Raw genomic sequence first — 56,103 nt, forward strand, 5'->3', positions numbered from 1 at the left:
AAAGCCTTATTCGGTGAGTGAGTTAATTGAGGCGCTCCAAATGGAGCAGTCCGCCGTCTCGCATCAATTGAAAAAACTGCGAGAAGAGCAGGTCGTTGCCGTTCAAAAAGTTGGCCGAACGGTCTATTACCGCTTAACGGATTCTCATATGATTGACCTTTTAGCCAACGCTGAAAAACACGTTGACCACGTGATGAATGACGAGAGTCATGAGGACTGGCTAAAACGAAATAAGCAGTAAAAAAGAGCAGAAATCGCTCTTTTTTTATTGACAGAAGGGTCGGGCCTTGATAAACTAATAAAGTTGTAAAAGACAATGCCCTTGTGGCGGAATTGGCAGACGCGCTGGACTCAAAATCCAGTGGTGGCAACACCGTGTGGGTTCGACTCCCACCGAGGGCATCCGTTAAGAAGCGATTGATTTCGCTTCTTTTTTTTGTGCAAGTAAAAAAGTCGGACAGCGATTCGTTTTTCTGTCCGACTTTTTCATTTTTTAGTTAATCGATGCCGCACCCGTTTGATAGTTAATCGAAACACCGGGTTGCACGTTGAAAATCCAGTAATTGAGGTTCAGGCTGGCACCGTTATCCTCAACGGATTTGGCCATGTAATGAACACCGCGCGGTACAAGCTCGTTGCCCGCATACACCGGGGTTACTTGGCCTCGGATAGTGATGCCGGGATGTTCTTTGATTGCGTAGCGAATGTCGTCTTCTGGAACGAGCTGACCAGGATAGGCGTTTTCAACACGGGTTCCAGTGGTCATGTTTTCGGTCACCATCGTGGCCATCCCAAAGAACTGGTAGCCGACAATGTGGGACTTGTTCCAGAGTGATTGCTTACTTCCACCAAGCGTGACTTTGGGGTTGTTATGAGAACCGCCAACCCAAGCATGGCCATTAAAGCTGTCACCCTGATTCCATCCGGAGGGGCGAACGCTCTTTGGGATTTGACTGGGGCGTTTGGTGACTTGGTTCATCGACTGTTTTGAGGCAAGGAAGTTGGCTTGACCGGAACGACCCAGGCTGTCCAGTGGTGAAAGGGCGAGGCCGTTAACGGGATTTAACTTGCTGCCGTCCGCCGGGAATGTTTGCTTTAATTCCTCATCTGAAAAAGTCGCTTGGTTCTGATTCAAATGAACCAGGTCGCCATCCAATGTGCCATCCCATTTGATGGCTAAGAGTGCTTGATCGGATGCCGATGTTGCCGTTACGTTCGAGGAGCGGTTGGCTTTTTTGGCCGATTGCAAGACGGTGCTTTGCTTTTGCCCCTCAGGCTTTTGATTTGATTGATTTTGCTTTTGGAAAGTTTGAAAGGCAAAAACCGCCACTAAGGCAATAACCATGGTGACGGTTTGTGTCAAACGCTTTTGATTTGCTTTTTTCTTGGCCATTAGAAAGACATTGCTCCCAAGAACTTTTTAATTCGTGTTTCCGTCGAGTGGAAGAAGCCGTCGGTTGGTCCTTGGTAGCCAACTGAACCATTGTCAATAAAGACGATTTGATCGGCGACCTGTTCGGCAAAGGACATGTTGTGCGTGACAATAATCATCGACGTGTTCTTTTGGGCCAAGTCCTTTAGGACGCGGAGTACCTGGGCCTCTAATTCTGGATCGAGGGCAGAGGTTGGTTCATCCAAGAGTAAGTACTTGGGTTCCATGGCCAAAGCCCGTAGAATGGCGACGCGTTGCTGCTGACCACCCGAAAGTTGGTAAGGATAGCGATTCTTTAGCTCCGTCATACCAAACTGCTCTAAAAGTTCTTGGGCTTTTTTTTCAGCGGCTGCTTTTGACTTCTTTTGAACCTTAATGGGCCCTTCCGTCAGGTTTTTCAAAACCGTTAGATGGGTGAAGAGCGCCTTTTCTTGGAAGACCATGGCGGTCTTTTGACGGATTTGTAAAATCTGATTATTCGTCAATGGGTTGGCCAAATCCAAATGAAGGTCATCGATGGTCAACAGACCGCTATTGGGGCGTTCCAAGAGGTTCAGCGCCTGGAGTAAGGTTGACTTACCAGATCCAGAGGGGCCGACAATGGCCGTTGTCTCTTCGGCAGGAAAGTCTAATGAGATGTCGTCCAAGGCGATTTTGTCAGGGTAGTGCTTACTGAGATTTTTAACTTGAATCATTGGGCAAACCTCGATGTGTACTTCTCTAAGTAGTGCTGACCGATTGATAGAATGGACGTGAAGAAGGCGTAGACCATGGCGACCAAAATGTACATCGACAAGACCTTATAATTGGCGGCAGCGATTTGCTGGGACAAGTAGAAGATTTCGACAATGGTGATGACGGAGGCCAGTGACGTATCCTTCAACAAACCGATTAATGAATTGGACAGGGGTGGAATTGAAATCCGGGCCGCCTGTGGTAAGACAACGTTCAAGTAAACTTGGCCCCGTGTCATGCCAAGTGATTCGGCTGCCTGCTTTTGCACTTCGGGAACGGATGAAATCGATGCACGAATCGTTTCGGAAGCGTAAGCGCCGGTGTTCAATGAAAAGACTGTAATCGCTGATACCCAAGCCGACTGGAAGAGGGCGATGTGGGCGTTTGGTAGACCGTAAAAGACGATGAAAAGCTGTACAATCAACGGTGTTGAACGGAAGAACCAGACGTAGGCGTTGGCAATCCATTTAATAATCTGTAAGAAGGCGGCCGCCCATTCGTTTTGCGGTAATTTTGCCACTCGAATTAAAGCCGTCAGTGAGGCAAAAATCAATCCGAAAAAGAAGGAAATGGCCGTCAGGGGCAAGGTGTATTTGAGTGCTGCGCTGAATAGTTCGGGCAGGTATTTGACTGCCAGGTTGAAAAAGTCTGTCATACTTTCTTCCTATATAATCGATTTGCTACTGCTTATTCCTTTGTCAGGTCTTGGTTGAAGTACTTCTTAGACAACTTCGTTAATGTGCCGTCTTCGCGAAGTTCCTTCATGGCCTTGTTGACCATTTCTTGTAGCTTCTTGTTATCCTTGTTCATCAAGACACCATCTGGTGTTGAACCCATTGCCTTTGACACATCAACGGCTTCCACGTCGGCATCGGGGTTGGATTGCTTCCAGTTTTCAAAGGCGCCTAGATCGTTTAAGGAACCATCGGCACGGTTGGTTGTCACGAGGTTCATCGCCTCGATAATACCAGCAACCGCCTTGATGTTGGCTCCTTCGGCCTTGGCTCGCTTACCGTAGTTTGACGTAACGGATTGGGCCATTGTCTTGCCCTTGATGTCGGACAATTGGTTCATTGAGCTATCACCGGTCTTCTTAATCAAAGCCGCCCTTGGGTAAAGGTAGGCGGAAGACATCCGGTAGTTGGCCTTTCGTTCATCGGTAATACCAATGTTGTTAATGACGGCATCGTAACGCTTGGAGTTCAAGCCGGCAATCAAGGAATCCCACTTTGATTGGACGAAGTTGACTTTCATGTCCATTTTCTTGGCCAATGCTCGGGCGATTTCAACTTCAAATCCAGTTAACTGACCCTTGTCATCGTGATAGGAGAAGGGAGCGTAGGTTCCCTCTAATCCAACCGTGAAAGTTCCGGACTTAATCGTTGTGCTTTCTTTGTTTGATGATGTGAGCTGGCTAATGCCAAAAACGGCTGCGATGACCACCAACAAGCCGGCGATAATAATGGTAATTTTCTTATTCATTTGTTCTCTCCTGAATTTACTCAAAAAGAAAAGACCACCCCCAAACAAGACGGAATTGTCTTGTTTGCATTGGGTGGTCTTTTAGCCTATAAACGCCACCCTAAAAAAGCGGTGCGCAACAGCAAACCGTTTGAGTCTTCATGTTCTGTCGGTTGTAAGGTGCAGGTACGTTCATAGTTACTCTCCTTTTTTAATCTGCTTTTAGTTTACCGGTACGTAATTTTTTTGTCAATAAAGTTTCATAAAATCATTCAAAATTCCATTCAATTGGTCTGCTCGAAGAAATCGTTCTTTTGATTAGAAAGCCGGCCTTCGTGAAAAAAAGAATAAAAATGGTTTATTAGGACTTTGTCCCTTTCAGGGGCTGGCTCGTCTGGTTTGACACGGTGCTTTTTGCTATAATAGTGGACAGGATTGGCGTCATTAGCCAGAAAGGGACTCATATGTCAGAAAAAAATACCTTCTATATTACAACCCCCATTTATTACCCATCGGGGAAGCTTCAATTAGGAAATACCTATACCACGGTTTTGGCCGATGCGGCCGCCCGTTACCACCGCTTACTTGGTGACGATGTCTTCTTCTTGACCGGAACGGATGAACACGGCGAAAAAATCCAAAAGAAGGCTGCGGCAGCAGGTACTTCTGAAAAGGCCTACCTGGACAAGATGGCCAAGGACATCAAGGAGTTGTGGTCCTTGATGAACATTTCTTATGATAAGTTCATTCGAACGACCGATGTCGACCATGAACAAGCCGTGCAAAAGATTTTCCAAAGGTTGCTTGATCAGGGTGATATTTATAAGGGTCAGTACGAAGGTTGGTATTCCGTTTCTGACGAAGAGTACTTTACCGAATCACAATTGGCCGAAGTTTACCGTGATGATGACGGAAACATGATTGGTGGAAAGGCACCGTCTGGCCACGAAGTCGAAAAGATTCAAGAAGAGACGTACTTCTTCAAGATGTCCAAGTATGCCGATTGGCTGGTGGACTACTACAAGAGCCACCCCGACTTTGTTCAACCATCGTCTCGGATGAACGAGATGCTGCAAAACTTTATTTTGCCTGGGTTGGAAGATTTGGCGGTTACCCGTACTTCCTTTGATTGGGGGGTTCCGGTTCCCGGTGATGAGAAGCATGTCATTTATGTATGGATTGATGCCTTGGCGAACTATATCACGGCCCTCGGCTATGGTTCAGACCAGGATGACTTGTTCAAGAAGTACTGGCCGGCCAATGTTCAATTGGTTGGAAAGGAAATCGTGCGTTTCCACATTATCTATTGGCCAATTATGCTCCATGCCCTTGGCCTTGAGTTACCAAAGGAAATCATTGGCCACGGTTGGTTGGTCATGAAAGACGGCAAGATGTCCAAGTCAAAGGGAAACGTGATTTATCCTGAAGACTTAACGAGCCGTTATAGCTTGGATGCCGTTCGCTACTACTTGTTACGTGCCATGCCATTTGGCAATGATGGGGTTTTCTCCCCTGAAGACTTTGTTGATCGCGTCAACTTTGATTTGGCCAACGATCTTGGCAACTTGTTGAACCGAACGGTGGCCATGATTAACAAGTACGAGGCTGGCGTTATTCCTGCCTTTGTTTCCGACCAAACGGCATTTGATGCGGACTTTGAGGCCCTTGTTGCTGAAAAGTTAGCGGCTTACCAAGAGCAGATGGCCAGTGTTCACACGGCCGATGCCTTGGAATCCGTTTGGGCCATTGTTCGTCGTGCCAATAAGTACATTGACGAAACCGAACCATGGGTCTTGGCAAAAAAGGCGGGCGACGACGCGGAAGCAAAAGAAGCATTGGCGGCCGTCATGGCTCACTTGGCAGCCGGCCTGCGGGTGATTGCCGCGATGTTGCAGCCAGTGATGGTCGATGTGCCAAAGGCCATCTTTGAGCAACTCGGCATGACTTTGCCAGAAGATGGTTTGTCCTTAAAGGCATTAGCAATGGCCGATCTTCCTTCGGGTGCCACGGTGGTTAAGAAGGGGCAACCCATTTTCCCACGCTTGGACGTTGAAGAAGAAGTGGCCTTTATTGCCGGCTTGGTCTCCAAGGACACCAAGGGGAAGGGCCGCGCCGTGAAAGAAGCAGCAAAGAAAGAAGAACAGGCGAAAATGACAGAAGAAGCAACGGGCAAAGCCGCGATTGAATACGACGACTTTGATAAGGTTGAGATTTTAGCGGCCAAGATTACGGCGGCCGAACTGTTGCCAAAGTCGAAGAAGCTCATCAAGTTTACCTTGGATGACGGATCGACAAAGCCGCGTCAGATTCTTTCTGGTATCCGCCAGTGGTATCCAGAACCCGAAGTCTTGATTGGCAAGACGGTGGCTATCGTGGCCAACATGAAGCCACGGAAGATGGCCGGCGAGCTGTCAGAAGGAATGGTTCTGTCCGCTGAAAAGAACGGCATTGTGACGGTGACGATTTTGCCAGACAGCATCGAAGCTGGTTCAGGTATCGAATAAGAGTCCGACAAGGGTGTTGATGATCTGAAATTGCTTCGTCAATGAACAGATGACGGACATGAGACACACGGATTAAACAAAATGACATTAAAAAAGATGATCGCTCAACGAGCGGTCATCTTTTTTGTTGATAACTTTTTGCTTTAGCCAAGGTTATCCAAGGCGGAGTATCCGATTGATGGGAAAATCGTGACTAAGCGCTTGAGTTGCTTTTGCGTGTAGCCAAATTCGATGGCTGGCAGCATGGCGTTGACGACATCTTCGGCTTTGTCTGAAAGCTCGATGACACCGACCAGTTGCTTGTTCTTGTTATAAATCAAGGTCCGCTGACCAGCTTTTTCAAAGTCGACGAGTCGGTACCAGTCAGCCATTACATCTTGCTCAACCAGATCGTATTGATCGGGATGGGCCTTTGCTTCGTCAATGGAAACGCCCGCCTGTGCGAGACGTGGCGTCGTGAAGACGGTTTGGGCAATGGCTGGATAGTGAATGGCTTCTTTTTCTTCACCGAGAATGTGGCTGACCACGTACTGCGATTCGAAGGTAGCCGTTGGCGTGAGCTTTGGTTGTTCCTTCTTCAACACGTCACCGGTGGCATAGACGTTTTCTTGACTGGTTTGTAGGTAGTCGTTGACGATAATACCCTTTTGATCAAAGTCGATGCCGGCCTGTTCAAGGTTTAAGTTCGCGGTGTTTGGCACGCGACCCGTGGCATCGAGAATGTAGTTTGCAGGGAAAGAGCCCGTCGTCGTGGAAACGCTGTAAGATGAACCGTTTTCCTCAACTCGTTCCACTTGAGTGTTTTTGATGAACAAGACACCCTTTTGTGCTAATGCCTTGACCAACTGATCGGAATACGAACGGTCGAAGGCTGGGAGGGCCTGTTGGTCACGAAGAATAACGGTTACCTGTGAACCGGCAGCCTGCATAATGGCGGCTGCCTCCAAACCGATGAAACCAGCACCGATGATGACCATCTTAGCGGGCACTTCGGGGATGCTTAGGAAGTCCTTTGAATCATGGAGAAATTCCTTACCGGGAATGTCCAAGCGGTGGCTGTGTTGGCCAGTGGCAATGACAATCTTATCGGCTGTTACTTGCTTGTCGCCAACAGTTAAGGTGTGTGGATCGACAAAGCTGGCGTGGCCAAAGATGAAGTGAATGCCAGCGCCTTCCATGCCTTTTTGGATGGCGGGAGCGAAGCCGTCGATAATCTGCTGCTTCCGTTGCATGGCCTTTGGCCAGTTAATGTGCGCTTGACCATCAATTACACCGTCTGATTGGCGAATTTCAGAAAGGAGCTTAGTTGGCGCCTCGAGAATAATTTTGGCATTGCAGCCCCAATTTGGGCAGGTACCACCAACGCGATCTTCTTCGATGAAGGCGACTTTTTTACCTGCTGCTGTGAGCGCTGGTGCGCCGTCAAAGGCACCGTGGCCGGCCCCGATGAAGACAACGTCGTAATCGTATGTGTGAGACATAAAACTCCTCCTTTTTCTACTTAAGTCTATTATCCCACCGATTGTTAAGAATGTAAAAAAGACAAGGAAATGTAAAAAAGCCGGTTTTCTTGAACCGGCAAAAAAGAAGGCAAGTATGGTCTACGAGTGACTTTGTTGTTTTAATGCTTTTGAGCAAAGGAGGGCAACGACTAATCCGAAGAGGCACTGGCAAAGGTTGCCGGGAATGGAGGCGAAGCCGGCGGCCCAATTATATAGGAAAGAACCAGCTAAATAGTAGCCAATAATCATGAAAGAAGAGGCAATGGTTAAAGAGCAGCCTTTCATCAGAAGGTTTCCTTTCATTGCAAAGCCGGCGATCCAGCCTTCGAATCCGTGAATGGCAAAGGAGAAAAGGAGCCACTGCGGGTAGCCGGCGAAGAGGTCAAGCAGGGCGCCAGAAAAGGCGCCGACGAGGAAGCCGGCTGTTGGCCCCATTCGTAGGGCGGCAATGAAAATGCCAGCCTCCACTAAATTGACAAAGCCGGACGTCGCCGGAACGGGGATGTGAATAAGATAGGAAAGCGCCACGTTGAGGGCAATAATGGCGGCGACCATCGTGATTTTTTTACTAGACCAATCGGACATGTTGTTTTTCTCTTTTCGTGATCGATTAAATTTCTTTTTATTTTACCATGATAAAGTCATGATATTGGCAAAGCCAAACAAATGGTACGGTTTCCCTTGTGAGAAAATCGGTAAACGATTTGCACTGCTAGGAGGGCGTTGTGTTATAATATTTGTGTTGACTTAGGTCAAAAAATTATTTGGAGGTCTACACACATGACTGTGAAGATTGGTATTAACGGATTCGGACGCATCGGTCGTTTGGCATTCCGCCGTATTATGGAATTGGGTGACACAGCTGCTGATGTTGAAGTTGCCGCAATCAACGACTTGACGAGCCCATCAATGTTGGCATACTTGTTGAAGTATGACTCAACTCACGGAACTTTGGATGCCGAAGTTTCAGCTGATGAAACGGGTATCATCGTTAACGGTAAGCACTACACGGTTTACTCAGAACGCGATGCCAAGAACATTCCTTGGGTTAAGAACGATGGTGTTGAATATGTTATGGAAGCCACTGGTTTCTATACGTCAGCCGAAAAGGCACAAGCTCACTTAGATGCCGGTGCTAAGAAGGTCTTGATCACTGCCCCAGCTGGTGATGTACCAACTGTTGTTTATGGTGTAAACCAAGACATCTTGAAACCAGAAGACAAGATTGTTTCTGCTGGTTCATGTACGACACAATCATTGGCACCAATGGGTAAGGTATTGGTTGACAACTTCGGTGTTGAAATCGGTACGATGACGACTATCCACGCCTTCACTTCAACTCAAATGATTTTGGATGGTCCAAAGTCAAAGAAGTTCCGTTCAAACCGTACGGCTTCTGTTAACACGATTCCTCACTCAACGGGTGCTGCTAAGGCCATCGGTCTTGTTGTTCCTGAATTGAAGGGTAAGGTTGACGGACACGCACAACGTGTTTCTGTTGTTGACGGATCAGTTACTGAATTGACTTCTGTTTTGTCAAAGAAGGTAACGGCTGAAGAAATCAACGCCGCTATGAAGGCTGCTTCTTCAGATTCATTCGGTTACAACGAAGATGAAATCGTTTCATCTGACATCATTGGCGACACACACGGAACCACTTTTGATGCAACGCAAACGCAAATCATCGAAGCCGGCGACAAGCAATTAGTTAAGACGGTTTCATGGTACGATAACGAATACGGTTTCACTTCAAACATGATCCGTACGTTGTTGCACTTTGCCCACGTTGGTAACAAGTAATTCAATACTTTAATGAAGAGAACGCTTCGGCGTTCTCTTTTTTTCTATTGTGAACCAACACTTCGAACAAAGGTGATTATGCTATACTAATGCCAACACAAAGGGGAAACCATGCGTTTAGCAGTCATTTCAGATTTACATTTGGATATTAATCAAATCAATGAAGAAGACGCGCTAAATGAAATGGCCCAATTCCTTCTCAATCAGCAAATTGGCGTCTTCGTTTTGGCAGGGGATACCTATAATCACCTAAAGGACACAGCGGCCTTTGCCGAAAAGCTAAGCGCTAGGCTTTCGCCTGTGACAAAAGTCTATTATTTAGCCGGCAACCATGAAATGGGCGATAAAACGCCTGATCAAGTTCTCGAAAGTCCTTTGGATGCCCATTACCTTCACCGAAAAAGTTTGGATATTGGCGACTACCGTCTGATCGGCAATAACGGTTGGTACGATTACTCCTTTGATGACGGCCGGCATGATGAAGCCCTCATTCATCGCTTTAAACAGTCTTTTTGGTATGATCGGCGGATCGAGGAAGTGCTATCAGACAACAGCCGCGCCGCCCGTTCAGCCAAACAAATTCAAGAAGCGGTGTTGACAGCCAAAGCGGCTGGGCAAAAGCCAATTATGATCACTCATTTTTCAAATGACCAGCAATTGATTGACCAATTACCTTTTTCACGACCGGAATTAACGGTTTTGAAAGCTTTTTTAGGTTCAAAAAAATTAGGACAGCAGCTCATTGACCTGCAGGTGCCCATCCTTGTATCGGGCCACGTCCACTGGCAGCAAGAACCCCATCGCGTGCAGCAAACGACTTTTTACAACGTGTCCTTAGGTTATCGGACGCGGCGCATTCACGAATGGCGACAGGGTGACTTTTTTCAGGAATGGCGTGAGCGCCTGTTAATTCTTGATTTATAAATTTTTTTACTCGCGATTTATTCCGACTATCAGATAGTTTGACTATCGAAGTATTTGTTGTTAAACTATTTTTATCTTGAGAAAAAATTCTTTACAACCGGTCAATGGACCCAAGAAAGGACGAACAATGCCAGTCTTAACAAGTACGGAAATCATGGATTTGATTCCAAACCGCTACCCAATTCTTTACATGGATTATGTGGAGGAAATGGTGCCGGACGAATCAATCGTTGCCGTGAAGAACGTGACGATTAACGAACAGTTCTTCCAAGGACACTTTCCTGGCAATCCCGTCATGCCCGGCGTGTTGATTATCGAATCCCTTGCCCAAGCCGCATCGATTCTGATTCTTTCTTCACCGCAATTTAAGGGGAAGACGGCTTACATGACAGGAATTAACGACGCGAAGTTTAAGAAGATGGTGGTTCCTGGTGATGTCTTGAAGTTGCACGCCACTTTTGGAAAGGTTCGTGAAAACATGGGAACCGTTGATGTTGTGGCCAAGGTCGATGGAAAAGTCGCAACGAAGGCGGAGCTGATGTTTGTGGTGGCTCCTGATGAAAAAGACTGATGTGACAAATTCAACCGTCGACTTTAAGACGGTCAACCAGACGTTAATTGATCTTTTAGCCAACGTTGTTTGGGTTGAAGAAGGCGCCTTAAAACGTGGCCCCTTTTCAGCTTTAACGGTCAAAGACGTCCATACGATTTACGCCATTTCAATGTACGAAGAAAAGACGGCGTCACAGTTGGCCAAGGCGGTTCACTTATCGCCATCGGCGATGACGACAGCCATTGATCGATTGGTTGAAAAGGGCTATGTCGAACGTCGCCGTTCCAAGACAGATCGACGGGTCGTGAAGCTTGGCTTGACCCACCAGGGCCGGGTATTGTACCGCGCTCATCAAGCCTTTCACCTGCAAATGACCAAAGCGATGTTTAACGGCTTTACCGATAACGCGGCCGCCATTTTGGAAAAGGCGCTGGGCAACCTGCAAGCTTACCTGCAGGATATCTTGAAAGAGTAAGCAAAGGGATTGATGATGGAAAAGATGAAGATTGTGGCGACCGCTCGGCAAGTGCCGGAACGCGCCGTGTCAAACGATGACTTAGCGGAACTGATGGAGACATCAGACGAATGGATTTACCCCCGTACGGGGATCCATCGTCGGCACGTGGTGACCGATGAAAACACCTCGGACTTGGCGGCTGCCGTGGCCGAAAAGCTCTTGGCAAAAGCCGGTTGGCAGGCAGACGATTTGGACTTTATCATTGTCTCAACGATGTCCCCGGATGCCTTGTCCCCACACACTTCAGCCATTGTGCAGGGGAAGATTGGCGCTCAAAAGGCCTTTGCTTTTGACATTAACGCCGCCTGTTCAGGATTTGTGTACGGCCTGTCCGTTGCTTCTTCCTTCTTATCATCTGGTCGTTACCAAAAGGGCATGTTCATTGGCGCAGAAGTGCTGTCAAAACTGGTTGATTGGAAGGATCGGACCGTGTCCGTTCTCTTCGGCGACGGTGCTGGTGGTGTCTTGCTTGAGGCGACAAAAGAAGAAGAAGGCCTCTTATCCGAAGAGCTACAAGCTTACGGTGATCGTGGCGAGGCCATTTTGACCGGGCGCTTTGCCAATCAAAACGCCTTTGCTGGGGAAATTTCGCCTTTGGATCCATACTTCCACCAAGATGGCCGCGGCGTTTATTCCTTTGCGACTCGAGAGGTACCCAAGGTCTTGAACAAGGCCTTGGCAAAAGCCGGCTTGCAGGCCGATGATGTGGACCTTTACTTGGCCCACCAGGCCAACCATCGGATTATCGAATCGATGGCGAAAAACTTTGGCCAACCAATGGAAAAGTTCCCAACGAACATGGTCGAATATGGCAACACTTCGGCCGCTTCAACCGCCATTCTCTTGGATGAGTTAATGGAAGCTGGCCAAGTGCAAAAGGGGATGAAAGTCGCCTTCGTTGGCTTTGGTGGTGGCCTCGCCATTGGGGCGCAAATCTGGCAGCTCTAAGCGACTAGCCCGGTGAATGCCGGGCGTTTTCAAAAAATAACTAAAATGCGGTGTAGTAGGCTGCACCGTAAAAATCAAACGTATTGCAATACGAAACCTATAGGAGAACGTGCTCATGACACAAGAAGAGATTTTTGACAAGGTAAAGGACATCTTGGTTGACCAATTTGATTTGGAAGACTCAGAAGTAACGATGACAACCAACATGACGGACGACATCGATGCCGACTCATTGGACTTGTTCGAAGTTTTGAACCAAGTCGAAGACGAATTCGACATTAAGTTGGAAGATACAGAAGAAGTATCAACAGTTGCTGACTTGGTTAACAAGATCAAGGAACAAACTGACAAGAAGTAAGACTTCTCATCAGGCGGCGTCCGTCGCCGCATACATAAAAGTAAAAGGTAAGGCATAGAATATGACAGTTAAAGTTGGAAACGAGATTTTTGATCAACTCGGCATGAAGTACCCGATTGTGGAAGGCGGCATGACCTGGGCCGGAACTGGTGCGTTGGCCGCAGCGGTTTCAGAAGCTGGTGGTCTTGGCTTCATCGGAACGGGTTACTGGCATGGCGAAGATGTTCGCAAGGAAGTTCGTCGGGCCAAAGCATTGACCGACAAGCCATTTGGTGTGAACGTGATGTTGATGTCCCGCCACATTCGCGAAGTTTTTGACGTCATTTTAGAAGAAGGTGTCAAAGTCGTGGCCACCGGTGCCGGCGACCCTTCTCCCTTCTTGGAAGAATTACACGCGGCCGGCATCGTGGTCATGCCCGTTGTGCCATCGGTTTCCTTAGCCAAGATGATGCAGCGTAAGGGTGTCGACGCCGTGATTGCCGAAGGAATGGAATCCGGGGGCCACATCGGTCAAATGACGACCATGGCACTGGTGCCACAGGTGGTTGACGCGGTTGATATTCCGGTGATTGCAGCCGGTGGAATTGGGGACGGCCGTGGTGCTGCCGCTGCCTTTGCCCTTGGTGCTTCCGGTGTCCAAATGGGGACCCGTTTCCTTGCCTCACCAGAATCTGAAGTCCACGAAAACTTTAAGAAGAAGATTTTGAAGGCTCGCGATATCGATACGATCGTGACGGGAAACATTGCTGGTTCACGTGCCCGTGTCTTGAAGAACAAGATGGCCAAGGAGTACGTGAAGAAGGAAATCGAAGAAGCGCAAAAGCCCGCGCCAGATTATGAAACAGTCGAAAAGCTGGAGTCTGGCACGCTGCGTGCCGCGGTACAAGAAGGCGACAAGGATGGCGGGGCCTTCATGGCTGGTCAGATTTCCGGCATGATCAAAGAAGAGAAGCCCGTCGCCGACATCTTAGAAGATGTTTGGACGGAAGCGGCTGACATTCTTGGTTTGTCAAAGTAAAAGAAGAAAGTAAGGGAAGTTTTCTATGCGCATCGGACTGCTATTTAATGGTCAGGGTTCACAGAAGGCCGGGATGGGTCAGGATCTTTATGATCAGTCTCCCGTCTTTGCTCAATACATTGACCAGGCGTCAACCATTCTGGGTTATGACTTGGTTCAGGTCTTCAATGACGACAGCAAAATTAGTCAAACAAAGTGGGCACAGCCTGCGATTGTTGCCTTTGATTCAGCACTTGCGGCGACTTTGAAGGACGCTGGTGTGGCCAATGTGGTGGCTGCCTTGGGACTTTCGCTGGGGGAATACCCGGCACTGGTTGCCAACGGTATGCTGACTTTTGACCAAGCCATCGCTTTGGTGAAGGACCGTGGGGCTTACATGCAGGAAGTTGGGGACAAAAACCCTGGCAAGATGGTGGCGGTCTTAGATGACAATCAAGACATGATTGTGGCCACGATCGAGAAGATGCAGCGCGAAGGGCTGGCCGTATACGCCGCCAACTTTAATACCTTTTCGCAATTGGTCATCGGAGGAGAAGCGCTTGCCGTTGACCAGGCTGTTCAGGTGTTAACGATCGACGGGGTGAAAAAGATTGTGCCCCTTCCCGTTTCCGGCGCTTTCCACACACCGCTACTAAAAGAAGCGGCCAATAAAATGGCCGACCGTTTGTCGGCCGAATCGATTGGAGCAGGGGACTATCCCGTTTACTCCAATACGACAAAGAAAGTTTTCACGGCCGATACGCTCAAGCATACCTTGGAAAAGCAGATCGTTTCGCCAACTTACTTTGCCGACTGCTTGAAAAACATGGTCGACGAACAAAAAGTGGACACCCTGATTGAAATTGGACCCGGGGTGACTTTGTCAAAGTTTGCTCGAAAGATTGTTTCAAAAGAAATTACCCGTTATTCCGTAACGGACTGGGCGACGTTTGAAAAAGTCGTTGCGCAACTGAAGGAAGAAGGATAAAAATGGATTTTACAAATCAAACGGTTTTCGTTACTGGCTCTTCGCGAGGCATCGGCCTGGCCGTTGCCCACGCCTTTGATGCGGCGGGAGCAAACGTGATTTTACACGGGCGTTCGCCTTTGAAAGAAGAAGTGGTGAACTCCTTTAAACAAAAGCCAAGAACGCTACAATTCGATATTGCCGATGGGGAAGCAGCGGAAGCTGCTCTAAAGGCCCTGTACAAGGAAGACGACTTTGACGGCATCGATATTCTGGTGAACAACGCCGGCATTACAAAGGATCAGTTGGCTATGGGGATGAAGTTGGAAGACTTTGCCGTCGTCGTCAACACGAACCTGACTGGAACTTTTAATGTCACGCAGCCCGTCTTTAAAAAGATGATTCGTCAAAAGCACGGTGTCATTATTAACATGGCCTCGGTTGTTGGCCAAATGGGCAACATTGGACAAGCCAACTATGCGGCTTCAAAGGCTGGTGTGATTGGTTTGACGAAGTCCCTTGCAAAGGAAGGGGCACGCCGGAATATCCGCGTGAACGCCATTGCGCCAGGGATGATTGTCTCTGACATGACGGATGCCTTGTCTGATCAAGCAAAGGAAGCCATCCTAAAAGAAATCCCACTTTCACGTTTTGGAACGGTGGAAGATGTGGCCAACGTGGCCCTCTTCTTAGCGGGAAATGACTACGTGACCGGTCAAACGATTACGGTTGACGGTGGCCTTTACATTTAAAGGTTGCGATAAACACGAGAAGTTGAAAGGAAACAACATGACACGAGTTGTAGTTACTGGAATGGGTGCCATTGCACCAAACGGAAACGATACGAAGGCGTTCTTGGACGCAATCTTTGCAGGTCAAAGCGGTATCAAGCCAATTACGAAGTTTGACCCAACCGAAACGGGAATCGCCGTTGCCGGACAGGTTGACGGGTTCGATCCCGCCGCCCGCGTTGGAAAGCGTGATGCCCGTAAGTTGGATTTGTTCTCACAATATGCCATCGACGCAGCCATGCAGGCGATGGAACAAGCCGACTTGCTTCCTGACGAAGACTCAGAAGCTAAGTCAAAGGTTCAAAATCCGAATCGTTTTGGTGTGATCTTGGGTAATGGAATTGGTGGTTTGACGACCATGCAAGAACAAATTATCAAGATGCATGACAAGGGACCACAGCGTGTTTCACCACTTTTCGTGCCAGAAGCCATCCCAAACATGGTGTCTGGTAACGTTTCCCTCCGCTTTGGTGCAAAGGGAACGAACATGACCATCGTGACGGCCTGTGCTTCAGCAACGAATGCCATTGGGGAAGCCTTCTGGCGTGTCCAGTCTGGTAAAGAGGACGTTGTGTTGACGGGTGGTGCCGAAGCCGCTGTGAACGAAATCGGAATTGCTGGTTTCGCTGCTTTGACGGCTTTGTCAAAGGAAGCTGATCCAAAGGAAGCCTCAAAGCCATTTGATAAGAACCGTCATGGGTTCGTCCTTGGTGAAGGTTCCGGTGTTTTGGTTTTGGAATCGTTGGAACATGCTGAGAAGCGTGGTGCTAACGTCCTGGCCGAAGTGGTTGGTTATGGTACGACGGCCGATGCCTATCACATGACATCACCAGCACCGGATGGTGAAGGGGTCATTCGTGCCTTCCAAGAAGCTTTGGAAGATGCCAAGATTCAACCAGAACAACTTTCTTACATTAACGCCCACGGAACGGCCACGGGTGCAAACGATTCTGGCGAAGCCGAAGCGATTGCTGCCGTCTTTGGCGAAAACAGCGTACCGGTTTCATCAACAAAGGGAATGACAGGACACTTGCTTGGTGCTGCTGGTGCCATCGAAGCCGTCGCTTCGGTCGGTGCCATCGACCGCGGTATCTTACCTGAAAACGTCGGCTTTGACGAAGCAGATGAGCACACGAAGAAGGTTAACTTGGTCAACAAGAGCAACCAAAACGTGGCGCCTGAATACGTCATGTCGGCAAACTATGGATTTGGTGGCCACAACGCTGCCGTGATCTTCAAGAAGTTTTAAGGGGAATGCCCAATGAATTTAAATGTTCAAGAAATTCGTGAATTGATGGCTGACTTGGAAAAGTCATCACTTCGAGATATTGCCATTACAGACGGTGACTTTTCCTTGCACCTGTCCAAAAATGAACAGATCCAAGCGCCTGCACCAGCTGCTCCAGTAGCAGCCCCTGCGGCCAATGTGACAAGTCCAAGCACGCCGGTTGAACCAGCAGCAGCTGAAGTAGCCGCTACAAAAGCACCGGCAGCCGGTAAGGAAATCAAGGCACCGATGGTTGGAACGGTTTACTTGAAGCCAAAGCCTGAGGAACCCGACTTTAAGAGCGTTGGTGACCGCGTTGAGAAGGGTGAAACCGTTGCTATTATTGAGGCCATGAAGTTGATGACGGAAATCAAGTCGGACGTTTCCGGTACGATTGCCGAAATTCTCGTTGAAAACGAAGAAGTTGTCGACTACGAAAAGCCACTTTACCGTGTGACAACGGACTAAGGGTCAACCGGTTTGTTGCGATTAAAGCCAGTCGATTCCAATCGGATGACCTGGCATACATAGGGACAAAAGGAGAGTAAAAATGTCTTTAATGAACGCCCAAGAAATTCAAGAAATTCTACCACACCGCTATCCAATGTTGATGTTGGACACGGTGGAAGAACTGGTTCCTGGTGAAAAGTGTGTCGCCATTAAGAACATTTCCATTAACGAAGAAATCTTTCAGGGACACTTTCCTGGTAATCCCACTTTCCCCGGTGCTTTGACTGTCGAAGCCCTGGCCCAATGTGGTGCCGTTGCCTTACTGTCCATGCCAGAATTTAAGGGTAAGACAGCCTACTTCGGTGGGATTAAGAAGGCCCGTTACCGCAAAATGGTTCGCCCGGGTGACCAGGTCAAGCTCGAAGTGACCTTGGATCGTTTGCGTGGCCCGGTTGGTTCCGGAAAGGGAATCGCCTGGGTAAACGGCAAGAAGGCGACAACAGCCGAACTGACCTTTATTATTGGAGAATAAAATGTTCAAAAAAGTATTGGTAGCAAACCGTGGCGAAGTCGCGGTCCGAATCATTCGAACGCTGAAAGAAATGGGTATCAAGGCGGTGGCCATCTACTCAACAGCAGATAAAGATTCACTCCATGTTCAAATTGCGGATGAAGCCATTTGTGTTGGTGGGCCAAAGCCTGCTGACTCTTACATCAACATGAAGAATGTGATTTCAGCCGCCGTACTGACTGGTTCTGAAGCCATTCATCCGGGTTATGGTTTTCTTTCAGAAAACGCTCTCTTTGCCGAGATGGTCGGGGATGTTGGGATTAAGTGGATTGGTCCGCGTCCCGAAACCATCGATTTGATGGGAAACAAGGAACACGCTCGAAACGAGATGCGTCAGGCAGATGTACCCGTGATTCCTGGTTCTCTCTGTTACATTCATAACGTGGATGAAGCTCGAGAAGTGGCGAACGAAATCGGCTATCCCGTCCTCTTAAAGGCCGCTGCCGGCGGTGGTGGTAAGGGAATGCGCTTTATCTACGCCGATGAAGAGCTGGAAGAGAATTTCACCAACGCCCAGGCCGAAGCCAAGTTAAACTATGGCGACGAGCACATGTACATTGAAAAAGTCATGCTCAACTGTCGCCATATTGAGATGCAGGTCATTCGTGATCAGCAGGGTAACGTGCTTTGTTTCCCAGAACGGAACTGTTCACTCCAACGCCGTAATCAAAAGGTGATGGAAGAATCACCGGCTGCTTCGATGACAGCTGCCATGCGTCAAGACATGATTGAGGTCGTGACCAAGGCGGCCAATGCCATCGATTACGAAAACACCGGGACGATTGAATTCCTCCAAGATCAGGAGGGTAAGTTCTACTTCATGGAGATGAACACGCGAATTCAGGTTGAGCACCCGGTTACCGAAATGGTCACGGGGCTTGATTTGGTCCGCTTGCAGGTCTTGGTTGCGGCTGGCGAAGCCCTGCCATTGAAGCAAGAGGATGTGAAGATTCAAGGGCATGCGGTCGAAATGCGTTTGACGGCCGAAAAGCCGGAAGCCAATTTTGCCCCATCCGCTGGAAAAGTCGACTTTGTCTTCTTGCCAACCGGTGGCCCTGGTGTTCGAATCGATTCCGCCCTTTACAACGGGGACACGATTCAACCCTTCTACGATTCAATGATTGCCAAGCTCATTGCCCACGATGAAACACGTGAAGAGGCGATTGCTAAACTTGCTCGCATCATTGATGAGACGTCGGTTTCGGGTGTTTCGACTTCTAAGAACTTCCAAGCAGCCCTTTTGAAAGACAAGGGGGTGCTGACGGACCAATTTACAACAAAGTACTTAGAGGAGCACTTCTTGCCAGAATGGGAAGCCAGCCTGGCAGAAGAACAATAAGATCTTTTCAACGGTCGATGACACTCGGCCAATCGAGAGAGGAGCGGGCTTTGCCCAACTACTATGGATTTGTTTTCTTCTAACAAAACGGATAATAACAAAATCAAAGTCACGGATGCCGTTCGTGATCGGATTCCCGATGGCCTTTTCCTGGCTTGCCCATACTGTGGGACGCAGATATATAACAAGCAGCTTGGCGACTTTCGTGTTTGCCCAAACTGTGATTACGGTTTCCGCTTGCAGGCGCGCGAACGAGTGGCTTTGTTTGCCACGGACTTCGTTGAATTTGACGCGGATTTGACGATTGACCAAACGGACTTTCCTGGCTATCAGGAGAAGCTTGATCGGGCCAAGAAGCAAACGGAGATGAACGAGTCGGTCTTGACTGGTTCTGGTCGTATTGATGGGCAGGCCGTTGATTTGGGCATCATGGATTCCTACTTTATGATGGGGTCACTGGGCTCGAAAACGGGTGAAAAAATCACCCGGCTCTTTGAGCATGCCACCAGTCACCGATTGCCCGTGGTTCTCTTTACGGCTTCCGGTGGTGCCCGGATGCAAGAGGGGATTCAATCCCTCATGCAAATGGCCAAAGTCTCGGCGGCTGTCGCCGCTCACCAAGAGGCTGGTTTGCTTTATTTGGTCGTTCTAACGGATCCAACAACCGGTGGTGTGACGGCTTCCTTTGCGATGCAAGGTGACATTACACTGGCCGAACCGCACGCCTTGGTTGGCTTTGCGGGTGCTCGTGTGATTGAGTCAACCATTCATGAAAAGTTGCCAAAGGACTTTCAGCGTGTTGAAACACTCTTGAAGAACGGTTTTGTTGACAAGATTGTGCCTCGCCAGCAGTTGACATCGGTGATTGGCCAACTTGTTGCCTTGCACCAAGGGGAGGTCGCGGATGTTTGATTTTGTCAAAACCATGTTTAAAAAGGATGTTAATCCAGCCGATGTTGTGAAAAAGTCCCGCGAGGACCGCTTCATGGCACGGGAATTAATCAATGGCTTAGTGTCTGACTTTATCGAGTTGCACGGGGACCGCCTGTCGGCAGACGACTCTTCTGTTATTGGTGGTATTGGTCGCTTGAAGGGACAACCCGTCACGGTGATTGCCATTGATAAGGGAACCGATATTCACGATAAGCTTTCCAAACGAAATGGTTCGCCACAGCCTTGGGGTTATCGTAAGGCGCAACGACTAATGAAGCAGGCGGCGAAGTTTAACCGGCCCATCATTACGTTGATTAATACGCCAGGTGCCTTTCCAGGAATGGAAGCCGAAGCGCAGGGGCAGGGCGAGGCCATTGCGCAGTCCATTCTCGAGTCAATGAAACTGACGGTGCCAATGATTGCCATTATCTATGGTGAAGGTGGTTCCGGTGGTGCCTTGGCGTTGGCAACGGCTGACCAAGTTTGGATGTTTGAAAACGCTACTTACTCCATCCTATCCCCTGAAGGCTTTGCCTCCATTCTATGGAAGGATGCCAAGCGCTCAGATGAAGCGGCTGCCATTATGGGGATTACACCCGCGGACTTGTTGGAAAAGAAGGTCATTGACCAAATTATTCCAGAGGGCCGGCACCATGCAAAGATTTTTGAGGGCATGCAAACGAAGCTTTCTCAGGAATTTAAAAAGATGCAAGCGATGTCTGGACAAGAGATTGTTGCAGCGCGTCGGGCCCGTTACCGCAAATTCTAATTCGGAATTTTTGGTTCTTTAAGCGGAAGGACTTTGCTATAATAGTGCTAAGGAGACATCTCCTTAGCGCTTTTATTTTGGGCTCGTCCCGGAATTCGACAGGCTGTTGCGAGCGCTAGCTGCATTCCGCCATCCGGGCGTAAAGCGGGCAGACTATTTAACTGCAAAAAACAATAACTCTTACGCTGTCGCTGCCTAAAAACCAGTGATACGTGGGCATGGCTGTTAGGCTAGCATGGTGGCCAGGCTCTTATAAATGGTTAGCTCGGTTGCATGACGATGTCGGCGTGATGTAACTTAAATCAATTCGATCCCAGTCGGAGTCAAGTTCTGGACAATGGCTGCTTCGGTTGCGGTAACAATGATTGCCCTATGAATGTAGACGCTAGCGTGGCGGGCGGTTTGGACAGGGGTTCGACTCCCCTCGGGTCCACTAATATCAGTCACTCCCTATTTGGGAGTGGCTTTTTCTTTTACCTGAATGCTGTGTTTTTTAACTAGGAACATTGGTTATCTTTATAGTGGAATATAGCGCTTTAAAGTAAATATAGTATGTGAAATCCTTTTATAGTAGCATATAGTAAATTATTCCTTACAAATAAAAATATAAATGGAGAGGAACGAATAATTTTCGAACATGGCTGCTAAAAAGTGTTACACTATCTTCCAACAGAAGAAAGGTGATTGCTGATGATTCTCTTTTCATTAATTATTTTATGTCTCTTCGCCATTATTGGCTCCTTTTTGTTCTTATCTTGGATGCCAAGTATTTTGTTCTGGCTGCTTTTGCTGCTGATTGTGCTCTTCCTTTTTACACACATCGTGCCCATCTTGGTCATTATTGCGATTATCTGGGGGATTTCATACTATCGCAAGAAGCAGCGGACGGAGCAATTTGATGGTGGCTTTACCAGTCAAACGGCCGGTCCGCGCGATTTGAATGAAGTGACGAAGCAGGGTAGTACCAGGGAAAAAGTTTTCAAAAACCATGGACTGGCCCGTGTTCAAAAGGATTTTGAAGAACGGAAAGCCTTGAATTTGGGGGATGGTCTCTGGATTGATCAGGCTGGCCAGGAATTGCTGCTGGTCACGGAAGATAAAACGTCGACTGGCTATATTCAAGCCTCCTTCAGCGACGTTTTGACTTATTTTACCTCATACGAATCCGACTACAGCCAGACCTTTGCCATTCACTTTGCGGGCATGGCTGAGCAGGACTTTGCCAATGTCACGTTGTCGAAGCAAGAAAATGATCTCTTGGGTCAGAGCCCGGCAGCTTATTTACAAGCCTTGCTATCACGTTATGGTATGCCACTGAAGAAACAATAAAGAAAAAGCAGAACGTTTCGTTCTGCTTTTTTTTTTATTTTGCTAATTTTTTATCGAGCCAGTAAAAGCCGTAACCGAAGAATAGGAAGAAGAGGGTTAAGCCGAGTACGTAAGCCGCCACCATTCCCCAGCCAATCATGTTCGCATCGATGAAAAAGTAGGGATAATGCTTACCAGTCAGTGGGTAGACAATTTGGAACTGTGCGGCAATGACCGTAAAGCCGTAGTAGACCAAGGGGATTAACAACCAGTAAAGTGGGGCCTTTTTACTGAAACGGCCCTTTTGATCAAAGAAAAACCAATCGAAAATGGTCATCAAAGGTACGATCAAGTGCACCATGTACGTGCCACAATAGGCCAGTGTTGACGTCATGTGGAAGGAATAGGGGGCCAGAACACCCCAATAAATGAGCATGGTCACGGTGATGGCCAAGGTGACGGCACCCTTCAGATTTTGATTTAAGGCCTTGCCAGATTGTGTGAGCGCAAAGGCAAAGTAGAGAATGCAAAGCACGTTCGACAAGGTGGTGTAGTACAAAAACATGGCGGGTTTTAATTCGGTATTGATTGCCACCCCAACAAGGCCGATGAGTACCAGGCAGAGTCGGTAGATAAAAATTTGTTTTTTGTGATTCATTGAAAAAGTCGTCCTTTTTAAGTAAAAAATAGTTAACTATCGTATTATACGGCAATTTTTGGAAAAAATCTTTTGATAAAAAGAGGGCAACTATAACCGATTTGTCTTGTAACCGGTCTGTTGTTTGATTTTGGTTTTATTTTCAATTGTTACAATTCTAGCTGTGCCTTTGGCACAAATGTAACAGAGTGTGGTATATTGTAATAGTTTGTTTTATTTGAGTTGCTTAAGGTGTCATTTTAAACGAGCAGCTCCTAAAGAGAAGGGGCCAAGCAAATGAATATCTTAATTGTTCAGGGACATCCTGACGACCAATCATTTACGCATTCCAATGCGTTAAATAGTTATAAAACACTACGCAATGACGGCATGAACGTTCAAATCATTGATTTGGCCATTGCCGACTTTGATCCGGTTCTACGCTACGGCTACCGCATTCACATGCAAGAGCGTGGCTTTATCGAGCAGGTTCAGCAAAAAATTGCCTGGGCCGACCATATCTGCTTTTTCTTCCCCGTCTGGTGGGGAGCGGAGCCATCCGTCTTGAAGGGGTTGATTGATCGTGCGCTAACTCCGGGCTTTGCCTACGAACGGAAAGGGCCGCTGCGTGTCAAGGGCTTCTTGAAAGGCAAGGAGGCCAGCCTCTTTATGACAGCGGATGACCCAGGGTATTACCACCGCCGCTATGGTGGCGTGGTTTCTCGCTGGCGAAAAGACATCTTAGGGATGTCAGGCATCAAGCTAGCCAAAATCATGATTATGGGTGGTGCGCGTTGGGTCAATAGCGAAGAAAAACGTTTGGCTTATATGGAACGCTGTAGTCACCAAATTCAAGCGATTGCCTATAAGGGCCTTGAAAAGCCAATGGTTGATTAAGGAACGGCTGCCACAAGCAAATAAAAAAAGCGAGTCCCTCACTTTGAGGAACCCGCTTTTTTGTTTACATTTGTTGATAAAAACTGTGACGATACTGACTTGAGAAGGAGGAAACCGGGGTGTTTTCTCCTTTAAAAGAGGGCTGTGGCTTTGCCTTCATTGATTGGACGGTTGCCCCTGTTTCAGGGGCGGTTGCCGCCCAGCCTTTTCTTTCGTTACTTGGCCTTGTGTCGAGAACGCCCGTTTCTTTTTCAATGTTGAAAAGGGGACGGCCTTTGACTTCGGTAAAGACTTTGCCAATATAAGTGCCGACAACACCAATGGCGATGAGGTTTAAGCCGCCGAGGAGCCAGATGGAGATCATCAACGATGACCAGCCGGCAGTCGGATTACCGATGAGCTTTTCAATAATTGTATAAGCGATCTCAATACCAGCAACGGATGATACGAGGAGCCCAAGGTTGAAGAGCAGCTTAATTGGTTTCACTGAAAATGAGGTAATGCCATCGATGGCAAAGTTGAGCATCTTCTTCAATGGATACTTCGAGGTACCAGCTTCGCGCTTCGCTCGTTCGTAATAGACCTCGGTTGATTGATAGCCTAGAAGGGGCACCATGGCACGCAGGAAGAGGTTTCGTTCGGGAATGGCTAAGAGTGCTTCGACAGCTGTTTTCGACATTAGGCGAAAGTCAGCGTGGTTTGGCACGAGCTCAACGCCGAGCCAGCCAGCGACTTTGTAAAAGGCTAAGGCCGAATTCTTTTTAAACCAAGAGTCCGTTTCACGAGAGGAACGAACGGCATAGACAATTTCGTTACCAGCTCGGTATTGATCGACCATTTGCCCGATAATTTCCGGACTATCCTGCAAGTCGGCATCGAGGGTGATGGTGATATCGGCTAACTTGATACTTTCCTGTAAGCCGGCAATCAGTGCGGGCTGGTGGCCATAATTCCGTGAGAGTTTAACGGCGAGGATGCCGTCCTCGCGCGCTTCCTCTTCTTGCATGATGGCATAGGTTTTGTCCTTGGAGCCGTCATCGACAACCAAGATGAAGGAACCGGTGGCGATTTTTTGTTCTTTTATTAAATCGGCTTTGATTTGCTTCAATTTAGCCAAGGTGTGTGACAGCATCTCTTCTTCGTTATAAGCGGGAAGAATGAGCGCTAACTTGGGTGCTTGTTCTTTCGTTGAAAGCATGGCGAACTCCTTTCAAAATTCGTTATTGAACAGCAGATGAGAGGTCATAAAGCGTGGTGTTGCCGGATTGGCCACCCATGCCGCCCATTTGCATAGCTTGCGACTGGCTGCTGCTCTTCTTCGATGAACTGTAGGTCACTTGTGTACCGTTTTTCTTTACCCAGGCCAAGATCTTTGAAATGTTACCCGTTGAGGACTTGGTGTTACCAATTACAAAGTATTTCAATTGACCAGACTTAACAAGTTGTTTGAACTCAGTCAACGTCATGGTTGGATCCGTTCCGTTGTATCCGCCAAGGGCCATGACGGCTTTACCAGATTTGATAATGTAGCCAGAGGCCGAGTTGGAATCCGTTGTGGCAAAGAGGTATTTAGCAGATCCCTGGTTCTTTTCCGTATAAGAAAGAAGAGCTGAATCGACTGAACCACCCATGTCTGAGGATCCCTTTGATGAAAGCAGGGATGGGTTGGCGTTTGGAATGGCAGCCGACGTGTGCGACAGCGTTGGCGTCAGTGCCCAGAATCCGGAGAGAAGAGCGACAACGACGATGGAGAGGGAGATCTTCAACTTGCTGTTAATGACTTTTGGAATGAACCAGATGGCGGCAACCGCGATGCCAAGAATGACAATGATGACGGATGCAACTGGGTAGTAAGACCAAGCGTAATAGGCCTGGAGTGCCGTGGTGGCAATCAGCGTGATGGCGAGCAGGGCTTTTGCGATAAGCCCTTGCTTGATACCGCCCTCTTTGACCATTTTGGCGATGGCAACCGCACCAATTGCCGTCAAAGCTGCAATGGCTGGCGCCAACATGATGGTGTAGTAGGGGTGGAAGAAGGAAGCAACGGAGAAGAAGCCGTAAACGGGAACGAACCAGCCGGCCCAAAGCAAAACGTCTGCTTGTTCATTCGAGATGCGATACCACTTGTCGCCCTTCTTACGGAAGGCCCACCAACCAGCACCCATACCCAGAAGAGCAAAGGGTAGGAACCAACCGATTTGTGAACCAAGATCGGATTGGAAGAGACGGAAAGGACCAGCATTACCGATGGCAAATGCCGAACCGCCGCCACCCATGCCGCCTTTACCACCTTTACCACCCTTGCCAGGGTTGCCCATCTTTCCAGATGGCTTGGTACCGGTCGGTGCACCCTTCTTTGAACCAGAAGGCTTTGTTGGTGCGCTGTTTTTCTGACCAGTTCCTGTCGGCGCCGTGCCAGTTGGTGGCGTCTTACCGGTGCTACCAGTTGGTGCAGCACCAGTTGGCGCTGTTCCTGCTGCCGTTTGAGCAGTCGGTGTCTTTGTTGTATTGGCGTTCGTTGGCGCCTTTGTCTTCGATGATTTATTTGACGACTTACCCATACCGCCGAAAGTACCACCTGTACCAGACGTTTGGCCAAGGAGTCGTTGGGTGCCGTTATAACCGAAGGCCAGTTCCATCAACGAGTTGGTTTGGGATGAACCAATGTATGGTCGACTCGATGAGGAAACGGAGTCAACACTGTCCGGGTAGGCAACCGTAAAGAGACCAAGGGAGGCCATGGCGGCGAGAAGCCAAAGTGCCTTTTTCTTCCACGGAAGCTTAATGGCCACCCAGTAGAAGACCAGCATGGTTGGTAAAATCATGAAGGCTTGAAGCATCTTGATGTTAAAGGCGATACCGATTAAGGCAAAGGCGATCAGGACCAGCCAGAACTTCTTTTTGGCGACCGCTCGTGTGAGGGTGTAGACCGCTAAGAGTAAGAAGAAGACCAAAATGGCATCCATGTTGTTGGTCCGAGAATTGGCAACAACCGTCGGTGTCAGCGTCATGACCAGTGCGGCTAAGCGGCCGGCCCAGGGGCCAAACTTTGGGGTGATGAGTCGGTAGAGTAAGGCAACGGAGCCAATACCGGCTAAGACGGATGGCAGGACGACCGACCAACCGTGAACACCAAAGACTTTGGCGGAGATGGCCATGAACCAAAGAGCGATTGGTGGTTTATCAACGGTGATAAAGCCGGCCGGATCAAAGGCCCCGTACCAGAAGTTATGCCAGGATTGCGTCATCGACGTAATCGCGGCGGTATAGTAGGAGTTAGCCGAACCGGCATCCCAGATTCCCCAGCCGTATAAAAAGGCGGCGAGGACAAGAATTCCGAGTAAGTACCAATCCATTTTTTTCAAAGACAGTTTTTTCATCAAATTTGCCTCCTTCGATAGGATAAACATAGTTTAAATTGGAATGCCTATATTAAAATTAAATGAGTTTGAAGTGAAGATTAAAACTTGTCTGAATGAATGAACTTAGCGATTCAATCAAAGGATGTTGTCAAAATAGAAAATAAAAGCCCGCTCCAAATTGAGCGGGCCTTTTGCTAGTTAATTTTTTTGTTGCAGCTTCGAGTGACGAACGCCGTAAGTAAAGTAAACGATGAAGCCAAGAATCAACCAAATCGTCACCGAAATTTGCGTGACGCGGGGAAGCATGAAAATAAAGAGAATGGAACAAGAACCGGCCAGAATTGGCAGGAATGGATACCATGGCATCTTAAAGCCAGTGTTTTTGATGTCCTTTCGACGGCGCAGCTTAATCACACCGAAGGAGATAAAGGCAAAGGCAATTAACGTTCCCGCGTTAATCAGTGAGGCTAGTTCACTCAGTGGAACTAAACCAGCAAAGACGGCTTGAACGATCGTGGCAACAAAGATGGCCTTTTCAGGTACGCCGTACTTCTTTGAGACCGTGCCCATTGATTTAGGTAACAGACCATCACGACCCAGGGCATAGACGAGTCGAGAACCACCGATGAACATCGTCATCATGGCCGTAAAGATTCCAAAGAGGGCACCAACGGTAATCAGCTTGTTGAACATGGACAGGTGAATGACCTGCATGGCAAAGGCGGCTGGATCATCGACCCCGAGTTGCTTGTAGTTGACGATTCCCGTTAAGACAAAGGAGAAAGTCACATACATGACAACGGCAATGGCAACGGTTCCCAGGATTCCCTTGATGACGTTTTTTCCAGGATCAATGGTTTCGGCTGAGTTGGCTGCCAGGGCATCGAAACCAATGAAGGCAAAGAAGACCGTTGCAGCAGCAGTCAGGATACCCCCCATGCCAAAGAGTCCGCTATGGAATTCTGCTGGGTAGAAAGGCGTGTAGTTGTCGGATTTAACATAGAAGACACCGACAACGATAAAGAGGATAATGATGGCGACTTTGACAACGACGGCGAAGTTTTCAACCTTCGTTGACATGGCCGAACCCTTCATTAAGATGGCGGCGATAATCAACACAATGACAACGGCGGTGATGTTGATGACCCCGCCCTCCATTGGCCCGGCCTGAAGTGCCTTTGGCAAGGTGATGCCGACGGCCGATAAGAGGTTGTTGTTAAAGTAGGCCGCAAAGCCGGTCGCTTCCGCCGAAACGGCTAAGAAGTATTCTAGAATCAAGGCCCAGCCAAGAATCCAGCCAACAATTTCACCGTAGACGACAGAACCGAAGGAGTAGGCGGAGCCGGCAACGGGCATCGCCGAAGAGAATTCAGCGTAGGCCATGCCGACCAAACCAGAAACCAAGGCAGCCAACAAAAAGGCGATGGCCACGGCGGGTCCGGCGTGGGTGGCGGCTTCGTTACCGGGTAGAATAAAGATTCCAGTACCGATAACGGCTCCGATTCCAAGGCCAATCAAGTCCTTGGTTCGAAGCGTTTTTTTCAGTTTAGCGTCAGCCTGCATATAAGAGCTGACGGATTCTTTTTTGAAAATGTCCATAAGTCAATCTCAAACTTCCTTTATTGATACTTTCTATCATAGTTGCTAAACTAAGATAAGTAAAATTAATAATTAAAATCTATGCATAAGGAAAAACGATTGATATGAATCGCTTACTCGTTCTCGAAACCATCATTCAAATGAAGTCCTTTACCAAGGCGGCCGAAGTGCTTGGCTATACGCAATCATCGGTGTCTCAAATGGTGGCCGGCCTGGAAAAGGAATTTGGTATTCAAATTTTAAGGCGGTCACGGACCGGTGTTTCACTGACGGCGGAAGGGCAGGCCATCTACCCATACATGGTCCAAACGCTCCGGCAGTACCAGGCCCTACAGGAACGGGCCGCTTCATTAAAAGGATTGGAGACGGGGACAGTTCGCATCGGGGCCATCACTTCGGTGTCTTGCTACTGGCTGCCCGACTTGTTCAAAAAGTTTAAGGAACGCTATCCAAACATCGAATTTGTCTTGCAGCAGGGTGACTACGGCATGATTTTGGACTGGTTGAAGCGCGGTGAAATCGACTTTGGCCTGATGACGGCCGAGTATGGCGAAGGCTTTAACAAAGTCGTGCTCCACCAAACCGAAATGAAGGCCTTCTTACCAAGCAAGCATCCATTGGCCAAAGAGGATCGAATTCAGATTGACGAACTGGCGGCCGATCCCTTTATTCTGGTCGAAGGGGGTGGTTACTCAGAGCCGCTTGCAGCCTTTGAAAAAGCGGGAGTGCAGGCCAACGTTCGTTATCGAATTCAAGATGATTACACGATTATGGCCATGGTGGAAGCCGGCTTGGGTGTTAGCATCCTTTCCGAACTGGTGGATTCGCGGACGGACTTTGATCTAGTGGCCAAGTCCATCGAGCCAAAAGTCATGCGACCCGTTTCGATTGTCTATCGCGATAAGGCAACCCTGCCAATTGCCAGCCAATATTTTATTGATTTCTTAGTCCAACACAAACAAGAGCTACGATAAAAAAGAGCGTATCCAATTGGATACGCTCTTTTAATTGTGTGCTTCGTCGATGAAGAAGGCATCGGGAAGAAAAGAAATGAAAAGTTCAGCGAGTTCTGTTGTTGATTCCTTTGTACCACTTTTTAGCCAATGGTATAAAACAGCTGTTAATGCCCCGGAGTAAAAGGGGAGTTTGTACTGATCGGCCCAAGGGAATGGGCTATTGATCCCGTTTCGGTCAGCGAAACTACTAAAGTAATCAAAGGCGTAAGAAGCCAGGCCAGATTGAAAAAGGAGAATGAAGTGTTCCTTTTCTTCTTCAAAACGTTGAAAGATTTCTTCCAAGTTTTCTTGAATGGCTGGGCGCGTCCAGATTGTATCCTCGTCTGGTTCTTCCGTTTTGCCAAGAACACGATCCAAATAGAAATTGAGAATGGCTTCCTTACTATCGAAGTTTCGGTAATAGGAAGCACGGGCAACGCCGGCGGTCTTAATGAGCGAGGCAACGGGAATTTCAGATAGGGGGCGCTCGGCTAACTCTTTGAATAGGCCAGTGACGATTTGATCTTTCACGCTTTGCTTTTCTTTACTTTGGTAAACGGACATGGTGAACTCCTTTATGTCTCTAGTATAGCAAAATAAATAAAATGATACATATTGACTCATTATGAATATCGGGTTATAGTAAAAGCAAATGAGACATATTGTCTCATAAAAGGAGAAAGAGATGCAAAATGAAAAAATGAAGGGGAGAAGTGCTGTTCTAGCAGTGATGTTGATTGCAGCCATTGCGGGCGCTCTAATGCAAACGTCCTTAGGGACGGCGCTTCCGACTTTGATGAAAGCCTTTGATATTGATTTGGCGACAGCACAACAGGCTTCGACTTGGTTTTTGTTGGTGAATGGGATGATGGTACCGCTATCCGCCTATTTAGCAAGGAGAATCAAGACGAAAACGCTTCACCTTGTTGCCTACTTCTTACTATTAGCCGGTATTTTAACGAGTATGTGGACACCAGAAAATGCGGATGCTTGGTGGCTGTTCTTGGCGGGTCGTATTTTGGCAGCAATGGCAGTCGGCATTATGTTGCCACTCTCTCAGATTGTCGTTCTGAATATGTATGGCAAAAGTGAACGTGGTGCTGCTATGGGAATGCTGGGCTTGGTCATTGGTATGTCACCAGCCGTTGGTCCGACTTTGACCGGTTGGATTTTAGATAAAAATCACGAACTTTTGGGCTTAACTTTGTCGGATTCATGGCGGTCAATGTTTGTGATTCCGCTGTTGATTTTACTCGTCGCCATTGTGCTGACACCGTTTTTCATGAAAAACGTCGTTCCCAACAAGAAAATGGCCTTGGATATACCCTCCGTCTTTTTGTCGACGGTCGGTTTTGGGCTCTTCCTTTGGGGCTTTACCAACGTGGCTACCGATGGCTGGACGGCTTTCGGTTCGGTCATTCTACCAATCGTCTTAGGTGCCCTGATTTTGCTAGCCTTTGTTTGGCGACAATTGAAACTGCCACTGCCATTCTTGGATGCCCGTGTTTTTGCAAAAAAGAATTTCACCATTCCAACGATTGGCCTCTTATTAACCATGATGGCCATGTTTGGTGTTGAAATGATGTTACCAACTTATTTGCAAAACGTGCGTGGCATGACCCCTCTGGACTCGGGCTTAACTTTAATGTGGGGAGCGTTATTCATGGGCTTCCTTTCCCCAGTTGCTGGAGGGCTGTATAACAAAGTCGGAATTAAGAAACTAGCGTTTGTTGGTTTTTCAATGTTATCACTGGGGACCTTGCCCTACCTCTTCTTAACGGCTGAAACGCCAACGGTTTTGATTTCAGTTTTGTACGCCGTTCGAATGGCAGGAATTGCGCTGACGATGATGCCGTTGACGACGGCAGCCATGGCTGCGTTGCCTGATGAGCAAAATGCCGATGGAACGGCAGCTAACAATACTTTGAGACAGGTGTCTGCCTCAATTGTTGTGACCATTTTGACTTCAATTGTTCAAAACATCGTCAACACTAAGCGGCCAAGCCATGCGTTCAAAATTAGTGATCCCCTACAATATGCCGATAAGGTGATGAATGCTTCCCTTGATGGCTTTCGTGTTGCCTTCTTGATATCGCTGGGTATTGCCTTACTGGGCATCGTGTTAACATTCTGGATTCAAGGACAAAAGGAGGAAACAGCATGTTGATTTGGTTGATTGCTGGATTGGTATTTTTAGCTTTTTATTCCTGGTTCTTTTTGAAAGACACAAAGAGACAGGTGGTAGCGGGAACGACTTTTTCAATTTTTGCCTTTTTGGCTGTGTTACTCCTATCGCTAAATATGAGCCAACATTTTGGGATGGAAAAGACGACCACAACCACAACGAAACAGGTTTACTCAATCATGCCGGCGCAATCACCAGTTAGTGCTGTTGCGGTGAAGAAGATTGGGTCTGATAACTATGTTTTGGTATACAAGGATGCAGCAGCCGACGCACAGACAAGCACACACTTTGTACCAAACACAAAGAAGGTTGTTGAAGCAGTTAAGCAAAGAGCCACTTATCAAAAGGGCGACGTGACTACTGCTGAAGTTCATACGAAGACCGTTAAGTGGTCTTACAAGTCAGACTTCTACAAGTTCTTATTCAAGCAAAAGAATGAAGACAACGTTGTCTCTGTTCGCCACATGTTGATCGTGCCAAATACTTGGCAGGTTGTGGAAAAGTAAAACATTTAGTGATAGTTATAAAAAGACCCAATTCGGATAGTTGAATTGGGTCTTTTTGTTTGCTTGTGCGGTCGTCAGTAGTTTATCAGTCATGTGCTCACTCCAATAAAAAAGGAGACCAGAAGGTCTCCTTTTTGCATCTTTATTCGCTGGCTTGCGGAAAATGTCGAAACCCTCTAAGAAAATGACATCCACACAATGCCTACCAGCACACCCTGTGGTTTATCCTTATCAGGCACTCAAGTTACCTGATGACACCCATAGTATAGCTAATTATTATATGAAAGGGTTATGCTAAATACGGATAAAAAAGCCCTGCTCATACGAGCGGGGCTTTTCGACTTTTTAAGCTTCTGGTTTTACCAAGAAGTTTTCTTCGGAATTGCCGTTCAAGGCATTGGCGAAGTTCTTGTATGAGATGGAAATCATGTCATGCAAGGCGTTTTCCGTGTATGAACCAATGTGTGGTGTCACCACAACCTTGGGGTACAAAGACTGGAACTGTGCCATGATTGACGTCGAATCATCAACGGCTGCAGGGTTGACCTGGCCAAAGTAGGCGCCTTCGTTTGAAATCACATCCGTGGCAAAGCCCTTAATGTCACCAGCCTTAACGGCGGCGATAATGGCTTCTTCATCCGTGATTTCAGCACGGGCCGTGTTGACCAAGACAGCAGATGACTTCATCATCTTCAATTGGTCGGCGGCGAAGAACTTGTCGTTTGAACCCTTAAAGTAAGGAACGTGCAAGGAAACAATGTCTGCTTCCTTTAACAAGTCTTCCATTGAGGCATAAGTTAAGATGTCTTCAATGCCATCCTTTGGGTAGGGGTCGTAACCCAATACCTTAGCGCCAACACCCTTCCAAAGCTTGGCTTCGGCCAAACCAATCTTACCGGTTCCCAAGATTCCAACCGTCAACGACTGGAATTCTGGAACGAAAGAAGCAGGGTTTGGACGAAAGTCGGAATCGTTAGAAGAAGCAACGGAACCCGACAGGTTACGGTTTTGCATGATACCCAAGCCAAAGGCCAAGTCAGCAACCGCGTAAGGGGAGTAGGCAGGGACGTAAGCCACGATTTGACCGTTTGCCTTTGCGGCGTCCAAGTCGATGTGGTTGTAACCAACGGTCCGCGTGAAGACATACTTGATGCCCCATTCGGCCATTTGGTCCAAGTTTTGCTTGTCCGCCACGTTGTTGGCACGGAGCAAAACACCGTCAAAGCCCTTGACCAAGTCGATGTTGTCGTGTGACAAGTTTTCGGACTTGTAAGTCATTTCGAAGCCTTCTTTGTTCAAGGCATCGAAGTGGGAAATTTCGTTATCACGTGTTCCAAAAGAAATAATCTTAAAAGCCATGTTGGCCTCCTTATTGCATTCGGTTTACTTGAAGAGGGAAAGGTCACCCAACAACTGAACGATGATAATCCAGAATGGGATGGCGACCGTGGCAAAAATCGTTGAAATCAATGACGTGTTTGAGGCCATCAATGATTGACGGTTAAAGGCCATGGCGTAGTTAACGGCAACCGTTGCGACAGGCGTTGCCATCATGATAACCATGGTTGCCAAGGCAATGTGGTCAACTGGCAAGATGCCGGCGGCTGAAGTGACAACCAAAAGCACGATCATCACCACGGGTACGATAACGACTTTGTTAAATGAGTAGTACCAAGCCGTCTTGTTCTTCAAGGCTTCGCCGAATGACATTTGGGCCAAGTTGGCACCGATGGCCAACCAAGCAAGTGGTGAGGCCAATGATGACAAAGTCTTGAACCATGAGTTCAACCAAGGCAGGGTGGCATCCAAACGGTAGAAGGCCACGTGTTGTGCAACAGCCTTACCAGTTGTAGCGTTTGTGACCGTTGCCGTTACTTGAGGTGCTGCGTTTTGGCACAACCACAAGATCAAGCCAAGGAAAGTGGCAATGACGATGGGGTTCAAGAACATCTTCTTGATGTGTTCACCCTTCAATTGCTGACCGGACATCTTAATGTAGGCGTATGAGTACAAGAAGATTCGGTAACCAATGTTAAAGATGGAAGAATACATGATTCCCTTGGCCCCGTAAACGGCACCAACGATTGGCATTCCGAAGAAAGTCGTTGAACCAAAGGCGGTCAACACACCTAAAACATCACGTTGGTCCTTGTCATACTTAACGTAGAGCAAAGGCATCGTGATGATCAAGATGATGTAAATCAAAATTCCCCAAATCAACACGCTCATTCCTTGGTTCAGCGTCTTTTGGTTCAGGGGTGCCATAAATGATGTAAAAGCTAACAAAGGCAAGGCAATGGTCATCGTAACCGTTGTCAAAGTCTTCACAGCTCCGTCCTTCAGGCGGTCCGTCTTGCGCAACCAATAACCCAGCAAAATAGTACCGATTGTAGCAACAATGGCGCCAATGATGGATGCGTTGGTTACGACTTTTTGAATTGAATCTGCGATATTCATAAAAGTCTCCTATCGAATCTTTGTTATTAAATGGTCATATTCAGACATACAAGTTTCTCATTTTCATCACAAAAAGTCAAGATATGACAGGCTTTTGGGGTATTTTGTTTAAAAATTTTAAGTTAAGAACACTTGTTTGTATCGAGACTTTCATGTATAATAGAATCATTCTTTATGAGAGAACGGAGAAACGCCGAACCAATTGGTCTGGCGTTTTTTCGTTGTCTTCAAGCGATTCGATTGCTGCTTCTTGCTAGCGGTCTAAGTGTGATTTTAGGGTTTTCAGCCGATTTGGCAAAAAGCTTACTTTAGAATAGAAACAAAGGAAAGCAAAAAGGAGGCAACCGTTGGGTTGCCTCCTTTTTATTGAAGATTATGGCGTGGCCGTCTTGGCCTTATTGGCTGATTCGCCTGGTCGACCGGACTTGTTGTCCAAAATCAATTCACGAATTAAGTTCACGACTTCGGGGTTTTCGGGCAGCTTTGAGTGCTGGGCGTTATCGCCGGAAACCGTGGTTTGCGTGTACTTGGCGACTTTTTTCTGGAAGATATACTTACCGGACAAGACGGATTGCACGTTGACCGTTCCGTCATCCGTATAGTCATCCGAGCCGGCGACGGAATAGACCGTCAGGTCGGATGGCAGCTCGTCTGATCCGTCAATAAAGTCACTTAACATGGTCGTTTTCTTCGTCGTGGATGATTCGGAGAAGTTAAAGGGTGTCCCGAGTGTCATCAGCGTCTTGATGTGGAAACTAGTTGCGGAGTAGTAGTTTTCCAGGTAATCCGTCCAAATCAAGCCACCGTTTGAGTGGCCGACGGCCGAGAAGTTTCGGAAGTGATACTTGGATTGCAAGTCCGTCATGACCGTTCCAAGTGATTGGGCGTCGGCTTGAACCGTTGGGTAATTATCCTGGTTCCGTTCAAAGCCGACCACAATAAATGGCTGGCGGCTAGAAGTGGAGAGATGACCAGAATAGGACAAGGAACCATCCGTGTTCACCTGCACCTTCAAAATGGAATGGGTACCAGAAGAGGACTTGCTCTCTGAATTAAGCGTAGTAAAGAGCGAGTTGAAACGCTGAATGGTCGCCGATGAACCGGGCACAAAGATGACTGGTTGAATCCGTGACTTTTGGATGGCCCGGTCGTTTTGGTGCTCGGAAAGCATCCACATGCGACCAAGGACGGCGAGAATGACAACGGCGACGATTGTTAGGGACAGGGCCCACTTCGATGAACGAGCGGTTGTCTGCCAGAAAAGTCGGAGTTTTTTAGGCCAAGAAAGTCCTTGTTTACTTGATTGAGCCATTGGCATCCTCCTTTTCAAGGCGTTTTACAAAGGGCCAGTAGATGGCAACCGACCCGAGCAAAATGATGCCCGTTATTAACAGGGCATCGAGTGGGGTCTGAGAGGCAAAAAATGAAAGCAACAGGTGTGGGGCCCCGGATGGCGTCGAGAAAACCGTTGGGCGCAGAACGCCGACTTTAATGAAGAAAGAGGTTAGCGCAGTACCGTAAGTTGACGCCAAAACCATGGGCACCAAAGTCAGGGGCCGGGAAAAGAGCGGTAATCCGTAGGTTAAGATTTTATTGGAATCAAAGACAGCAGGAACCAGTGACCAGAGGCCTAACCGTCGGTTTTTGCGTTGCTTCAAAAAGAGCAAGCAAATGGCCAGTGCCAGTGTGCCACCAACACCACCAATCAAAGCCGAAGTCGTCAAAACCGAATAGGGGTTTTGCGGATAGGGCAAGGTGGCCATGATAGCTTGATAAACGGCATTGAGGTTGCCGTTTACCTGGGATAGATCCGTTGCTGCCGTCGTGAGGTCGGTGGGGATGGCAAATCCGAGAAAAAAAGCGATGGGCAGCAAAATGGCGGTGATGATCATGCCGTACCAGTGGGAGAAGAAGTCAAGCGAGAAGAACCCATTAAAGGAAGCTTGGCTAACCTGACTGGGAATAATTGAGCAGAGGGTAATCAGCAAGGTCAAGATGATGGCCGCCCAGAAAAGATAGGCAAAGCCAAAATCGGTTAATTTTCCCTTGGTCCATTTGGTCAAATAAACAAAGGACAGGTTGGATAGGTAAGTGACAAGCAAAACGAAGACCAGGTAGATGGCTGATTGGTTGGCATAGGTAAAAGTCGTTAGACCATAAATCAAGGCCATGGCAAAGCTAACTAAAACGGGCAGCATCTCGTCTTTTACAAAACCAAGGTCGTCGAGTTTGGCTTCGAGATAATACTTCGTCCACAAAGCGGCGACAAAGGCGAGAATGAGGTAATCAAAGGCAGCTGTCAGTGACTGCAAATTCTGCGCAAAAAACATCAGCTTCAAGCGCACGTGAAAAATCGTGGGGATGAGGGCAGAGGGTTCAAAGAAGAGCTTACCAACTAAATGAAGGTAAACGTTAATGATGACGAACGGCACGACTTTTTTGAAAGCGGCAAAAAGGGTTTTAATTGGTAAATGGGTTAACCATCTGTTGTCAAAGTCGACGAGCTTATTGAGCGTTTTCGAAAACATAGGGACCTTCTTTACTTCAAGCCTGTTCCGACTGGCTATGCACTAGCTGATTTTGTGCTATAATAGGCGAAGTATTTTGTTGTGTAGTAACGGCCAATCTGCCGCTAATTATACACTAATTGGAAAGAATTTGGGGGCATGTCGCGATGTTTCAACGCTTCATCAAACGGCCTTGGGTTGCCTTTGTGGCGAAAACCTTGGCTTATTTTCTAATCATGTTGTTCTTAATTTATTTATACGGTTACTCGGGTGTAACCGGTGGTCACTTTATCTATAACGAGTTCTAAGAGGTTTCAAAATGATTGAAAATATTTACCAACACATTGATCAGTACGCTACAGAAAACCCAGACAAAATCGCCTACAACGAAATGGGTGTTACCCACACTTATGGCGAATTAAAGGCTTATTCCGATTCACTGGCCGCCTTTTTAGACGAACAGGGAATTGCCGAAAAGGCACCAATCATGGTTTTTGGTGGTCACCAATTCGAAATGGTTGCCGCTTTCTTGGCTGCCGTTAAGTCCGGACACGCCTATGCCCCTGTTGATAAGGATTCGACAAACGATCGAATCGAAAACATCTTGGAAATTGGGCAACCAGCCGCTGTGATTGCCTTGGATGAATTGCCAATGGCCATTACGTCCGTTCCCGTTTACCAGGGCGAAGAGTTGACGAAGGCCTTTACGGCGAACCGCTCTTATGAATTGACGCACCCGGTTTCGGGGGATGAAAACTACTACATCATCTTCACGTCAGGAACGACTGGTAAGCCAAAGGGTGTTCAGATTTCCCACAAGAACGCACTTTCTTACATTAACTGGATGCTTGGGGATGACTTTGACTTGAAAGACGGTCAAAACATCTTGGCCCAAACGCCATTCTCCTTTGATGTGTCCGTCATGTCATGGGCCGGTGCTTTGTTGACCGGTGGTGTGATGAAGGCTTTGCCAAAAGAAGTGGCCGATGACTTTAAGCAGCTCTTTGCGGCTTTGCCAGAAATGGACTTGGACCGTTGGGTTTCAACGCCATCATTTGCCAACGTGGCTTTGTTATCACCGGATTTCAACGCCGAAAACTATCCTCGTTTGAAGACTTTTCTCTTCTGTGGTGAAGTGTTGACCTCTGCTACTTCAAAGAAGTTGCGCGAGCGCTTCCCTGAAGCAAAGATCTACAACACCTATGGACCAACAGAAGCCACGGTTGCCGTTTCCGCTTTGGAAATTACGGACGAGGTCTTGGCCAAGTATGACAAGTTGCCAATTGGTTATATGAAAGAAGATATGACGGCAACCATCATGGACAAGGAAGGCACGGTCTTGCCTGCTGGTGAAGCCGGTGAGCTTGTTTTGTCAGGACCTGCTGTTTCAAAGGGTTATCTAAACAATCCTGAAAAGACGGCAGCCGCCTTCCTCGAAGTGGCTGGTCAACCAGGATACAAGACCGGTGACCTCTGTTATGCTGACGCCGATGCCCTCTTGCATTACAAGGGCCGGATGGACTTCCAAATCAAGTTGCACGGTTTCCGAATCGAGCTTGAAGAGGTGGCCCAGCACTTAACGCAATCACAGTGGGTTGAACAAGCCGCTGCCGTTCCACGTTACGATCAAAATGGTGACGTCAAGCAGATGCTGGCCATTGTGGTGCCAAAGAAAAACGACTTTGAGAAGCCTTTGGATTTGACCAACGCCATCCGCACGGATTTGAAGGATATCATCATGCCATACATGATGCCAACCCGTTTCATCTACCGTGACAAGATGCCGTTGACGCAAAACGGAAAGATTGATTTGAAGGGCTTGATTGCTGAGGTGAACGGCAATGCCTAACTTACAACCCTATGCAGATCCCAACTATTTCGTTTACCTCCTGTTGGCCCTGGTGCCACTCGCGGTTGGCCTCTACTTCGGGAAGCGCTTCGTTACCTACGAGATTCTGGTTTCCTTAGCCTTTATTTTTTTGATTTTTGATGAAGGTCACTACGTAAATCAGGGTGTTGCCCTCATTATTTACTCGATTTGGCAATTCTGTTTAGCCTGGGGCTACATTACTTACCGAAAAAAGTACAATAATGGCCTGGTCTTTTATGGAACAGTGGCGCTTTCAATCTTGCCAATTATTTTGGTCCGACTGTCGGGCGCTGGTATTTTCCACACCCAACTGTCCCTGCTCGGTTTCTTGGGTATTTCTTATCTGACTTTTCGTTCGACCGGAATGATTATTGAAGCCCGCGATGGCGCGGTTAAGAACTTCCATCCCGTGATGTTCTTGCGCTTCATGCTCTTCATGCCGACTTTGTCATCTGGACCAATTGACCGTTATTCGCGTTTTGCAAAAGATGCGGCGGTTGCGCCAGAACGTAGCCACTACATCGATATGCTTGGCAACGCGACGAAGAAGTTGTTCTTAGGATTTGTTTACAAATTTATTTTGTCTTACTACTTTGGTCAAATGGTCTATCCATATTTCCAAAGCATGGCAATGTCGGATGCTCACCATGGCATGATCTTGTCTTGGTGGTTGATTCCAGTTGCCTATTCCTACGGCATGTATCTCTTCTTTGACTTTGCCGGTTACTCACTCTTTGCCCTGGCCATTTCATACGTCATGGGTATTGAGTCACCAATTAACTTTAACAAGCCATATGGTTCAAAGAACATTAAAGAGTTCTGGAACCGTTGGCACATGTCACTGTCTTTTTGGTTCCGTGACTTTGTCTTCATGCGCTTCGTTTTCTTAATGTTGAAGAAGAAGTGGATTAAGAACCGCAACACCGTGTCAACCATCGCTTATTTTGTTAATATGTTGGTGATGGGACTCTGGCACGGTTTGACCTGGTATTACGTGCTCTATGGTTTGATGCACGCCAGTGGAATGGCCCTAAACGATGCTTGGATTCGCTTTAAGCGCAAGCACAAGGGACTGGTGCCACACAACAAGTTTACCGAAGGGTTTGCCGTCGTTTTGACCTTCCACTTCGTCTTGTTAACCTTCTTGGTTTTCTGTGGCTTCCTAGATACTTTCTGGTTCCACCGTTAAAAACAAGTAACTAAAGAATAGAATAGCGAGGAAATATAAAATGGATGTAAAAGCAGGTGTATTAGAAATTATCCAAGACGTAACTGGTGAGGACATGTCCAACCAAATGGATGAAAACCTTTTTGATTCAGGTTTGCTTGATTCAATGGCAACGGTTGAAATGCTGCTTGCTTTGGAATCACGTTTCAACATCCAAGCGCCAGTTTCAGAATTGGCTCGTGAAGATTGGGATACGACCAACAAGATCGTGGCAAGTGTTACTTCACTGATGGGATAAAACCTCATGTCGAACAAGAAAAAACTTTGGCGGATTTTTGGTCCAGTGCTGGTTGCCTTTGGCTTGTTAGCACTGGTCTTCCTTCTGCCATTCTCTTTAACGAATTATAGTCAAAAGAGTTTACAAGAATCGTCCGTTTCTTTTTCAAACCAATTGGTTAAAGGCGAAGCGGTCAAAAACGCCGCTTTTGCGGATAAAAAAGTGAATTATGTGCCATTCTTTGGTTCGTCTGAACTTTCTCGAATCGATTCGCTTCACCCTTCGGTTTTGGCTGAAAAGTATCACCGGAACTACCAACCCTTCATGTTGGGAAAGGCCGGTTCGGATTCCCTCGTTCACTTCCTGAACATGCAGGAAATGCAGGGAACCTTGAAGACGAAAAAGGCCGTTTATGTGGTTTCACCACAATGGTTTACCAAGACGGGGTCGGATGCCGGCTTTGATCTGTTCTACTCGCCTTTGCAGGTGGTGGACTGGTTATTAAACCTTGACCAAAACAAGCCAAGGGCAACCGATCAGTTCGTGGCTTCACAAGTCTTGCAGCGTTCCGTTGTTAAAAACAACGCTTATTACAACCGACTTTTGACAAAGGTTGAAAAGGGCGAGCAGTTGTCAGAAACCAATCTGTCAACCTTGCGATTGAAGCACCGGATTTTGTCTCGACAAGATGCGCTGTTCTCCCGTTTTGAAAAGACATCAAACTATCAAAACCGTGTCTTGCCAGCTGCTAAGTCCTTGCCAACGACCTACTCAAAGAATGTCTTGGACCGCATTGGTTATGATGAAGGAAAGAAGGGGACGTCAAACAACCCATTCCACATTAAGAACTCCTTCTACACGACCCGGGTAATGGCCGAAAAGAAGGCTTTGAAGGGCGCACAAAAGGACTATGATTACACACAGTCCGTTGAGTATGCCTACTTCCAGTCTGTTCTTGATAACTTCGCTAAGAACCACACGGACGTGATGTTTGTCATTACGCCGGTTAACCAGCGTTGGGCCAAGTACACTGGTTTGAACAATACGATGTACCAGCAATCGGTTCAAAAGATTAAGTATCAGTTGCAAAGCCAAGGCTTTAACAACATCGCCGACTTGTCACAAGACGGCGGCGAAGACTACTTTATGCAGGATACGATTCACGTCGGTTGGCGTGGATGGTTAGCATTGGATCAGTACTTGAATCCGTTCTTGTCGAGTGCCAAGACGGAAACAAACTACCAGATTAATAACCGGTTCTTATCAAAGGATTGGCAGAACTTAAAGCCGAGTCAACAATCGGTTGAAAGTTTCCAATAATGAACAAAAAGAGCGTTGCAGAGCGATTTATTCGCCCAAGCAACGCTTTTTTGTTAGAATAAAGGTATGATTATTGGTATTGGAAACGACATGGAATCCATTGCTCGAATCGAGGCGGTCCTCGAACGACGGCCAAATTTTTTGTCGACAATTTTGACAAAAGAAGAGATTCAAGCCGCTTCGGAACGAACGGGGAAACACTACCTGGAGTTTGTTGCGGGTCGTTTCTCAGCCAAAGAGGCTTATTCAAAGGCCCTTGGGACCGGCATCGGGAAAAAGGCAGCTTGGCAGGATATCACCATTTTGAATGCACCCTCCGGCCGTCCGGAGATCCGTGTTCGAGGGCAGAAAGCGACTTTGTCTGTGGCCATTACCCATTCTGGGGACTATGTTTCAACAATTGTGGTGATTGAGAAACTGTCCTGCTTTGAAAGAATGAAGAAGAAACACTGGGAGAAAAAACGCTAATGAATAAGAACGAAGCCCTAACTCGCCGTGGGTTGGCCTTTCTTCGATCAAAAGAGGCGCTTGTTCAAAACGCAAAAAAAACCATGGCACAGGCTCACGCCAAGCGCTTGATTGCCGTTATTAAAGCCAACGCCTACGGCCATGGCGATGTTTGGGCAGCAAAAACACTCTACGAACAGTTGGCTGTTCATGACTTTGCCGTGGCCACGGTGAAAGAAGCCTTGCGTGTTCGTGCCGCTTTTTTGAAAGAAGACGTTCAAGTCCTTTTGTTGGGCGTGCAACCGGCAGAGCAAGCCGCTTTGATGGCTGAAAACAAGATTGCAACGGTGGCTGGCTCATTCGATTGGCTACGCCGTGCAAAAGAGTCGTTAAAGGCTGAAAAGCGCCAGCAACGACTGGTTGTTCATTTGGCCGTCGATACGGGAATGGGCCGTGTTGGCGCAAAGACCGAAGAGGAGTTAGCCTCAATGGTGGACTTTGTTCGGCAAGATGAGAGCTTTGAATTGGGTGGCGTCATGACGCATTTTGCCACGGCCGATGATCATAATCAAGCGTATTACGATCAGCAGCTAGCCGATTTCATCCACTTGGTCACGGACCTGGACATTCCTGAGAAATACTGGCACCTGGCTAATTCGGGTAGTGCCCTCTTCCATGCCGATCAAGTACCAACGCAGACCATCCGTGTTGGGGCGGCGCTTTACGGCTTTAATCCGGCTGATGGAGAATATGCCTTGCCAATTGACTTAGAACCCGTGGGTCGCTTGGTTGGCCGTATTTGGGCGGTCCACCGGCTCTTAAAGGGGGAATCGCTTTCCTACGGGGCAACCTATACGGCTAAAAAGGATGAGTGGGTCGCCACGGTACCGATTGGCTATGCCGATGGCTGGACGAGACGACTTTCCGGGATGTCGGTGCTGGTGAATGGGCAACGAGAGAAAGTCTTGGGCCGGGTGACGATGGATCAAATCGTCATTTCTTTGCCGGAAGCATTACCCGTGAACACCGAAGTGACCTTTATTGGGCAGGAGGGTTCAGAAAGCATTTCGATTGAAGACGTCGCTCGTTATGCCGGGACCATCCCGCACGAAATACTAACGGGCATCTCAGACCGGGTTCCCCGTGTTGACGTCGACTGATAAAAGGGCCTTAGCCCGTACATAGAAAAGGAAAAAAGATGACAGCAGATTATGAAAACGTTCGCCGAGGGGACGTCTTCTTTGCGGACTTAAAGCAGGGGGTTGGCTCCGAACAAAGTGGGGTTCGGCCAGTCCTGATTATTCAAAACGACCGGGGCAATCAGAATGCGCCAACGACCATTGTGGCAGCGATTACTTCCAAGATCATGAAGGCAAAATTGCCGACCCATGTTCTGCTCCCCGAAAAAGAAGGCATCATGAAAAAGGATTCGATCATTTTAACCGAGCAGGTTCGGACGGTCGATAAGTTGCGCCTGCGCGATCGAATTGGGCATTTGGAAGCAAATAATGATACGATGAAGGCAGTTGAAAAGGCCTTGCTCGTTTCGCTCGGGATTTCAGCGAAAGGGCTTTAATTTAACCTTAATCTATTCCTGTTAATTTGGTAAGAATAAGGATTCACTCGGCTTTTAGAAGGGAAGGCAAACATGGCAAAAGCAATTAAAATTTTATTGATCGAGGACGATCAGAATTTAGCGGATAACATCGTTGGCTTCTTACAAGACTTTGCTGATGTGACGGCCGTAACCGATGGGTTGGACGGCGAGTTTGAGGCAAAGGAGTCACCCTTTGATTTGATTATCTGTGATTTGATGCTACCGGGCCAATCGGGTCTGAACATCATTAAGAACGTTCGTGAGGCCAAAGTCGTGACCCCTGTTTTGATTTTGACGGCCAAGGCTTCTTTGGATGACAAGATTGAAGGCTTTAACGTTGGGGCAGATGACTATCTAACCAAGCCCTTCCACCGCGAAGAACTGTTGGTTCGTGTCAAGGCTTTGCTCCGTCGTACGGGCGTTTACTCAGAAGATAACACCATCACGGTTGGCGAATTGACAATCAACTTGGAAAACCGCGGTGTTCAGGTTCATGGACAGTCCGTCAAGCTGGTTGGAAAAGAATTCGATATTTTGACTTATCTGGGTCAAAACAAAAATATCATCGTGACCCGTGATCAGATTTTTGATCGTGTCTGGGGCGTTGATTCTGATACGACCATTAACGTTGTGAACATTTACTTGAATAATCTCCGCCGAAAGTTGGAGGCCGTTGATCAGGGTGGCTTAATCAAGACCTTGCGAAACATTGGCTTTATTCTTGAGGTGCCAGATGACGAAGCTGATTAACCGAAAACAACAGATTGATAATTTCGCCACCTTGGCCCTGGGCTTGATGGTGATTTTTACCTTTCTAGCCGGTGTGATTTTTTGGATTTACACCTTTACGATTTATGACAACTCTGACCGTGTCATTAATCAATACGTCTCCTACTACCAGCAATCCGCAATAGATGATGGTGGTTCGGATACAGATCCCACGAAAAAAACGGGGAAGTCCGTCACCATGGCGCACCCCGATGAATTCCGTGGGAACATGCTTTACTTTGATGAAAAGGGCAACCAAATTGAGGGGCAGGCAGCAACTGGTGCCAAAAACGTGTTGAACCGAAAAATCACGCTGAAGTTTGATAAAAACGATTTGGGTGAGAGCCCAAAGACTGTTTATAAGAACAAAACCTACCTGCGTATTCAGGCGGTCAAGTTCAAAAAAGGAACGGTTGTCGTGCCTGGTGGCGCCGGTGTTCAGTCGGCCGCTTACGGTTATGTCTTCGTGGATGTGACGGACACGGTTGTGAACCTGAAGAAGTTCCAGGACGTGTTGATTTGGTCCTTTGTCTGGGCCTTTATCTTCGCCCTCTTCTTTGCTTATTTCGTGTCAAGGCAGTCAATGAAACCCATCTTACGTGCCTGGCAGCAGCAACAAGACTTTGTTAATAACGCCGCCCACGAATTACGGACACCGATGTCTGTTATTCAGGGTAAATTGGAAACGATGCTGACCAAGCCGACGGCAACAATCCGCGAAGAGTCCGAAGCCGTTATTTTGTCACTGTCTGAGGTTCGTCGATTGAATTCGTTAACCAATAACATGCTGACTTTGGCCAAGTCGGGCTCGAACATGACCAAGATTGAAAAGGAGAAGACAGATATTCAGGCCTTCATGGTCAAGGTCCTCTCCCCCTATGTTGAGATGGGCAGTTTGTCCGATAAGCAGGTCAAAGTCGATGTTGACGTCAAACAAAAGGTGGCCATCGATCGCAAGCGCATTCACCAACTGCTGGTCTTGCTAATGGATAACGCGTTGAAGTATTCAGAAGATGGGGATGCCATCCGTGTTTCGGCAAAAGTTGAAAAGAAACGGTTGGTCATTGCCGTGGCCGATACAGGCCGCGGTATTTCCGCTGAGGGGAAAAAGCACATCTTTGATCGCTTTTACCGCGAAGATAAGACTGGGAACCGCCAAACGGGTGGTACTGGCTTAGGGCTTTCCATCGCCGAATGGATTGTCCGTGCCCACAATGGTAAAATTACCGTAATTGATAACAAGCCGAAGGGAACGATTTTCCGCGTGACTCTTCCGCTTTAACGAAGGATTGAAGGAGTTTTGCTGATGCGCCGGCATATCGTCTTTATAAAAAGTAAATTTTGGCCAACCATCGCGCTGGTAATCGCCCTATTCGTTGGGGCAGGCGTGGTTTTCGCTTCGACTTTACCAAATTCTTGGTACCAAGCACGTTTAGCAAAGGCAACGCATACCAACGCCTCTGGAACAGCGACGGTTGCAGCCGTTGCCTATACATCCAATGACAAGGCTAAGACTGCTTTCACAAAGGTTAAAAACGCCGTTGTCACGGTGCAAAACCTACAAAAGTCCGCCTCGCTGGAAGACGGTGCAGGCGCCTTTGATAGTCAGAATAAGAATACGGATAGTAATAACTATCAAACGGCCTCGCAGGGTTCGGGTGTTGTTTTAAAGATTAACAAGGGGTCGGCCGATATCATTACGAACTATCACGTCATTGAGAATTCGGCGGCGATTCAGGTAGTCGATGCGAACGGTGATAAGGCAACGGCTACGATTTTGAAATCGGATGCCAGCCAAGATTTGGCGCTGATCCGCGTGAAGTCAACCGCCTTTAAGAAGGTGGCCACGCTCGCCGATTCCGACAAAGTCGTCACTGGTCAAAACGTGATGGCGATCGGCTCGCCTTTGGGCGCCGACTACTCGTCAACCATGACAAAGGGCATCGTGTCACAGGCCAAGCGTTCCTTAACGGCCAATGAAACCAATAATAAAGCTGTGACGGTTATTCAAACGGACGCAGCCATTAACCAGGGAAATTCTGGTGGCGCTTTGATTAACGATGCCGGTCAAGTGATTGGCATTGCCTCGTCAAAGATTACGGCTTCCGCGCAAAACACCAACGTGGAGGGGATGGGCTTTGCCATTCCGTCAAATCAGGTAGCGGACTTTATTAAGTCTTAAAAATAAAAACGGTGCGTTCAATTGAACGCACCGTTTTCTTTTGGTCTTTGTTAAAATAAAGGCATTAGCCAAGTGTTGCTTGGTACCAGTCTTGCACTTGCTTTGGGTTTAAACGTTCCCCGTGGCCGATTTGGTCAACCTTCTTGCCGTTTTCGAACAAAACGAAGGCTGGAATACCCTTGAGGCCGAATTGGCTGGCCCAGTCGAGGTTGTCATCACGATCAGCATCCATCCAATCGGCTGTCTTTTCGACCTGGTCACGAATGCCTTGAACAAAGGGCTTGATTGCCTTGCAATCGCCACACCAGTCGGCTGATAAGAAAACAAGGTGCCGACCTGGTTGGTTGATGAACGCAGTGAGTTCGTCATTTGAGTGTGCTGTTGATTGATACATAATCCACCTCCATTTCTCTATAGTTTAGCACAGTTTATTAAATTGGTCTACTTCATTTTCAAACATAAAAAGAGGGGCGTATGCCAAAAATTAATTCTTTTGACAAGCAAAAAGGTGAACCGGTTCGTTCAAAAGAGCTGACACCATCAAAACTGAAAAAGCGACTTGCAAGTGGCCCGATAAAAGCTGAAGAGGACTTTTCCTTCTTCTCCCTTGTGAATCAGGGACGGTCCAAAAGCGACTTTTTAGCGCTTTTGGCACTGGTCGAGAAGGGACAAAAGATTTTGAAACGTCCGATTTTGGTCCACCTTAGGACAGGGGATCTAAGGCCGGAGGATGTTGGCTCCTTTGTCCAAGAGATGCTGGCAAAAGACCTCGTCAATTTTTTAGTGGTGCGAGGCGACTTTCGTCTGCATGAAGACGGCTATCAACAAGCCGAGGCGCTGCTTTCAGCACTCCATCGAGAAAGTAAGGGGGCCTTCTTTTTGGCCGGAACAATTGATCCAACAGCCGCCGATTTAGAAGAAATCCTCGAAAGAATCAAAGCAAAGAAGGTGGCCGGGGCTGCGCTTTTAATCAGTCAAATCGCCTTAGACGCTGAGCCCTTGTTGGTTCTACAGAATGCAATGGCGCTGTCGTCAGCGGCCCGTTTACCACTTTCGGCCGGGCTTATTCATCAACCGACGGCAAAGCAACTCACCTTCTTAAGGGAAAAGTTTGGATTGAGCATACCGGCTAACTTTTTACGGGAGCCGAAGAAAAGGGCGGCGCTTGTGGAAAAAGAGCTGTTTGAAGGAAACTTTTCCGTCTTTCATTATTTTTCGTTGCCAGATTAGAAAATGAGACTGTTCAAGTGCGATAAAAAGAGCTAGAATAATGGTTCTTGAGACCTTTTTCAAAGTCTTGTCCGACCCTTTTTTTATCCATATAAAAGGGGTACAATAAATATTTATTAAGAGAAAAGTTGGAGAGAAACCATGTTTCGAAACCTAAAACGTGTCATTATTGGAAAACCTTTGAAAAGCTCAGAGGCCGCGGGTCAATCGCTGACCAAGTCCAAGGCCTTAGCCCTGCTGTCTTCCGATGCCCTATCGTCCGTTGCCTACGGAACGGAGTCAATCACCTCGGTTTTGATTACTGCCGGGGCCGTTGCCCTTTGGCTGCAGTTGCCAATTGCCATGATCATTTTGATTCTCTTGGCAGCCATTGTGCTTTCTTACCGACAAATTATTAAGGCCTACCCTAATGGTGGTGGCGCCTACACCGTGGCCAGCCAAAACTGGGGCGCCAAAGCCGGCTTGGTGGCCGGTGGGTCGCTGCTTGTTGACTACATGTTGACCGTGGCCGTTTCGGCTTCCGCTGCAGCGGATGCCATTACGGCGGCCGTGCCCGCACTTTTACATTTTGCGGTGCCACTTTCAATCATGACAATCTTAATTTTAACGGCGTTGAACCTTCGTGGGCTGCGTGAATCGGCCAACTTCTTGATGGTTCCGGTTTATTTCTTCATCGTGGTGATGGCCATTACGATTCTCTACGGCCTTTTTCAGGCCGCAACGGGGGCCATTCCAGCCCATCAAGCAGCTAAGATTGGAACAGACTTTTCTGGCTTGACCATGATTTTCTTCTTGCGTGCGCTGTCGTCAGGTTCTTCCTCGTTGACTGGTGTTGAAGCCATTTCAAACGCGGTGCCAAACTTTAAGGAACCAAAAGAAAAGCATGCAGCAACGACTTTGACGATGATGGCTGCGATCTTGGCCTTCTTCTTCATCGGCATTACCTTCTTGTCTTACTGGTATGGAATTCGCCCAAACGCCCATTCCACCGTTTTGTCACAAATTGCGGCTGAAACCTTTGGCGGGCACAACCTCTTCTTTTACTTGGTTCAGCTCGCAACGGCCTTAATCCTGGCCGTTGCCGCCAACACTGGTTTTTCCGCCTTTCCGGTGCTGGCCGTGAACCTGGCAAAGGATAAGTATTTACCACACCTTTATTTGGATAAGGGTGATCGCTTAGGTTATTCAAACGGTATCTTGTCCCTTTCGATTGGGGCCATCATTTTGACCGTTATTTTCCACGGGTCAACGGATAACTTGATTCCACTTTATGCCGTGGGTGTTTTCGTTCCCTTTACGCTTTCCCAATCCGGCATGATTGTTCACTGGCACCGAAATCGTCATGATGAGCGTTTCTGGTGGTTTAAGTCCGTAATCAACTTCATCGGGGCAGCGATGTCGGCTGGTTTGGTGATTGTTCTTTTCGTGACACGGTTGAATCACGTTTGGCCATACTTGCTCATTATGCCTTTGGTGATGTTCTTGTTCTTCAAGATCCGTCGTCACTACGAAGCGATTGCACGCCAACTGCGTTTGCAATACGTCAATAATGTTGAATCCGTTCGCCATGAATACGATGGCTCAACGGCCATTGTCCTGGTGTCGAACTTGACGCGTGTGACATCTGAAGCCGTTGATTACGCCCAGTCAATCGCGACAAAAGTCGTCGCCATGCACGTCTCCTTTGACGATAATCCGGGTCGTGAAGCAAAGATTCAGGCACAGTTCAAAGAGGACTTTGGCGACGTACGTTACGTGGATGTGCATACCTCGTATCGATCAATTGTGAAACCGGTCGTTGGCTTTGTTTCCAAAGTTTCGAAGCAATCGGAAAAGATTAATCATTCCGTGACGGTCATCATTCCACAGTTTGTGCCAAAGAAACCATGGCAAAATATCTTGCATAACCAATCGTCGCTCCGCTTACGCGCGGCATTATCGACGATGAATAATATCTCAATCTCAACGTATTATTACCACTTGTCTGAGTAAGTGTTTGAAAGGTCGGGCCCGTTTGGGACCTGACTTTTTTGTGGGTAAGAGGGCAAAGGAAAAAAGAAAGCCTCAATATTTAGCAGGCAATCAAAAAGGCCGACAAGAAATTTCTTGTCGGCCTTTTTTGCGTTTTGTTTTAGAAGGTTTCGGCTGGTACTTTTTCGAGCTTTTCCGTCCAGTTGACGTCTGGATACTTGCGCTCCAAAGCCGTCGCCAGTACGCGCTTGGCTAAGTTCCCATTCCGGGTGAAGATTGGTCCGTGGAAGTAAGAACCGTAGACGTTGTGATAAATCACGCCTTCTGACTGGTCCATTCCGTTGTTTCCCTTACCGGAAACAACCGTTCCAAGTGCTTTTTCGCCCTTGCCTAAGAAAGTCCGGCCCTGGTGATTTTCAAAGCCGTGGTAGGTTTCACCGGTTTCGTTGTTTTTAATGACGATGTCACCGGTTAGACGGGTGCCGGCAGCGACTTTGACAGAAGGGTCCGTCATGTTGGTCGTGTAGTGGTCCATGACGCCGATGCCATCCACCTTGGTGCCGTCAGCCATCTCCATGTAGTGGCCTAACAGTTGGAAGCCACCACAGACGGCCAAGAGTGGGCCGTCGTTTTCGATGTATTCTCGGAGTGCTTCTTTTTTACCAACCATATCCTTGGCCACGATGGTTTCTTCGTAGTCTTGGCCACCGCCAAAGAGGACAAAGTCGTAAGCTTTTGGATCAAAGTCGTCGTTCAAGGAAACTAATTGATCATCAATCTCAACACCAATCTGCTTTGCGTAGTAGCGCAAGGCGATGATGTTACCATAATCGCCATAGGTGTTCATCAAGTCACCGTAAAGGTGTGCGAGTGAAAGCGTGTACTCTGCCATTAGAATTCCTCCTTAATGTAGCCCTTTGCTTGCAAAACGGCCCGGACCTGCAACATGGCCGTATAGGTTGCGGCTAGGTAGACTTTGTTGGTTGGGGCTGCTTCGATTGCTTGGATGATTTCTTCGGTCTTTGGGAAGGTTTCTTTGATATCAAAGCCGGCCATTTTGAGTCGAACGGTGATGTCCTTATAGCGTTCACCACCCGTCATGACAGCCTTGAGCTGGCTATCGTGCAAGCGTTCGAACTCAGCATCCCAAATCCAAGAGGTATCAATGCCATCGGCGTAATTAGCATTCAGCATAGCCAAAAGCGTGAAGGGGTCTTTTTCCGTTTGCATCATATCAATGACGGTGTTGGTACCAACCGGATTTTTGATTAGAAGAATCGTCAGATCCTTGTCACCAATTTTTAAGGATTCTTGGCGACCAAAGACCTGCTTGTTTTCTTCAAATGCGGTCTTCATCTCTTCTGGGGTCACATCGAAGGCCTTACCGACCGTGTAGGCAGCTAAGGCGTTATAGATGTTATAGAGGCCACCAATTTCGATTCGCAGTGGCTGTCCGTCAATGGCAAAGCGCGAATACTTTGGCGTTAATTCATCGACAGCGGTGACGGCGGTGTTAAGGGCTGGTCGAGCGAAAGTGTCCGTTTTAGAGAAGTACTTACCCAGGTTGGCGTAAGTGATGAAATTGTAGTGGAGCACCGAGTGGTCGGTCGGACTCAAAATACCATCCGTGTTGTTTGGCGCTTTTAGATCTTCGAACTTGGCCGCCGGCACGTTGTCAAAGCCGTAGTAAAGGCGCTTGTTATCGTAATCACCACGAGCAAAGATTGGTGAATCCGCATTGGTAATGACGGTCGCATCGGGCGCCTGATGAATGCCGTCGATAATCTTTTCATAAGTGGAATAGATTTCACCATAACGATCGAGCTGATCGCGGAAAAGGTTCGTCAAAACGAAATACTTCGGTTGGATAGCCTTTGTCAAAGATAAAACGTTGGCCTCGTCAACTTCGAGGACTGCTACCGGCTTCTTGCCGTTTGGCGATGGGGTGACCTTCGTTGTTAACAGCGTACCGGCAATCCCCTGGACCATGTTTGAGCCAGAAGGGTTGGTAATAACCGAATAACCACCGGCTTTGAGGATACGGGTGATTAAAGCTGTCGTCAGCGTTTTTCCGTTCGTTCCGGTAACCACCACGAGGTCAAAGTCGGCCGCAACGGCCGACAAGACATCGGGATCAATGGAAACCGCGAGCTTACCTGGTAACGAGGTGCCCCCTCGCTTTAGAATGTCGTGTAGGATAAAGTGCGATGATTGGGCCGTGAACTTGGCCAATTGGCTTTTCAAAGACATGAACCGCCCTCCTTTTCTAAACCCCTATTTTACCACGGGATGACCCTTTTTTGACAAATTGGTCTGGGCCATCGTCAGAAGGGGTAAAAATTGCTATAATGGACAAGATAATGAAGAGAAAACGGGTGAGTACTTTGGCACAGTTATACTTTGAATACGGCGCAATGGGCTCGGGTAAATCAATTGAAATCTTAAAGGTTGCCCATAACTATGAATCACAGGGAAAAGAGGTCTTACTTCTCACCCCGATGATCAATGACCGGGATGGGGTTGGCATGATTGCTTCTCGAATTGGCTTGAAGCGACCTGCTCGTGTCATTGAACCGGACGCTGATCTCTATCAGATGATTCAAAAGGAAGGTGAACGCCGACAATTGGCGGCCGTCTTGGTGGACGAAGCCCAGTTCTTAAAAAAGGAACAGGTCGATCAATTGGCCCAGGTCGTCGATGATCTGCGGTTGCCGGTGATGACTTTTGGCTTAAAGCAAGACGCCTTTAACGAATTATTTGAAGGGGCCAAGCGTCTGATTGAAATGGCCGACAAGCTCGTTGAAATGAAAACAATCTGCTCGTTTTGCGGTCGCAAGGCCACGACGCAGTTACGTTTTAAAAACGGCCAACCCCAATATGCTGGGGAACAAATTCAAATTGGTGGGGATGAGGCTTATAAACCTGTTTGCCGTTACCACTGGTACCACCCAGACCTCGCGATGCTAAAAGAACAAGGGGATGAATAATGGATCCAATTTTTGCCCAGATTCAATCGGTTGTTGACCGTTATGATGAACTGAATCAAATGCTCGCCGATCCTGACGTGATGGGCGATTCCCAAAATTATATGAAGCTGTCCAAAGAAGCCGGTCAGATCCGCGAAACGGTTGAAACCTACCATCATTACCAGCAGGTGGTTTCGGGTATTGCGGATGCGGAGTCGATGCTAGGTGATCCAGAGATGGATGACTTGGCCAAGGAAGACTTGGCCACCTTGAAACCAGAAAAAGAAGCGCTGGAAGAAAAGCTGAAGATTCTCATGCTTCCTAAGGATGAAAACGATGATAAAAACATCATCATGGAAATCCGTGGTGCAGCCGGAGGGGACGAGTCCTCCCTTTTTGCAGCTGACCTTTTGGGGATGTATCGTCGCTATGCCGAATCCCAGGGATGGCAACTGCAAATTATTGATGAAACAACGACGGAAGTTGGCGGTTACAAAGAAGTGGCCGCGATGATCACCGGTGACAAAGTTTTTTCGAAGCTGAAGTTTGAGTCCGGTGCCCACCGTGTGCAACGTGTGCCAAAGACGGAAACGCAAGGACGGGTTCACACCTCGACGGCAACCGTCGGCATTATGCCAGAATTTGAGGAGGTCGACGCCGATGGCTTGATTGATCCAAAGGATGTCCGTGAAGATGTCTACCGTGCCTCTGGTGCCGGTGGTCAGCACGTTAACAAGACGTCGTCGGCGATTCGTTTGACCCACGAACCAACGGGGATTACCGTGGCGATGCAGGATGAGCGTTCCCAGCAGCAAAACCGTGCCAAGGCTTGGAAAGTCTTGAACGCCCGTGTCTACGATCACTTTGCGCAAGAAAACCAAGCAGAATACGCCGAGCAGCGTAAGACGGCCGTTGGTTCCGGGGACCGTTCCGAACGGATCCGGACCTATAACTACCCCCAAAACCGGGTGACGGATCATCGAATTGGTCTGACGCTGAATAAGTTGGACCGCATCATTGCTGGTGACCTTGGTGAAATTATTGACGCCTTGGTCCTTGCCGAACAGACAGCCAAGTTAGCTGCCTTAAACGAACAGTAATGGTGGCGTCAGAAGAAAGAGGCCTGCCAGGCCTGAACGAAACGGGGATGGGCCGCTTTGACCGCCAAGCTGGGCGATCATCTCGTTACCCTGGCAGTCAGCAGCCTCAGATCGCACTTTTAGAAGCCCGCAAGTGGGCCCTGTCCGAATTAACGGCAGCCGGCTTTTCCGAAGAAGAGGCAATCGATAACATTGATTTCTTATTAACAGGGGCTTTAAAAGTCAACTACGGCATGTTGCGCGCAAACTTAACCCGGGTCATGCCGGCCTGGTTGGCAGAACGTTGGCCGACCTGGATGGCTGCCTTGATTAAGAAGCGCCCCGCCCAATACGTGATTGGCGAAGCGCCCTTTTACGGGCGGGACTTTCTCGTCGATGAACGGGTCTTGATTCCAAGACCTGAAACGGAGTTGCTGGTCGATTGGGTTTTGCAGGATTTGAAGGCGGATTCGAATGCCTTGAATGGCTACCGCCTCTTAGACATTGGTACTGGCTCGGGCGCCATCGCCTTGACTTTGGCGGGGGAACGACCGGACTTGACTGTTACGGCTGCCGATATTTCAAGAGAGGCCCTAGCCGTTGCCTGGGAAAATCGAAAGCGGCTTGGTTTAACCGAACGCGTGACGCTCGTTGAATCCGACCTGCTGGCCGCCTTTTCGGGGGAACGTTTTGACATTATCGTTTCCAACCCGCCCTATATAAGACGGGATGGACAGGCTGAAATGGACGAGTCCGTTTTGGCCTATGAACCAGACTTAGCCCTTTACGCCGACCATGATGGCTTGGCACTTTATGAACGGATGGCTGCCCAGCTGCCGGATCACTTAACGGAAAACGGGCGGGCCTACTTTGAAATTGGTTACGACCAGGGAGCGGCCCTTGTGACACTTTTTAAAACCGCATTACCAACCGCTAGCGTGGAACTAAAAAAGGACCTTGCTGGCTTAGATCGAATGATTCGAGTGGAATTGCATGGAAACGAAACACTTTAACAATCAAAAACAATCACAAGATGACGCCGCACTGCTTTTGCAGCAGGGCGAAGTGGTGGCCTTCCCAACGGAAACCGTCTATGGCTTGGGCGCGGATGCAACCAATGACGAGGCGGTTAAAAAAGTCTTTGCGGCGAAGGGCCGCCCAGCGGATAACCCCTTAATTATGACGGTTGGTGAAGAAAGCCAATTGGACGACTACGTGACGGTTTCACAGCCTGCCAAAACGTTGATGAAAGCCTTTTGGCCGGGCTCTTTGACCATTATCTTGCCAATTAAGCCGGGCATGGTGTCGATGCTTGTGACCGGTGGCTTGCAAACGGCTGCGGTCCGCATGCCGGCAAACGAGGTGACGCGTTCATTGATTAAAAAGGCCGGCTTCCCAATTGTTGGGCCGTCCGCTAACCTGTCTGGGAAGCCTTCGCCAACGACGGCTGCCCACGTCGCCCATGATATGGACGGTAAAATAGCGGCCATTGTCGATGATGGGCCCACACAAATTGGCGTGGAATCAACGGTTATTGACCTGACAGCGAAGGTGCCCACCATTTTGCGAACGGGTGCGGTGACACAAGAAGAACTAGCGACCGCCCTTGGTCAAGAAGTGGTCGATGGGACGAGTAAAAAGGCGCTGGCCGCCGATCAAACGCCTAAAGCGCCCGGGATGAAGTACCGGCACTACGCCCCCGATAAAGACGTTTACGTCTTTGATCCACTCGACTGGTTTGACCTGCAGGGAGTGCTCCAACCAAGTGATGCCGTGATGGCAGAAGATCATTTGTTGGAACAACTGGCAAACAAGCAACAACCGTCCTGGTCACTCGGGCAAAGCTTGCAACAGGCTTCCGAGAACCTCTTTGCTGGGCTTCGCTACTTTGATGATCAAGCAGCGGTTGACCGGATCTACGTGCAGGCGATGCCTGACATGGGACTTGGGAAAGCTT

General features: G+C 48.0%; 57 protein-coding genes, 1 tRNA gene and 1 other RNA gene (2 of these 59 cut by a window edge). 41 read left to right on the plus strand and 18 right to left on the minus strand.

Going from position 1 to position 56,103, the window contains the following annotated elements; genetic code table 11:
- Positions 1 to 241, plus strand: the 3' portion of a protein-coding gene (locus G6R30_RS00610) for an ArsR/SmtB family transcription factor (RefSeq protein ID WP_213820453.1). It extends 89 nt beyond the left edge of the window; the window shows 241 of its 330 coding nt (coding positions 90-330); the start codon falls outside the window, past its left edge; the stop codon is at positions 239 to 241.
- A 77-nt stretch (positions 242 to 318) separates the two neighbouring features.
- Positions 319 to 402: transfer RNA gene (locus tag G6R30_RS00615), tRNA-Leu, on the plus strand.
- A gap of 91 nt (positions 403 to 493) precedes the next feature.
- On the opposite strand, the gene G6R30_RS00620 is transcribed toward G6R30_RS00615, so the two are convergent.
- From G6R30_RS00620 to G6R30_RS00635, 4 genes are read right to left on the minus strand one after another with little or no spacing between them, the layout of a single operon-like run.
- Positions 494 to 1,393 carry a DNA/RNA non-specific endonuclease gene (locus tag G6R30_RS00620; RefSeq protein WP_213820455.1) on the minus strand — a complete coding sequence of 300 codons (900 nt, stop codon included), beginning with the start codon at positions 1,391 to 1,393 and terminating at the stop codon, positions 494 to 496.
- Entirely contained in the window at positions 1,393 to 2,127 is a 735-nt protein-coding gene (locus G6R30_RS00625; protein ID WP_213820457.1) for an amino acid ABC transporter ATP-binding protein, read from the minus strand. The genes G6R30_RS00620 and G6R30_RS00625 overlap by 1 nt, the downstream gene beginning before the upstream one ends.
- Positions 2,124 to 2,822: an amino acid ABC transporter permease gene (locus G6R30_RS00630; RefSeq protein WP_213820459.1), complete on the minus strand. Its 699-nt coding sequence runs from the start codon at positions 2,820 to 2,822 to the stop codon at positions 2,124 to 2,126. Before G6R30_RS00630 ends, G6R30_RS00625 begins: the two co-directional genes overlap by 4 nt.
- A gap of 32 nt (positions 2,823 to 2,854) precedes the next feature.
- Positions 2,855 to 3,649 carry a transporter substrate-binding domain-containing protein gene (locus G6R30_RS00635; protein ID WP_213820461.1) on the minus strand — a complete coding sequence of 265 codons (795 nt, stop codon included), beginning with the start codon at positions 3,647 to 3,649 and terminating at the stop codon, positions 2,855 to 2,857.
- A gap of 443 nt (positions 3,650 to 4,092) precedes the next feature.
- Here G6R30_RS00635 and metG point away from each other — a divergent pair, with 443 nt between their 5' ends.
- Positions 4,093 to 6,132: a methionine--tRNA ligase gene (metG, locus tag G6R30_RS00640; RefSeq protein ID WP_213820463.1), complete on the plus strand. Its 2,040-nt coding sequence runs from the start codon at positions 4,093 to 4,095 to the stop codon at positions 6,130 to 6,132.
- 143 nt (positions 6,133 to 6,275) lie between these two features.
- On the opposite strand, the gene G6R30_RS00645 is transcribed toward metG, so the two are convergent.
- Positions 6,276 to 7,613, minus strand: coding sequence for a dihydrolipoyl dehydrogenase family protein (locus tag G6R30_RS00645; RefSeq protein ID WP_213820465.1), 1,338 nt, complete (start codon positions 7,611 to 7,613; stop codon positions 6,276 to 6,278).
- A gap of 120 nt (positions 7,614 to 7,733) precedes the next feature.
- Entirely contained in the window at positions 7,734 to 8,219 is a 486-nt protein-coding gene (locus G6R30_RS00650; protein ID WP_213820467.1) for an ECF transporter S component, read from the minus strand.
- A gap of 195 nt (positions 8,220 to 8,414) precedes the next feature.
- Here G6R30_RS00650 and gap point away from each other — a divergent pair, with 195 nt between their 5' ends.
- The 17 genes from gap to G6R30_RS00735 all read left to right on the plus strand — a co-directional run bounded on the left by gap (position 8,415) and on the right by G6R30_RS00735 (position 22,147).
- Positions 8,415 to 9,434 carry a type I glyceraldehyde-3-phosphate dehydrogenase gene (gap, locus tag G6R30_RS00655; protein WP_213820469.1) on the plus strand — a complete coding sequence of 340 codons (1,020 nt, stop codon included), beginning with the start codon at positions 8,415 to 8,417 and terminating at the stop codon, positions 9,432 to 9,434.
- Between the two features lie 111 nt (positions 9,435 to 9,545).
- Positions 9,546 to 10,358, plus strand: coding sequence for a metallophosphoesterase (locus tag G6R30_RS00660; protein ID WP_213820471.1), 813 nt, complete (start codon positions 9,546 to 9,548; stop codon positions 10,356 to 10,358).
- 127 nt (positions 10,359 to 10,485) lie between these two features.
- Complete coding sequence (gene fabZ / locus G6R30_RS00665; protein ID WP_213820473.1) at positions 10,486 to 10,929, plus strand: 3-hydroxyacyl-ACP dehydratase FabZ; 444 nt, start codon at positions 10,486 to 10,488, stop codon at positions 10,927 to 10,929.
- On the plus strand, positions 10,916 to 11,386 hold the full coding sequence (locus G6R30_RS00670) for a MarR family winged helix-turn-helix transcriptional regulator (RefSeq protein WP_213820475.1): 471 nt from the start codon (positions 10,916 to 10,918) through the stop codon (positions 11,384 to 11,386). The genes fabZ (G6R30_RS00665) and G6R30_RS00670 overlap by 14 nt, the downstream gene beginning before the upstream one ends.
- Before the next feature lie 15 nt (positions 11,387 to 11,401).
- Positions 11,402 to 12,376: a beta-ketoacyl-ACP synthase III gene (locus G6R30_RS00675; RefSeq protein ID WP_213820477.1), complete on the plus strand. Its 975-nt coding sequence runs from the start codon at positions 11,402 to 11,404 to the stop codon at positions 12,374 to 12,376.
- Between the two features lie 115 nt (positions 12,377 to 12,491).
- Positions 12,492 to 12,734 carry an acyl carrier protein gene (locus G6R30_RS00680; protein ID WP_091502755.1) on the plus strand — a complete coding sequence of 81 codons (243 nt, stop codon included), beginning with the start codon at positions 12,492 to 12,494 and terminating at the stop codon, positions 12,732 to 12,734.
- Positions 12,735 to 12,795: 61 nt separating this feature from the next.
- Positions 12,796 to 13,752 carry a DUF561 domain-containing protein gene (locus G6R30_RS00685; protein ID WP_213820479.1) on the plus strand — a complete coding sequence of 319 codons (957 nt, stop codon included), beginning with the start codon at positions 12,796 to 12,798 and terminating at the stop codon, positions 13,750 to 13,752.
- 25 nt (positions 13,753 to 13,777) lie between these two features.
- The gene (locus G6R30_RS00690) at positions 13,778 to 14,719 is read left to right on the plus strand and encodes an ACP S-malonyltransferase (protein WP_213820480.1); all 942 of its coding nucleotides are present in this window, start codon (positions 13,778 to 13,780) and stop codon (positions 14,717 to 14,719) included.
- A gap of 2 nt (positions 14,720 to 14,721) precedes the next feature.
- Positions 14,722 to 15,450, plus strand: coding sequence for a 3-oxoacyl-ACP reductase FabG (fabG, locus tag G6R30_RS00695; RefSeq protein WP_213820481.1), 729 nt, complete (start codon positions 14,722 to 14,724; stop codon positions 15,448 to 15,450).
- Positions 15,451 to 15,487: 37 nt separating this feature from the next.
- Positions 15,488 to 16,738, plus strand: a complete 1,251-nt coding sequence (fabF, locus tag G6R30_RS00700) for a beta-ketoacyl-ACP synthase II (RefSeq protein ID WP_213820482.1) — start codon at positions 15,488 to 15,490, stop codon at positions 16,736 to 16,738.
- 12 nt (positions 16,739 to 16,750) lie between these two features.
- The gene (gene accB / locus G6R30_RS00705) at positions 16,751 to 17,224 is read left to right on the plus strand and encodes an acetyl-CoA carboxylase biotin carboxyl carrier protein (protein ID WP_213820483.1); all 474 of its coding nucleotides are present in this window, start codon (positions 16,751 to 16,753) and stop codon (positions 17,222 to 17,224) included.
- An 82-nt stretch (positions 17,225 to 17,306) separates the two neighbouring features.
- Entirely contained in the window at positions 17,307 to 17,738 is a 432-nt protein-coding gene (gene fabZ, locus G6R30_RS00710) for a 3-hydroxyacyl-ACP dehydratase FabZ (protein WP_213793077.1), read from the plus strand.
- Between the two features lies 1 nt (position 17,739).
- The gene (locus G6R30_RS00715) at positions 17,740 to 19,116 is read left to right on the plus strand and encodes an acetyl-CoA carboxylase biotin carboxylase subunit (RefSeq protein WP_213820485.1); all 1,377 of its coding nucleotides are present in this window, start codon (positions 17,740 to 17,742) and stop codon (positions 19,114 to 19,116) included.
- Between the two features lie 63 nt (positions 19,117 to 19,179).
- A complete protein-coding gene (locus G6R30_RS00720) occupies positions 19,180 to 20,028 on the plus strand; it encodes an acetyl-CoA carboxylase carboxyltransferase subunit beta (protein WP_213820487.1) in 849 nt (282 codons plus the stop codon).
- Positions 20,021 to 20,818 (plus strand): carboxyltransferase subunit alpha, encoded by a 798-nt coding sequence (gene accA, locus G6R30_RS00725; RefSeq protein WP_213820489.1) that lies wholly within the window; start codon positions 20,021 to 20,023, stop codon positions 20,816 to 20,818. Before G6R30_RS00720 ends, accA begins: the two co-directional genes overlap by 8 nt.
- A 79-nt stretch (positions 20,819 to 20,897) precedes the next feature.
- Positions 20,898 to 21,254, plus strand: a transfer-messenger RNA (tmRNA) gene (gene ssrA / locus G6R30_RS00730).
- A 254-nt stretch (positions 21,255 to 21,508) separates the two neighbouring features.
- A complete protein-coding gene (locus G6R30_RS00735) occupies positions 21,509 to 22,147 on the plus strand; it encodes a hypothetical protein (protein ID WP_213820491.1) in 639 nt (212 codons plus the stop codon).
- A gap of 34 nt (positions 22,148 to 22,181) precedes the next feature.
- Here the strand turns inward: G6R30_RS00735 and G6R30_RS00740 are convergent, their stop codons facing one another.
- Entirely contained in the window at positions 22,182 to 22,784 is a 603-nt protein-coding gene (locus G6R30_RS00740) for a Pr6Pr family membrane protein (RefSeq protein ID WP_213820493.1), read from the minus strand.
- Between the two features lie 276 nt (positions 22,785 to 23,060).
- Here G6R30_RS00740 and G6R30_RS00745 point away from each other — a divergent pair, with 276 nt between their 5' ends.
- Positions 23,061 to 23,660 (plus strand): NAD(P)H-dependent oxidoreductase, encoded by a 600-nt coding sequence (locus tag G6R30_RS00745; protein WP_213820495.1) that lies wholly within the window; start codon positions 23,061 to 23,063, stop codon positions 23,658 to 23,660.
- Between the two features lie 64 nt (positions 23,661 to 23,724).
- On the opposite strand, the gene G6R30_RS00750 is transcribed toward G6R30_RS00745, so the two are convergent.
- From G6R30_RS00750 to G6R30_RS00760, 3 genes are all read right to left on the minus strand, one after another.
- Entirely contained in the window at positions 23,725 to 24,858 is a 1,134-nt protein-coding gene (locus tag G6R30_RS00750; RefSeq protein ID WP_213820497.1) for a glycosyltransferase family 2 protein, read from the minus strand.
- Positions 24,859 to 24,880: 22 nt separating this feature from the next.
- Complete coding sequence (locus G6R30_RS00755; RefSeq protein WP_213820499.1) at positions 24,881 to 27,040, minus strand: ArnT family glycosyltransferase; 2,160 nt, start codon at positions 27,038 to 27,040, stop codon at positions 24,881 to 24,883.
- Positions 27,041 to 27,220: 180 nt separating this feature from the next.
- Positions 27,221 to 28,621 carry an APC family permease gene (locus tag G6R30_RS00760; RefSeq protein ID WP_213820501.1) on the minus strand — a complete coding sequence of 467 codons (1,401 nt, stop codon included), beginning with the start codon at positions 28,619 to 28,621 and terminating at the stop codon, positions 27,221 to 27,223.
- Between the two features lie 104 nt (positions 28,622 to 28,725).
- Between G6R30_RS00760 and G6R30_RS00765 the strand changes: the two genes are divergently transcribed.
- Positions 28,726 to 29,595 carry a LysR family transcriptional regulator gene (locus G6R30_RS00765; protein WP_213820503.1) on the plus strand — a complete coding sequence of 290 codons (870 nt, stop codon included), beginning with the start codon at positions 28,726 to 28,728 and terminating at the stop codon, positions 29,593 to 29,595.
- A 30-nt stretch (positions 29,596 to 29,625) separates the two neighbouring features.
- On the opposite strand, the gene G6R30_RS00770 is transcribed toward G6R30_RS00765, so the two are convergent.
- Entirely contained in the window at positions 29,626 to 30,180 is a 555-nt protein-coding gene (locus G6R30_RS00770) for a TetR/AcrR family transcriptional regulator (RefSeq protein WP_213820506.1), read from the minus strand.
- Between the two features lie 121 nt (positions 30,181 to 30,301).
- Between G6R30_RS00770 and G6R30_RS00775 the strand changes: the two genes are divergently transcribed.
- On the plus strand, positions 30,302 to 31,783 hold the full coding sequence (locus G6R30_RS00775; RefSeq protein ID WP_213820508.1) for a DHA2 family efflux MFS transporter permease subunit: 1,482 nt from the start codon (positions 30,302 to 30,304) through the stop codon (positions 31,781 to 31,783).
- Positions 31,777 to 32,307, plus strand: a complete 531-nt coding sequence (locus G6R30_RS00780; protein ID WP_213820510.1) for a DUF4811 domain-containing protein — start codon at positions 31,777 to 31,779, stop codon at positions 32,305 to 32,307. Before G6R30_RS00775 ends, G6R30_RS00780 begins: the two co-directional genes overlap by 7 nt.
- Positions 32,308 to 32,652: 345 nt before the next feature.
- On the opposite strand, the gene G6R30_RS00785 is transcribed toward G6R30_RS00780, so the two are convergent.
- The 4 genes from G6R30_RS00785 to G6R30_RS00800 all read right to left on the minus strand — a co-directional run bounded on the left by G6R30_RS00785 (position 32,653) and on the right by G6R30_RS00800 (position 37,292).
- Positions 32,653 to 33,666, minus strand: coding sequence for an NAD(P)-dependent oxidoreductase (locus G6R30_RS00785; protein ID WP_213820512.1), 1,014 nt, complete (start codon positions 33,664 to 33,666; stop codon positions 32,653 to 32,655).
- A 24-nt stretch (positions 33,667 to 33,690) separates the two neighbouring features.
- On the minus strand, positions 33,691 to 34,764 hold the full coding sequence (locus G6R30_RS00790; protein WP_213820514.1) for an AEC family transporter: 1,074 nt from the start codon (positions 34,762 to 34,764) through the stop codon (positions 33,691 to 33,693).
- Positions 34,765 to 35,137: 373 nt separating this feature from the next.
- Positions 35,138 to 35,941: an alpha/beta hydrolase gene (locus G6R30_RS00795; RefSeq protein ID WP_238476756.1), complete on the minus strand. Its 804-nt coding sequence runs from the start codon at positions 35,939 to 35,941 to the stop codon at positions 35,138 to 35,140.
- A 118-nt stretch (positions 35,942 to 36,059) separates the two neighbouring features.
- Complete coding sequence (locus tag G6R30_RS00800) at positions 36,060 to 37,292, minus strand: hypothetical protein (RefSeq protein WP_213820519.1); 1,233 nt, start codon at positions 37,290 to 37,292, stop codon at positions 36,060 to 36,062.
- 146 nt (positions 37,293 to 37,438) lie between these two features.
- Here G6R30_RS00800 and G6R30_RS00805 point away from each other — a divergent pair, with 146 nt between their 5' ends.
- The 11 genes from G6R30_RS00805 (at position 37,439) to G6R30_RS00855 (ending at position 46,900) form a co-directional block, all read left to right on the plus strand.
- Positions 37,439 to 37,579, plus strand: a complete 141-nt coding sequence (locus G6R30_RS00805; protein WP_010017670.1) for a teichoic acid D-Ala incorporation-associated protein DltX — start codon at positions 37,439 to 37,441, stop codon at positions 37,577 to 37,579.
- An 11-nt stretch (positions 37,580 to 37,590) separates the two neighbouring features.
- Positions 37,591 to 39,120 (plus strand): D-alanine--poly(phosphoribitol) ligase subunit DltA, encoded by a 1,530-nt coding sequence (gene dltA, locus G6R30_RS00810; RefSeq protein ID WP_213820521.1) that lies wholly within the window; start codon positions 37,591 to 37,593, stop codon positions 39,118 to 39,120.
- Positions 39,113 to 40,330: a D-alanyl-lipoteichoic acid biosynthesis protein DltB gene (gene dltB / locus G6R30_RS00815; RefSeq protein WP_213820523.1), complete on the plus strand. Its 1,218-nt coding sequence runs from the start codon at positions 39,113 to 39,115 to the stop codon at positions 40,328 to 40,330. The genes dltA and dltB overlap by 8 nt, the downstream gene beginning before the upstream one ends.
- Positions 40,331 to 40,370: 40 nt before the next feature.
- The gene (dltC, locus tag G6R30_RS00820) at positions 40,371 to 40,607 is read left to right on the plus strand and encodes a D-alanine--poly(phosphoribitol) ligase subunit DltC (protein ID WP_213820525.1); all 237 of its coding nucleotides are present in this window, start codon (positions 40,371 to 40,373) and stop codon (positions 40,605 to 40,607) included.
- Positions 40,608 to 40,613: 6 nt separating this feature from the next.
- The gene (gene dltD / locus G6R30_RS00825) at positions 40,614 to 41,906 is read left to right on the plus strand and encodes a D-alanyl-lipoteichoic acid biosynthesis protein DltD (protein ID WP_213820527.1); all 1,293 of its coding nucleotides are present in this window, start codon (positions 40,614 to 40,616) and stop codon (positions 41,904 to 41,906) included.
- Between the two features lie 66 nt (positions 41,907 to 41,972).
- Complete coding sequence (acpS, locus tag G6R30_RS00830) at positions 41,973 to 42,374, plus strand: holo-ACP synthase (RefSeq protein WP_213820529.1); 402 nt, start codon at positions 41,973 to 41,975, stop codon at positions 42,372 to 42,374.
- Entirely contained in the window at positions 42,374 to 43,513 is a 1,140-nt protein-coding gene (alr, locus tag G6R30_RS00835) for an alanine racemase (protein WP_213820531.1), read from the plus strand. Before acpS ends, alr begins: the two co-directional genes overlap by 1 nt.
- 38 nt (positions 43,514 to 43,551) lie before the next feature.
- Complete coding sequence (locus G6R30_RS00840; protein WP_213820533.1) at positions 43,552 to 43,929, plus strand: type II toxin-antitoxin system PemK/MazF family toxin; 378 nt, start codon at positions 43,552 to 43,554, stop codon at positions 43,927 to 43,929.
- A 72-nt stretch (positions 43,930 to 44,001) separates the two neighbouring features.
- Entirely contained in the window at positions 44,002 to 44,700 is a 699-nt protein-coding gene (locus G6R30_RS00845) for a response regulator transcription factor (protein ID WP_213820535.1), read from the plus strand.
- Entirely contained in the window at positions 44,684 to 46,000 is a 1,317-nt protein-coding gene (locus G6R30_RS00850) for a sensor histidine kinase (protein WP_213820537.1), read from the plus strand. Before G6R30_RS00845 ends, G6R30_RS00850 begins: the two co-directional genes overlap by 17 nt.
- A gap of 24 nt (positions 46,001 to 46,024) precedes the next feature.
- Positions 46,025 to 46,900 carry a S1C family serine protease gene (locus tag G6R30_RS00855; protein ID WP_213820539.1) on the plus strand — a complete coding sequence of 292 codons (876 nt, stop codon included), beginning with the start codon at positions 46,025 to 46,027 and terminating at the stop codon, positions 46,898 to 46,900.
- A 64-nt stretch (positions 46,901 to 46,964) separates the two neighbouring features.
- On the opposite strand, the gene G6R30_RS00860 is transcribed toward G6R30_RS00855, so the two are convergent.
- On the minus strand, positions 46,965 to 47,294 hold the full coding sequence (locus G6R30_RS00860; RefSeq protein ID WP_213820541.1) for a thioredoxin family protein: 330 nt from the start codon (positions 47,292 to 47,294) through the stop codon (positions 46,965 to 46,967).
- A gap of 80 nt (positions 47,295 to 47,374) precedes the next feature.
- Between G6R30_RS00860 and G6R30_RS00865 the strand changes: the two genes are divergently transcribed.
- Entirely contained in the window at positions 47,375 to 48,130 is a 756-nt protein-coding gene (locus tag G6R30_RS00865; protein WP_213820543.1) for a methylenetetrahydrofolate reductase, read from the plus strand.
- A gap of 141 nt (positions 48,131 to 48,271) precedes the next feature.
- Positions 48,272 to 50,122 carry an APC family permease gene (locus G6R30_RS00870; protein ID WP_213820545.1) on the plus strand — a complete coding sequence of 617 codons (1,851 nt, stop codon included), beginning with the start codon at positions 48,272 to 48,274 and terminating at the stop codon, positions 50,120 to 50,122.
- 139 nt (positions 50,123 to 50,261) lie between these two features.
- Here the strand turns inward: G6R30_RS00870 and G6R30_RS00875 are convergent, their stop codons facing one another.
- Positions 50,262 to 50,993: a type 1 glutamine amidotransferase gene (locus tag G6R30_RS00875; protein ID WP_213820547.1), complete on the minus strand. Its 732-nt coding sequence runs from the start codon at positions 50,991 to 50,993 to the stop codon at positions 50,262 to 50,264.
- The gene (locus G6R30_RS00880; protein ID WP_213820549.1) at positions 50,993 to 52,351 is read right to left on the minus strand and encodes a Mur ligase family protein; all 1,359 of its coding nucleotides are present in this window, start codon (positions 52,349 to 52,351) and stop codon (positions 50,993 to 50,995) included. Before G6R30_RS00880 ends, G6R30_RS00875 begins: the two co-directional genes overlap by 1 nt.
- A gap of 134 nt (positions 52,352 to 52,485) precedes the next feature.
- Here G6R30_RS00880 and G6R30_RS00885 point away from each other — a divergent pair, with 134 nt between their 5' ends.
- The 4 genes in view from G6R30_RS00885 to G6R30_RS00900 are tightly spaced (each overlapping or abutting the next) and all read left to right on the plus strand, a layout consistent with a single transcriptional unit that may run on beyond the window.
- A complete protein-coding gene (locus G6R30_RS00885; protein ID WP_213820634.1) occupies positions 52,486 to 53,088 on the plus strand; it encodes a thymidine kinase in 603 nt (200 codons plus the stop codon).
- Entirely contained in the window at positions 53,088 to 54,167 is a 1,080-nt protein-coding gene (gene prfA / locus G6R30_RS00890) for a peptide chain release factor 1 (protein ID WP_213820551.1), read from the plus strand. The genes G6R30_RS00885 and prfA overlap by 1 nt, the downstream gene beginning before the upstream one ends.
- Positions 54,167 to 55,159 carry a peptide chain release factor N(5)-glutamine methyltransferase gene (prmC, locus tag G6R30_RS00895; protein ID WP_213820553.1) on the plus strand — a complete coding sequence of 331 codons (993 nt, stop codon included), beginning with the start codon at positions 54,167 to 54,169 and terminating at the stop codon, positions 55,157 to 55,159. Before prfA ends, prmC begins: the two co-directional genes overlap by 1 nt.
- A protein-coding gene (locus G6R30_RS00900) for an L-threonylcarbamoyladenylate synthase (RefSeq protein WP_213820555.1) crosses the window boundary here: on the plus strand, positions 55,140 to 56,103 show its 5' portion. The gene runs 62 nt beyond the window's last position; the window shows 964 of its 1,026 coding nt (coding positions 1-964); it begins with the start codon at positions 55,140 to 55,142; its stop codon lies beyond the right edge, outside the window. The genes prmC and G6R30_RS00900 overlap by 20 nt, the downstream gene beginning before the upstream one ends.

It is taken from the genome of Fructobacillus parabroussonetiae (assembly GCF_018437265.1).
GTDB lineage: Bacteria > Bacillota > Bacilli > Lactobacillales > Lactobacillaceae > Fructobacillus > Fructobacillus parabroussonetiae.

Bases quoted from the DNA above. Each gene is read 5' to 3' on its own strand.
- G6R30_RS00620 (WP_213820455.1), bottom strand. From the start codon at position 1,393: ATGGCCAAGAAAAAAGCAAATCAAAAGCGTTTGACACAAACCGTCACC.
- G6R30_RS00625 (WP_213820457.1), bottom strand. From the start codon at position 2,127: ATGATTCAAGTTAAAAATCTCAGTAAGCACTACCCTGACAAAATCGCC.
- G6R30_RS00630 (WP_213820459.1), bottom strand. From the start codon at position 2,822: ATGACAGACTTTTTCAACCTGGCAGTCAAATACCTGCCCGAACTATTC.
- G6R30_RS00635 (WP_213820461.1), bottom strand. From the start codon at position 3,649: ATGAATAAGAAAATTACCATTATTATCGCCGGCTTGTTGGTGGTCATC.
- metG (WP_213820463.1), top strand. From the start codon at position 4,093: ATGTCAGAAAAAAATACCTTCTATATTACAACCCCCATTTATTACCCA.
- G6R30_RS00645 (WP_213820465.1), bottom strand. From the start codon at position 7,613: ATGTCTCACACATACGATTACGACGTTGTCTTCATCGGGGCCGGCCAC.
- G6R30_RS00650 (WP_213820467.1), bottom strand. From the start codon at position 8,219: ATGTCCGATTGGTCTAGTAAAAAAATCACGATGGTCGCCGCCATTATT.
- gap (WP_213820469.1), top strand. From the start codon at position 8,415: ATGACTGTGAAGATTGGTATTAACGGATTCGGACGCATCGGTCGTTTG.
- G6R30_RS00660 (WP_213820471.1), top strand. From the start codon at position 9,546: ATGCGTTTAGCAGTCATTTCAGATTTACATTTGGATATTAATCAAATC.
- fabZ (WP_213820473.1), top strand. From the start codon at position 10,486: ATGCCAGTCTTAACAAGTACGGAAATCATGGATTTGATTCCAAACCGC.
- G6R30_RS00670 (WP_213820475.1), top strand. From the start codon at position 10,916: ATGAAAAAGACTGATGTGACAAATTCAACCGTCGACTTTAAGACGGTC.
- G6R30_RS00675 (WP_213820477.1), top strand. From the start codon at position 11,402: ATGGAAAAGATGAAGATTGTGGCGACCGCTCGGCAAGTGCCGGAACGC.
- G6R30_RS00680 (WP_091502755.1), top strand. From the start codon at position 12,492: ATGACACAAGAAGAGATTTTTGACAAGGTAAAGGACATCTTGGTTGAC.
- G6R30_RS00685 (WP_213820479.1), top strand. From the start codon at position 12,796: ATGACAGTTAAAGTTGGAAACGAGATTTTTGATCAACTCGGCATGAAG.
- G6R30_RS00690 (WP_213820480.1), top strand. From the start codon at position 13,778: ATGCGCATCGGACTGCTATTTAATGGTCAGGGTTCACAGAAGGCCGGG.
- fabG (WP_213820481.1), top strand. From the start codon at position 14,722: ATGGATTTTACAAATCAAACGGTTTTCGTTACTGGCTCTTCGCGAGGC.
- fabF (WP_213820482.1), top strand. From the start codon at position 15,488: ATGACACGAGTTGTAGTTACTGGAATGGGTGCCATTGCACCAAACGGA.
- accB (WP_213820483.1), top strand. From the start codon at position 16,751: ATGAATTTAAATGTTCAAGAAATTCGTGAATTGATGGCTGACTTGGAA.
- fabZ (WP_213793077.1), top strand. From the start codon at position 17,307: ATGTCTTTAATGAACGCCCAAGAAATTCAAGAAATTCTACCACACCGC.
- G6R30_RS00715 (WP_213820485.1), top strand. From the start codon at position 17,740: ATGTTCAAAAAAGTATTGGTAGCAAACCGTGGCGAAGTCGCGGTCCGA.
- G6R30_RS00720 (WP_213820487.1), top strand. From the start codon at position 19,180: ATGGATTTGTTTTCTTCTAACAAAACGGATAATAACAAAATCAAAGTC.
- accA (WP_213820489.1), top strand. From the start codon at position 20,021: ATGTTTGATTTTGTCAAAACCATGTTTAAAAAGGATGTTAATCCAGCC.
- G6R30_RS00735 (WP_213820491.1), top strand. From the start codon at position 21,509: ATGATTCTCTTTTCATTAATTATTTTATGTCTCTTCGCCATTATTGGC.
- G6R30_RS00740 (WP_213820493.1), bottom strand. From the start codon at position 22,784: ATGAATCACAAAAAACAAATTTTTATCTACCGACTCTGCCTGGTACTC.
- G6R30_RS00745 (WP_213820495.1), top strand. From the start codon at position 23,061: ATGAATATCTTAATTGTTCAGGGACATCCTGACGACCAATCATTTACG.
- G6R30_RS00750 (WP_213820497.1), bottom strand. From the start codon at position 24,858: ATGCTTTCAACGAAAGAACAAGCACCCAAGTTAGCGCTCATTCTTCCC.
- G6R30_RS00755 (WP_213820499.1), bottom strand. From the start codon at position 27,040: ATGAAAAAACTGTCTTTGAAAAAAATGGATTGGTACTTACTCGGAATT.
- G6R30_RS00760 (WP_213820501.1), bottom strand. From the start codon at position 28,621: ATGGACATTTTCAAAAAAGAATCCGTCAGCTCTTATATGCAGGCTGAC.
- G6R30_RS00765 (WP_213820503.1), top strand. From the start codon at position 28,726: ATGAATCGCTTACTCGTTCTCGAAACCATCATTCAAATGAAGTCCTTT.
- G6R30_RS00770 (WP_213820506.1), bottom strand. From the start codon at position 30,180: ATGTCCGTTTACCAAAGTAAAGAAAAGCAAAGCGTGAAAGATCAAATC.
- G6R30_RS00775 (WP_213820508.1), top strand. From the start codon at position 30,302: ATGCAAAATGAAAAAATGAAGGGGAGAAGTGCTGTTCTAGCAGTGATG.
- G6R30_RS00780 (WP_213820510.1), top strand. From the start codon at position 31,777: ATGTTGATTTGGTTGATTGCTGGATTGGTATTTTTAGCTTTTTATTCC.
- G6R30_RS00785 (WP_213820512.1), bottom strand. From the start codon at position 33,666: ATGGCTTTTAAGATTATTTCTTTTGGAACACGTGATAACGAAATTTCC.
- G6R30_RS00790 (WP_213820514.1), bottom strand. From the start codon at position 34,764: ATGAATATCGCAGATTCAATTCAAAAAGTCGTAACCAACGCATCCATC.
- G6R30_RS00795 (WP_238476756.1), bottom strand. From the start codon at position 35,941: ATGTGGATGCTTTCCGAGCACCAAAACGACCGGGCCATCCAAAAGTCA.
- G6R30_RS00800 (WP_213820519.1), bottom strand. From the start codon at position 37,292: ATGTTTTCGAAAACGCTCAATAAGCTCGTCGACTTTGACAACAGATGG.
- G6R30_RS00805 (WP_010017670.1), top strand. From the start codon at position 37,439: ATGTTTCAACGCTTCATCAAACGGCCTTGGGTTGCCTTTGTGGCGAAA.
- dltA (WP_213820521.1), top strand. From the start codon at position 37,591: ATGATTGAAAATATTTACCAACACATTGATCAGTACGCTACAGAAAAC.
- dltB (WP_213820523.1), top strand. From the start codon at position 39,113: ATGCCTAACTTACAACCCTATGCAGATCCCAACTATTTCGTTTACCTC.
- dltC (WP_213820525.1), top strand. From the start codon at position 40,371: ATGGATGTAAAAGCAGGTGTATTAGAAATTATCCAAGACGTAACTGGT.
- dltD (WP_213820527.1), top strand. From the start codon at position 40,614: ATGTCGAACAAGAAAAAACTTTGGCGGATTTTTGGTCCAGTGCTGGTT.
- acpS (WP_213820529.1), top strand. From the start codon at position 41,973: ATGATTATTGGTATTGGAAACGACATGGAATCCATTGCTCGAATCGAG.
- alr (WP_213820531.1), top strand. From the start codon at position 42,374: ATGAATAAGAACGAAGCCCTAACTCGCCGTGGGTTGGCCTTTCTTCGA.
- G6R30_RS00840 (WP_213820533.1), top strand. From the start codon at position 43,552: ATGACAGCAGATTATGAAAACGTTCGCCGAGGGGACGTCTTCTTTGCG.
- G6R30_RS00845 (WP_213820535.1), top strand. From the start codon at position 44,002: ATGGCAAAAGCAATTAAAATTTTATTGATCGAGGACGATCAGAATTTA.
- G6R30_RS00850 (WP_213820537.1), top strand. From the start codon at position 44,684: ATGACGAAGCTGATTAACCGAAAACAACAGATTGATAATTTCGCCACC.
- G6R30_RS00855 (WP_213820539.1), top strand. From the start codon at position 46,025: ATGCGCCGGCATATCGTCTTTATAAAAAGTAAATTTTGGCCAACCATC.
- G6R30_RS00860 (WP_213820541.1), bottom strand. From the start codon at position 47,294: ATGTATCAATCAACAGCACACTCAAATGACGAACTCACTGCGTTCATC.
- G6R30_RS00865 (WP_213820543.1), top strand. From the start codon at position 47,375: ATGCCAAAAATTAATTCTTTTGACAAGCAAAAAGGTGAACCGGTTCGT.
- G6R30_RS00870 (WP_213820545.1), top strand. From the start codon at position 48,272: ATGTTTCGAAACCTAAAACGTGTCATTATTGGAAAACCTTTGAAAAGC.
- G6R30_RS00875 (WP_213820547.1), bottom strand. From the start codon at position 50,993: ATGGCAGAGTACACGCTTTCACTCGCACACCTTTACGGTGACTTGATG.
- G6R30_RS00880 (WP_213820549.1), bottom strand. From the start codon at position 52,351: ATGTCTTTGAAAAGCCAATTGGCCAAGTTCACGGCCCAATCATCGCAC.
- prfA (WP_213820551.1), top strand. From the start codon at position 53,088: ATGGATCCAATTTTTGCCCAGATTCAATCGGTTGTTGACCGTTATGAT.
- prmC (WP_213820553.1), top strand. From the start codon at position 54,167: ATGGTGGCGTCAGAAGAAAGAGGCCTGCCAGGCCTGAACGAAACGGGG.